We start from the raw sequence: 55,371 nt of genomic DNA, 5'->3' as shown, positions 1-55,371 counted from the left end.
CCACAGGCCGACCGCCGTGTGCGGTGGTGCTCCGGCGGCCCGCGAGGCGGTGTCCTCGAACTGCCAGGCGTCCACCGCCTCGCGTCCGGCGCGCAGGAGATAGCCGGGGCCCTCGGTCACCAGCAGACGGGACGGCTGCCGGGGAGGACGTCCTGGTTCCAGGGCGCGGCGCAGCGCCGCCACGAAGGTGCGGACCGCGCCGACGGCGCCGGGCGGGGGTTGGCCGCCCCAGAGATCCGTGACGAGCCGGCCGACCGGCACCACCCGGTTCCGGGCGATCAGCAGCCGTCCGAGCACCTCTCGGTGGCGGGGCGCGCCGAGCGGGAGCGGTGTTCCGTCGATGTCTGTTCCGTGGACGTCCCAGGCCGCCACCGGTCCCAGTAGTCCGAACTCCACGCCCACGGCACGGTCCCTTCGCGGGCGGCCCGTTCTCGGAGGTGCCGCGTGCTCACTGATCGATCGCTGATCCGGGGCCCGCACTCTGGCTGATGTTCCCGGACGGCCGGACCGCCGGATCCGGAACATCCACTCTGCCACGAACCTCAGGAGTCCCCGTGACACACCCGAGCATTCCCGGATTCACCGAGCACCGCGTACGGGTCGCCGACGACGTGACGCTGAACGCCGCCGTCGGCGGCACCGGCAGCCCGGTCGTGCTGCTGCACGGCTTTCCCCAGACGCACCTGATGTGGCGGCACGTCGCCGCCGACCTCGCCGCCGACCACACGGTCATCTGCCCCGACCTGCGTGGCTACGGCGCCAGCGACAAGCCGGCCGAAACCGGCCCGGAGAGCTACTCCAAGCGGACCATGGCCCGGGACATCGTCCGTCTCGCCGCCGAGCTGGGGCATGACCGCTTCACCCTGGCCGGGCACGACCGCGGTGCCCTGGTCGCCTTCCGCGCCGCCATGGACCACCCCGACACGGTCTCCGGGGCGCTGTTCCTGGACATCCTGCCGACCCTCGACATGTGGGACGCCCTCGGCGGGGTCTCCGGCGCGGTCGGCTTCCACCTCTATCTGATGGCCCAGCCCCCGGGTCTGCCGGAAGAGATGATCCAGGCGTCCGCCGACACCTTCTTCGCCTACTTCCTGGACGCGTGGACCAACGCCCCGGACGCGATACCCGCCGACATCCGCCGCCACTACCTCGACGCCTCGGCGGCGGCCGTGCCCTCCATCGTCGCCGACTACCGCGCCTCCGCAGGCGTGGACGTGGACCACGACGCCGCCGACCGCGCGGCAGGCAGTCGGCTGGCCATGCCGGTCACCGTCCTCCAGCAGGACTGGGGCGCCTCGCTCGGTTACCACGCCCAGGGCCTGTGGCACGCCTGGGTCACGGACCTGCGGCATCAGACGGTCTCCTGCGGCCACTTCATGGCCGAGGAGGACCCGAAGCTGATAGCGGAGGAGATCCGGGCCCTCGCCCGGCGCTGAACCACGCACGTCAATGCGGCATCAACAGTGGCGATCACTGTCATGTCCCTGATAGGCAAGACGTCATGACGTCGCGTCAAGTGAGGACGGGCACGGCAAGGGCGGGGGCCACCGCGGCAGCCCTCGCACTGCTGATCGCGGGCTGCGGGAACGGCGACCCTGGCGGATCCGGTGACGGGAAGGGGGGCCGGGTATCCGTGGCCGCCCTGCCGTTGGCGGACTCCGCGGCGCTGTACATCGCCCAGGACCGCGGGCTGTTCAAGAAGGAAGGGATCGATGTCCGCATCCAGCCCGTCCAGCAGAGCATCCAGGCGCTGCCCGCTCTGTCCAAGGGCCAGGTCGACGTGATCTCGGGCGCGAACTACGTGACCTTTCTGCAGGCGTACGAGAAGGGCACCCTCGACGCGCGCATTCTCGCGGAGGGCGTGCGGGTGACGCCGCACATGATGGACGTGCTGGTGCCGAAGGACTCCCCCATCAAGAACGCCGCCGACCTCAAGGGCAAGAAGGTCGCGGTCAACATCCTCAACAACATCCAGACACTGACGCTGAACGCGATTCTCGAGAAGCAGGGTGCCGGCCGGCCCTCCTACCGGCAGATCGCGTTCCCGCAGATGGCGCCTGCCCTGGAGAAGGGCCAGGTCGACGCGGTGCACGTGGTGGAGCCTTTCGACAGCGCGATCCAGGACGACTTGAAGGCCCGGGTCCTCGTCGACGGCGGTTCGGCACCCGTCGAGTCGCTGCCGATCAGCGGCTATCTCACCACCGCGCAGTACGCGAAGAAGCACCCGGACACCGCCGCCGCGTTCCGACGCGCGATCGCGGCCGCGTCGAAGATCGCGGCCAGGGACCCCTCGGCCGTTCGCGAGCAACTGCCGAAGTACACCAAGGTCTCCGCGGCTCAGGCCGATTCGATGGCGCTGCCCTCCTACCCGGCCACCACGGACCCCGGCGAACTGCGTCGCCTCACCGAACTCATGCATGAGCAGGGGCTCTTGAACAAGGCCGTCGATCCGTCGACCTTGCTCGTCAAGTGACCGGCCGCAGCCGTCGGGACGTCGGACTCGGCCTTCTCGGCGCGCTGTTGGCGTTCGGCGCGTGCGAGGCGGTGTCGCGGGCGGGCATCGTGCAGCGCACGTATCTGCCACCCGCTTCCACTGTTCTGGCACGCGCTGTCGGGCTGGCGGGCGACCCGGCGTTCCTCGACGGGCTCGGTGCCACGTTGCGTGCCTGGGCGCTGGGGCTCGCCCTCGCGTGCGTGATCGCGGTACCGGTCGGCCTGTTGCTCGGGAGCCTGCCCGTCGTGGACACCGCGGTGCGGGCGATCGTCGAGTTCCTGCGGCCGTTGCCGTCCGTGGCGCTGATCCCCTTGGTGTCGCTGCTGCTCGGCTCCGGCGCCGAGACCGAGGTCACGTTGATCACCTATGCCTCGGTGTGGCCGATCCTCTTCAACACGATGTACGGCCTCGGCGAGAGCGAGCCGCTGGCCAAGGACACGCTGCGCGCCTTCGGTTTCGGTCGGGCGGCGGTGCTGTTGCGCGTCGAACTCGCCGGCGCGGCACCGTTCATCGCCGCCGGAATCCGTATCTCGGCGGCCGTGGCGCTCATTCTCGCCGTGGCGACGGAGCTGTTGTCCGGGTTCGGCGAGGGTCTCGGGATCTTCATCGCACAGGCTCAGTCGGCCACGGACGGCACGCGGGACGTACTCGCCGGCGTGGTGTGGGCAGGAGCCCTCGGCCTCGTCGTCAACAGCGCGCTGGTGTGGGGGGAACGGCGATTGTTCCCATGGACCCCGGAGCGGCGGGCGGCGCGGTCGTGACGGACGTACTGGCACCCGGACAGGCGCGGCCCGCGCTCGGGGCACTGCTGCGCTGGCCGGTCCTGGCCGTCGCGGCCGGCGCCTGGGAGGTGGCGGCCCGAACCCACGGCAGCGTCTTCTTCCCGCCACCGTCGCGCATCGTCCGGCACATGTACGACCTGTGGTTCTCGGGGCCGGCAAGCCATCTGTTCCTCACCGACGCCGCGTTCGACACCATCGGCCCGAGCCTCGGCCGGATGCTGGCCGGCTTCATGCTCGCCGCCGTCGCCGGGATCGCCCTGGGCGTGGCGATCGGCCGCTCCCGCCGCGCGTACGCCCTGTGCGATCCGGTGCTGCAGTTCGCGCGCGCGGTCCCGCCGCCCGCCCTGGTCCCGGTCCTCGTCGTGGTCCTCGACTTCGGTGCGCCGATGCAGATCGCGTCCATCCTGTTCAGCGCCGTGTGGCCGGTGCTGGTCAACACAGCGGAGGGCGCCCGCAACACCGATCCGCTGCGTCAGGAGGTCGCGGCCGTCCTGCGGCTCACCCCGGCCGAACGACTCCGGTACGTGATCCTGCCGTCCGCGCTGCCCCGGATCTTCGCCGGGCTGAGGCTCAGCCTCTCGCTCGCGCTGATCCTCATGGTCTTCTCGGAGCTGCTGCCAGGTACCGAGAACGGGATCGGTTTCACGCTCACCGACGCCCAGTCACGTTCGGACCTGCTGACCGTGTGGGCGGCGCTGGTACTGCTCGGCGCCCTCGGCTATCTGCTCAACTCCGCCCTGCTGGCGATCGAGAGGCGACTGCTCGGCACGAGGAGAACCGAGGAGAAGGGTATGAGGACGGACGTGTGGAGGGGCATGTGGAAGGCATGAAGAGAACGGTCCTGGACGCGGCCGTCCAGCTGATGCGCGATACCGGGATGACCACCGTGTTCGGGAACCCCGGCTCCACGGAACTGCGCATGTTCCGTGACTGGCCGGACGACTTCACGTATGTCCTCGGGCTGCAGGAGTCCTCGGCGGTGGCCATGGCCGCGGGGCACGCACTGGGCACGGGGCGCGCCGCGTTCGTGAGTCTGCACTCGGCGGGCGGTGTCGGTCACTCGCTCGGCGCCGTCTTCAACGCGTACCGCGACCGGGTGCCGTTGGTGATCGTCGCCGGTCAGCAGGCGCGCTCCCTGATCCAGCTGCGCCCGTTCCTCGGCGCCGACGAACCCGACCGGTTCCCGCGCCCGTACGTGAAGTTCGCCCGTCAGCCGGAGCGCGCCGCCGACGTGCCTGCCGTCCTCGCCGAGGCGCACCGCGTCGCGATGACACATCCGCGCGGGCCCGTGTTCGTGTCCGTGCCGGAGGACGACTGGGACCAGGAGGCCGAGCCGGTCGAACCCCGCGCGGTGCTGGGCGGGTTCACCGCGGCCCCGGAGGCGCTCGCCGCGCTCGCGGCCCGCCTCGACGGCTGTGCGCGGCCCGCGCTGGTGATCGGGCAGGGCGTGGACGACGAAGCCGCGCTGCCCGAGGCCGTGGCGCTGGCCGAGCGGATCCGTGCGGGAGTCTGGATCAGTCCGCTCTCCGGCCGCTCGGGCTTCCCCGAGTCGCACCCGCTCTTCCAGGGCTTCCTGCCGCCCGTCGCGGGCCGGTTGGCCGCACGACTGGAACCGTACGACGTGGTCGTCGCGCTCGGGACGCCCCTGTTCACGTACCACGTGGCGGACGACAGCCCTCCGCTGGCGCCGGGCACCGAACTCTTCCACCTGGACTGCGACCCGGCCCAGGCGGCGTGGCTTCCCACGGGCACCAGCCTGATCACCACGCTGCGCCCCGCCCTCACCCAACTCGCCGCGCTGGTGAGCCGGTCGGACCGCGAACCACCGGCGCCGCGCGAACGGCCCGCGCCGGTGAGCCCGGACGGAGACCTCACGCCCGAGCTGGTCCTGGACGAGCTGCATCGCCGGCTCCCCCGCGACCGGGTACTCGTCGAGGAGGCACCCAGCCACCGGGACGCCCTCCACGCGCGCGTGCCGGTCGATCTGTCCGGCGGATTCCTCACCGCGGGCAGCGGTGCGCTCGGCTGGGGCCTGCCGCTGGCCGTCGGCCGCGCGCTCGCCGACCGGCGGCGGTTGGTGTGCGTACTGGGTGACGGTTCGGCGCTGTACTCGGTGCAGGCACTGTGGACGGCGGCCCGGCACCGGGCGCCCGTCACGTTCGTGATCCTCGACAACGGCGGCTACGGCGCCGTGCGCGCGCTCGGCCGCCGGATCGGCATCACGCCCGTGCCCGGCACCGACATCGGCGGCGTCGACTTCGCCGGACTCGCCACGTCGTTCGGCTGCTCCGCGCACTACGCGGACCGCCCCGACGACCTCGCCGACGCCCTGGACCGCACCGTGACGACGCCCGGCGACGACGACGGCCCGCTCCTCCTCCACCTGCGCGTCACCGGCACCGACGGCGTGCTCTACGAACCCTGGGCCAGGTGAGCGCGCCCATGCTCCGGCTCGACTCCGTGAGCCAGTCGTACGGCGAGCGCCGCGTCCTGCACGACGTGTCCCTGACCGTGCCGAACGGCCAACTCCTGTGCGTCGTCGGCCCGTCGGGCTGCGGAAAGTCGACGCTTCTGCGCACGATCGCCGGGCTGCTGCCCGTACACGAGGGCACGGTCACGATCGACGGCACCCCGGTCGCCGGCGTACCCGACCGGCTCGCCGTCGTGTTCCAGGACTACGGCCGCTCGCTCCTGCCGTGGCTCACCGTCCGCGACAATGTGGCGCTGCCACTGCTGCGCCGCCAGGGCCTTCGCCGGGCCGAGCGACGGGCAGAGGGCGAACGCATCCTGGAGCGCGTGGGCCTCGAGGGGTCGGCCCGCCGTTACCCCTGGCAGCTCTCCGGCGGCATGCAGCAGCGGGTCGCCATCGCCCGCGCCCTGGTCGTCCGCCCCTCGCTCCTGCTCATGGACGAGCCCTTCGGTTCCCTGGATGCCCAGACCCGCGAGGACCTGGAGGACCTGCTCCTGGAAGTGCACCGCGCCGACGGCACCACCATCGTGTTCGTCACGCACGACATAGACGAGAGCGTGTACGTAGGAGATCGCGTGGTCGTCCTCTCCGCTGGCCCGGACTCCCGCATCGCCCGCGATCTGCCGGTCCCCCTCCCGGCGAAACGCGACCAGATCGCGACGCGTGGCCTTCCGGAGTTCGTGACACTGCGGGCCGAGGTGGGGCGGGCGGTGCGGACCCCGGGCCGGGCCTGAGCCGTGTGACGCTTCCCGACGGCTCCTCACCTGTGCGGGCGGGAGCCGGGCGCCGGTCGGGGCCTGTCGTCGGCGATCGCGTCGACCGCGTGGCTGGCGGATGCGTCGGGCGGGGCCTCGCCGGCCGCGAGGTGTTCCAGGACCTCCGCGAGCTCGTTGCAGGCGTTCTGCACCGATCGTCGCGTTGCCCGCTGTTCGGCGACCATCGCGGACAACAACAGGGCGGTCAGCGCCGTGGCACCGTTGAACGCCTGGAGCTTGACCATGACCTCGACGGCGGACAGATGCTCGAACGCGCCTCGCTGTGTGTTCGCCGCGAACGTGGTGAGCACGGACGCGACCAGGGCGCAGACCATGCTCCCGGCCAGCTGGAAACGCAAGGCCGCCCAGATCAGCAGGGGAAACACGAGAAAGAGCAGACTCATCCGGCTGAGGGCGGCCATCGGCAGCAGAATCACGACGGCGAGAGCCAGACACACCATCTCCGTCCAACCGGCTCGTCGGAGGCGTCCCGCGGCTCCCACCAGCACGAGCAGGACCGGAGTGACCAGCAGGACGCCCATCGCGTCGCCGACCCACCAGGCCAGCCACACCGACCAGAACTCGCCCGTCTGCAGTCCGCCCGTCAGTACCTGCAGCCCCACTCCTGCCGTGGAGCTGACCAGCATGGCGCCGAGCCCACCGAAGACCAGGGCGAGCCCGTCCCGCAGCCGCGAGATGTCGAGCCGGAAACCGACACGGCGCAGGAGCCACATGGCGCACAGCGGGCCGATGGTGTTGCCCGCGACGGTGAGCAGGGTGCCGATCTGGGGAGTGGTGAGGGAGGCGATGACGAGGAGCGACCCCAGGGCGATTCCGGGCCACACCCGCACGCCGTACACCAGCAGGGCGGCGACAGCGACGCCGGTGGGCGGCCAGATGGGTGTGACCACCACTCCCTCGACGACGACCCGGCCCAGCAGGCCGAGGCGCCCGGCCACGTAATAGCAGGCGGCCACGGCCAATGCCTTGAGGACCGGCTCCAGGGGCAGCCGGACCGGCCGAGTCACCAACACAGCAGCCATCACACACCGGCTGCGGCCACTCGGCCATGCGAGCGCCCCTGTCCGTGTTTCTGCGTGACTGCCCGAAGCCGCACGCCCCGGTGCCGTCTCGGTCGTGGAGCGGACGCCTCACATGGTGCCACCGTCGTGACCGACGACCAGGACGGCGGCGTCGTCTTCATGCCCCACCGTGTCCGCCAGCTTCATCACACCGTTGGCGAGGGCGTTGATGCCGAGCCCCGCGGCGGCGGTGACCTCGGCGAGCCGCCTGACCTGCTCCAGGCCGTCGTCGAGGCTCAGCGACGGCCCCTCCACCACCCCGTCGGTCAGCAGCACGAAGACTCCGCCGGCGGTGAGCCGATGGCATGTGACGGGGTACTCGGCGCCCGGAAGCACCCCGAGCGGGGGCCCGCCGTCCCCGCTGTCGACGCCGGAGCGCCCGTGGGCGGTCGCCCAGATATGGGGAATGTGGCCGGCCCGCGCACACTCCAGGATTCCGCTGGCCGGGTCGAGCCGGAGGAAGGTGCAGGTCGCGAAGAGGTCCGCCGAGAGGGAGATCAGGAGATCGTTGGTCCGGCTGAGGAGTTCTCCCGGGTCCCCCGTGACGGAGGCCAGCGCTCGCAGCCCCACCCGGACCTGCCCCATGAAGGCAGCGGCCTTGATGTTGTGCCCCTGTACGTCACCGATGGACAGGCCGATGCGGCCGTCGGGCATGGCGAAGGCGTCGTACCAGTCTCCTCCGACGTTGAGCCCGTGGTTGGCCGGCGAGTACCGCACGGCCAGCCGGACACCCGGTGGGCTGGGAAGGTCCTGGGGCAGCATCCCGCGCTGCAGGGCCACGGCCAGCTCGACCCGGGAGCGCTGCATCTCCGCCAGTTCCCGTGCCCGGGCGGTCAGCGCCCCGAGCCTGGCGAGCAGCACCTCGCCCTCGTCGACCGCCCCGATGCGGAACATCGATCACTCCGGGTTCCGCGAGAGCCCCTCGCATAGGTTCTTCTGGTCCGTATCACGCACACCATTGGCATGACCCGCCGCCATCCACTCTGCCCGGAGAAGGCCGCGACCGCACCCTTCGGCCGGTCCCCCGGGGCTCACCGCTCGGCTCGCTCCATCAGATGTGCCGCGCGTTCGGCGATGGCGAGGACGGTCGCGTTGGTCGGGGCGGACACGAGGGACGGCATGACGGACGCGTCGGCGATCCGCAGGCCCGCCGTGGACCGCACCCGCAGCTCGCGATCGGCCACGGCCGACTCGTCGGTGCCGATCCGGCAGGTACTGACGGGGTGGAAATAGGTGCTCGCGGTCCTGCGCAGGTACGCCCGGCACGCCTCCTCGCCCCGGACGTCGGTCCCGGGGAAGAGCTCGGCCGTTCCGAAGGGCGCGAGGGCCTCGGTCCCGCCGAGTTCCCGGGCGAGCCGCAGGCCCGGGACGAGCCGGTCGAGGTCACGGTCGTCGGTCAGATGGGCGGGATCCAGCAGGGGCGGTCCGGCCGGGTCGCCGTTGCGGAGCCGGAGGGTGCCCCTGCTCGCCGGATCCATGAGGGAGAAGAGGATGGAGGAGCCGCCGGGATCGGCCCCTGTCCAGCGTTGCGGGCCGCGAGGTTCGGTGCGTCGAAAGCGGAGCGAGAGGCCGACAGCGCGACACCGCCCGGCCCAACGCACAGAGCGCGCCCACCCTTGCGACGCCGGCACTGACCAGCGCCGGCACCGCTTCGTGATGTCATGCGGGCGGCCAGCTCCGAAGGGCCGCGTCGGCCACTTGCTGAAGTTCGTCGCGACCGGCGCCGCCGGCTGCCTGGACGGCGATGCCGTTCGACACGGCCATGACGTAACGGGCGAGGAGTCCGGTGTTGGCATCCGACGGCAGATCGCCTTCGTCGACGGCACGCTGGAAACGGTCACGCAGGTGCGCGCAGGCTTCGTCGCGCCAGGCGGCCAACGTGTCGCGAGCCGGCCGCCCGGAGTCGCCGGCGGCCAGGGAACCTTGCACAGCCAGGCATCCGGCGGGGCAGTCCGGGCGGGTGGTCGTGCGGACCGAGCCGGCGAGGAACGCCGTGGCCACCTGTCTGGCGGTCGGCTCCTCCAGCGCCCGGGCCACGTAGGCGGCGGGGCCTTCGGCGTACCTGTGCAGAACCTTGCGAAACAGTTCCTCTTTGTTCCCGAAGGCCGCGTACATGCTGGTGCGGGTGATGCCCATGGCGCCGGTCAGGTCGGCGAGGCTGGCGCCTTCGTACCCCTGCTCCCAGAAGACCAGCATGGCCCGCTCCAGGGCCTCGTCGGCGTCGAAGCCTCTCGGGCGGCCGACCGGAGTCTTCCCAGTGGATTCCATGTCTGCAGATCATACCTGTTCAGTACCGATCGGTCTTGAAGTGGTACGGTCTCTTTCAGTACCGATCGGTACCGAAACTGAGGGAGCTCAGAACATGGGAATGCTCGAGGGCAAGACCGCCGTCGTCACCGGCGCCGCCACCGGGATCGGACGGGCCACCGCAGCCCTTCTGGCGGCCGAGGGCGCGCATGTCTTCCTGACCGGCCGGCGCAAGGCCGAGCTGGACGCGGCCGCCGCATCCATCGGGTCGTCGGCCACCGCGGTTCCGGGTGACATCGCGGAGCCGGCCGACCTGGACCGGCTGTACGACGCGGTCCGCGCCCGCGGCCGTGGCCTGGACGTGCTGTTCGCCAACGCCGGCTCAGCCGCGTTCGCGCCACTGGAGCAGGCCACCGAGGAGCAGTACGAACAGACCTTCGGCACCAACGTCCGGGGCACTTGGCTCACCGTGCAGAAGGCGCTGCCGCTGTTCAACGAAGGCGCGTCGGTGATATTGAACGCTTCCATCCGCGCCGGCGACGGCTGGGAGAACTACGGCCTGTACTCGGCGTCGAAAGCCGCGATCCGGTCTCTCGCGCGTACCTGGGCCAACGAGTTGAAGGGCCGGGGCATCCGGGTCAACACGGTCTCGCCGGGCGCGATCGACACCCCGGGAATCGACCAGGCCGTCGGCGAGGAGCACGCGGCCGCCGCCAGGACGGAACTCGCCGCGGGGGTGCCGATCGGCCGGATGGGACGCCCGGAGGAGGTGGCCGCCGCGGTGGCCTTCCTCGCCTCCGCGAACAGCAGCTTCATCCTTGGTGCGAATCTGGACATCGACGGCGGCGAGAACCAGTTCTGACTTCGGCCCGACCGGCACCCTCTTCCTGAATCACGCGTCCACTTTCGCGGGTGTGCGGGTACGGGTCCGGGTGTCGACAGCAGGGGCCAGGACAACGGCCGAGGCGACGAAGACCAGCACCAGGAGCATCGCCGAGCGCAGCCCGTAGTGGTCGCCGAGGAAGCCGAGGGCCGGTGGCCCGACCAGGAAAGCGACGTAGCCGATGATGGCGACCAGCGAGACGCGCGCGGTCTGGTCGGGCCCCGAGTCACCCGCCGCCGACAGGGCCACAGGGAAGCCGAGCGAGGCCCCGAGCCCCCAGAACATGACGGCTGTCGCCGCCACGACGGCGTTGTCGGAGAAGATCACCAGCAGCAGTCCGACGGCACCGGATACGGCGCTCGCGCGCACGACAACGGCCCGCCCGAACCGGTCGAGGAAGAACGTGCCACTGAAGCGCCCCAGCGTCATCGCGGCGGCGAAGCCGACATAGACGAGCGAGCCGACAGCCGCGTCGAGGCCGTGGCCGTCGACCATGAGCAGCGGCAGCCAGTCGTTGGCGGCCCCCTCGGCCAGAGCCATGGCCAGCACGATGGCGCCGATCAGCAGCAGCTTCCGGTCCTTCCAGACCTGCGGTTTGGATCCTCGTGCCGAGTCCGGCGTCGCCTGACGAACTGTGCTGATGCCTACGCCTGCCGGAACGGCGCGCAGCGCGTGGATCAGAATCCCTGTAGCGATCAGCGCGGCGATCGCCAGGTGCCAGTGGGCGGGGAACGCGACGGCCGTGGCCGCCATCCCGGCGAGGCCGCCGATCACGGTGCCGAGGCTGAAGCAGCCGTGCAGCGTGGGGAGAACCGCCGTGCCGGCGAGGCGCTCCACGTCGGCGCCGTCGACGTTGACGGCCACCTCGCCCGCCCCCATGCCCGCGCCGAACAGGCACAGTCCGGCGGTGACCAGGGGCGCCGACGGAACGGCGCTGCCCAGGCCGATGACCATCGTGCCCGCGATGATCAGAACGGTGCCGAGTGCGATGACGGGTCTGGTGCCGAAGCGCGACACACAGCGGCCGGAACACAGGATGCCGGTCATGGATCCGACGGACAGGCCGAACAGAATCAGTCCCATCTGCCCGGTGGACACGTCCAGTTGGTCCCGCACGTCCGGCGTGCGCGTGACCCACGAGGACATGGTGATGCCGTTGAGGAAGAAGAGGAGGTACAAGGACTGGCGACGTCGGCGCACGGCACGGTCTGGCACGAGGAGGCTCCGCTGGAGTTCGTAAGAATGGGCAGGCTGGCGACGGTCTCGCACGCCTCGAGAATGTACAAATGTACATACTCAAGGCTGCGAGGAGAAGAGAAGGCGGACAACAGCGATGACCGGCACCACCCGCGGCCCCAACGACCCCCGGCGGCGCGAGCGCATCCTCGATGCGGCGCTCGACGTCATCGCCGAACACGGCGCCATGAAAGTGACCTTCCGCAAGATCGCCGCGGCGGCGGGCGTGCCGCTCGGCTCGCTCACCTACTACTTCGACGACATGCGGCACCTGCTCACCGAGGCGTTCACCCGCCTCGCCGAGTCCGTCTCCACGCCCTACGGAGCCCTGCTGGCGTCGGCACACACCCCGGAAGAAGCGCAGGACGCCGTCGTCGAGATCATCTGCGGCAAGGTCTGGGGCACCGACCGCAACCTGCTCCTCAGCTACGAGCTCTACGCCTTCGCCGCCCGCCATCCCGAACTCCGTACGGTCATGCGCTCCTGGATGCAGGCCAGCAGGCAGTCGCTCGCCGCCCACTTCGACCCGCTGACCGCGCGCGCCCTGGACGCACTGGTCGAGGGCTTCTCCATCCACAACTCCGTCGACCCCCAGCCCACGGATCGTGCGGACGTGGCGGCCATCGTCAAAGCCGTCATCGATCGCCGCGCCGCACGCTGACGGCGGGGGACCGACGCGCCTGGCCGGATACATCCGCCGTTCCTGCGATCACGCGTCCGAACGGGCACTGTGCCGTGAGAGGTGACCGAGGCGGGGGAACACGTGCCTGTCACGGGCGGTTCGGGCGCGGCTACGGGAAGGACGGGCGATGGCCACCAGCACAGGTGAGGTACGCACGGACACTGTGACCAGGAGTCTTCAGCTACCGGGAATCGTGCTGGGGGTGGGGATGGGCGGCTTTTTCGACGGCATCCTGCTGCACCAGCTCCTCAAGTGGCATCACATGCTGACCAGTACGAACACCGACCGCATCGGGGTGAAGTACTACGCGCCGAACACCGTCTCCGGCCTGGAGATGAACACCGTGTGGGACGGCATCTTCCACACCGTCTGCTGGATCGCGGTGCTGCTGGGCCTGGGCATCCTCTACGCGCGGGTGACACACAACCGGCGGCGGGTGTGGACCTCGCGCGTGCTCTGGGGCTGGATGCTGGTCGGCTGGGGCCTGTTCAACATCGTCGAGGGACTTCTGGACCACCAGATCCTCGGAATTCATCACGTACACGGAGGCCCGCACGAGATCTGGTGGGACATGGGCTTTCTGCTGCTGGGCGTCATCCTGCTGACCGGCGGCTACCTCCTGCAGCGCAGCGGCGCGCCCTTCGACCCCGACGCGCCCGAGCGGGACGGGCGGCCGGCCTGATGGACCGCGACCTGCACCACGTGCACAGCGGGGGAACGGAGACCGGTGGGCTGGAGGTGGTGCTTCCCGCCCTGGCTGTCACCGTGCTCGCGGGCGGCTACCTCGTGCTGGCGCGCCGGGCGCGGACGCGCAATCCGTCGGCGGGATGGGGGCTCTGGCGGACGGTGAGCTTCCTCGGCGGGTGCACTGTGCTGGGCGCCGCCCTGCTGCCGCCCGTCGCCCCGTTCGCCCACGGCGACTTTCGTGGGCACATGGTGCAGCACATGCTCATCGGAATGTACGCGCCACTCGCTCTCATGCTGGGTGCTCCTGTCACGCTGCTGCTGCGGACGCTGCCCGCGGCGCGCGCCCGGCGCCTGAGCGCTCTGCTGCACAGCCGACCGGTACGCGCGCTCGCCCATCCGGTCACTGCGCTGGTGCTGACCACCGCACCGCTCGCGCTGCTCTACTTCACACCGCTGTTCAACGCGACGATGGGCCGGCCGGTCCTGCACTGGCTCATGCACGCGCATTTCCTGCTGTCGGGGTGCCTGTTCGCCTGGGTCGTCGCCGGTCCGGACCCCGCCCCCGCCCGCCCGTCGGTGCCGGCACGGCTGGTGGTCCTGGGCGTCGCCGTCGCCGCGCACGCCACGATCTCCCAGCTGATGTACGGCGGATTCCTCATCGACGTGCGCGCGCCGGTCTCCGAGGTCCAGGGAGCCGCGCAACTCATGTACTACGGCGGTGACATGGCCGAGCTGCTGCTGGCCGCGGCGCTCGTAGCGACCTGGCGCCCGGCGCGGAACCGACAGCGTGCCGCCGCCCGGGCCGCCGCCTCGTCCACGCCGGGCACGGCGGCGGCTTGACCCCTTTGGCGGGAAGCCACTTGCGGCCCCGAAGACCGGGCCGTGCGGCCCTGGGCACCGTCCCGGGTTCGTCCTACGCTCATACGTGTCCGGCTCTTCTTCGCGAGGAAGGTGGACCCGTGCCCCATGGCCTCAACGCCGACACCGTCGGCCCGGTGGACGTCGCCGTCGTCGCCTTCCAAGGCAGCCTCGTCAACGGCAACATCGTGCCGGCCCTGCAGGAACTCCAGCAGAACGGGACCGTGCACATCCTCGACCTGACTTTCATCAGAAAGGACGTTGACGGCTCTACCGTCGTCGTCGAACTCTCGGACACAGAAGTGGCCGAGGCGTTCCATCATGTCGCCGACGTCCAGTTCGACCTCCTCAGCGACACGGATTTGCGGGCCGTCTCCGATGATCTGGCCCCTGGGTCGTCGGCCATGATCGTGGTCTGGGAGAACACGTGGGCGGCCCGGCTGAGCGCCGCGCTGCGCGACTCCAAGGGCGAGATCATGATGCTGGAACGCATCCCCAGGAAGGCCGTGCTCGCGGCGATCGCGGCACTCGACACCACCTGACTTCCGACCTGTCCACACGACGAACCTGTCCACACGACGAAGGAGCGGCGTCTCATGCCGCAACGACTCGGACGACCCGGTCTGCTCGGCACCATCGCACGCACGGCGGTGATCTCGGGAACCGCTTCCGCGGTCTCCAACCGCGTGAACCGCGGCATGGCCGAGCGGGACATGGACCGCCAGATGAGCGCGCAGGCCCAGCAGCAGGCGCTGGTGGACCAGGCGGCCGCGCAGGCGGCGGCTCAGGCACCGGCGGCCGCTCCCCCGCCGGCCGCCGCGGACCGCGTCACCCAGCTCTCCGCGCTCGCGGACCTCAAGTCCCAAGGCATACTCACGGACGAGGAGTTCGCGGCGGAGAAGGCGCGGATCCTCAACTCCTGACCTGCGCCGGCGTCCAGTGGACGTCAGCCCCCGCCGCCCTGTGCGACGACGGCCTCCCGCTCCTGCGGAGCTTCGTTCTTCGTGTCGCCGCGCAGGGCGAGGAGTACGAGCAGCGCCGCGAACAGGACGGCGCAGCCGCACACCGCGAAGCCGATCGAGTAGCCGTGCCCGAGTGCGTCGAGGGCGAACGAACGGGCCGCCCCCGGTGGGGAGTTCGTGGGTACGGAGTTGAGGGCGAGCGGGCCGCCCTCCGCGAGCACCTCGTGCGCCGCGGTCTTGGCGTCGGCGGGCAGGGACGAGCCGGGAAGCGCGCCGGTGACGCGGGAGGCGGCCTGGCTGAGGGCGACGGCGCCGATGACGGCGGGGCCCAGTGTGAAGCCGAAGTCGCGCAGCAGGTTCGTGGAGGCGCTGGCCATGCCCGCGAGGTGGACGGGGACGGTGTTCACGGCCGTCGCCGTGATGGAGGAGACGGTGAACGCGAAGCCGATGCCGACCAGGCCGAGCGGCAGGATCAGCGAGGTCAGGGCGCGGTCGTCGACGTCGAGCGTGGCGGCGGTGAAGTCACCCGCGGCGATGAGCGCGAGCCCCGCGGTGAGCAGCGTGCGCGCCGGGACACGGGCGAGCAGCCGGGAGGTGAGCGGGGTCAGGAAGGGCGTGATGCCGTTCAGGAGCAGGAACGCGAAGGCCGTGCGCATCGGGCTCTGGTGCTGGATCGGGCCGAGCCTGATGCTCGCCCCGTACGCGGTGCCCAGGAAGCTGAACATGCCGACGACGGCGACGACGGAAGCGACGGCGAACGAGCGGTTGCGGAACAGGTCGAGCCGCAGCAGCGGCGACCGCGCCCGGTGCTCCGCCACCACGAACAGGCAGACGAAGACGGCCGCGACGACGAACGCGACCACCACAGGGGCCGACCCCCATCCGTCGGTCGGTCCCTGGATGACGGCGTAGAGCAGCGCGAAGAGGCCGACGCCGATGGTGACCTGACCGCCGATGTCGAGCGAACGGCCTTCGGGGGACGAGGAGTTGGTGGCGAACAACAGGCTGACCAGCGCGCTCAGCGCGGCCACGATCGCCACGACCACGAAGGACCAGCGCCACGAGCCGTAGGTCCCCGTGATCCCGCCGAGCAGCGGCGCGAGGAAGCCGCCCGCCGAGAGACTGGAGGCCCACAGAGCGATGGCACGGGCGCGCTGGGCGTGCCCGGTGGTTCCCGCTGCGATCATCGCGAGCGACGTCGGGAAGAGCGCGGCGGCGCCGAGTCCGGCGAGCGCCTGCCCGGCCCACAGTTGATGGATGCCGCTGCTCGCCGCGGCGACCACCTCGCCCGCGCCGAGCAGCACCGCGCCGCCGACGAGCAGCCGCTTGCGTCCGAAGAGGTCGCCGAGCACGCCGAACGACAGCTCCAGGACGGTGACCGGGAGGAGGAACGCGTCGGATATCCAGGTGAGTTGGGAGCCGACCGGGTGCAGATGTTCCTGGAACAGCCCGTTGAGCGTGGCCGGGATGGCGATGCCGATCTGGGCGAGGCAGACGGCGAGACAGCCCGCGATGAGCGTGCCGATCGCCAGCCGCGGAGCCGGGCGCCGCGACGCTTCCGGTGTACCCGGCGTACCCGGGGTGTCCGATGTGTCCATGGGGGAGATTCCCTACGTCGTCGTCAGTCTCGGGAGGGCAGGGCGGTGGCGCGGGCGGGCTCGCGGCCCACGGTCAACTCGTCGGCGTGGTAAGGGACATACGCGGCCCCGTCCAGGCCGAGAGCGAGCGCCGCGCGCTGCAGCGCGGCGGGCTGGGCGAGGCTGCCCCAGTGTCCGGTGGCGACGCGGCGCTCCACGGCATGGACGGCGGCGACCGTCTCGGCGGTGGTGAACGTGCAGTGCCCCTGTCGCTCGACGTAGGCCCGGCGCAGCAGCGCGCCGTCGCCGGAGGCGCGGACGCGGTCGGCGAAGCGGTTCTCCTGCTCGACGGGGACGAGGTTGTCGGCCGTGGTGTGTATGTCGAGCAGGGGTACGGCGAGTCCCTGTCCCGCCGACGAGGTGCGGGCGGCGGCGCGGACGGCGTCCCGGTCCGCCGTGACGGCGGCGCCTTCGGTGAGGTCGTCGAGGTCGGCGCGCAGGTCGAGTCCGGCCGCCCGGTACAGGGCGCGGACGCGTGGTGCGTGCGGGGAGCCGGAGAGCAGGTCGGCGTAGTCGACGCCGCGGTTCCAGGAGTTGTTGCCGCCGACGGACTGTTCCATGGCGTACCGCCCGCCTTCGATGAAGGAGAGCAGGCCCTGGGCGAGCCAGGCGTACTGCTGTTCCTCCTGCCCCTGCCAGTCGTCGGCGGCCGGCCTGTCCTTGCCGGGGGCCCAGGCGGGGACGTTGAGGTAGGCGGCGGCGAGGGCGATGCGGGCGCGCCCGCCGGGGGTGCTCTGGGCGGCGGTGACGGCGGCGGTGAGACGGGCCCCGGCGGCGGCCGCCTCACTCGGCGAATCGAAGCCGACGAGCTTCAACTCCTCGCCGGGGAGCAGCAGTCGGGCGATCGTGTACTCGGCGTCGAGCTGGTAGTTGTCGAGGTCGGTGCCGCCCGCGACGAGCCCGCACAGGCCGAGGGCGCCGTCGACGCGGCCGGCTCCGTCGCGGGCGATCTGCGCGTTGACGAGGCCGCCCATGGACTGCCCCACGGACAAGGTGCGGCGCGGCTCGCCGATCTTCGCGGTGACCGCGTCGAGGGTGGCGAACTGGTCGCGCTCGGCACTGGCCAGGGCCCACTGGGGCCCGTTCGGGTCGTACGAGGAACCGGCCAGGGCATACCCCTCGGCGAGCAGGGCGCCGCGCGCCGCGTCGGACGGCGCGTTCTGGGCGACAGTGGGCCCGAAGCCGTGGCTGAACAGGAGCAGGGTGCCGTTCCAGTGGCCGGGCGCCGGGGTGTCGGCGATCCAGGTGGCGCCGTCGGCGAGGGTGCCGGTGAGGTGCTGCGCTTCGGCGGCGGCATCGGCGCGGGCGGTGCCCGGCGCGGCGAGGCAGAAGACGGCGGCCACCAGGGCGGCTGTGGCGCGTACGCGGACGGGCATGAGGAGCTCCGATCTGCGGTGGGGAGCGCGGGGTGCGGGCAATGCTCAGTGCACTGAGCGGACCGGGGAACGGCACGGAATGTAAGGCAGCTTCCGAACGGCCGTCAATGAATTGCACAACATCAGGGCAGACGGACGGCGGGGCGGCCGGCCGGACAGGCATGCCGAGCGCCGCCCGGCGAGGAAGGGGTCACGCCTCCGCGCGCACCGGCACCGTCTCGATCACACGCCGCGCCGCGTCCTTCGCGGGCCCGTCGAGCCGCTCGTGCACCGCGCGGAACAGATCCTGCGCGGGCCCCGCCGGCCACTCCCCCGGCAGATGCTCCACCGGCAGCCGGGGGTCGCCGCGGATGACGCCGAGCCAGTCGGTCGCGAGCCGCAGCCGCAGCGCGAGCGCGTCCTGCGCACACGCCGCGTCCCGACCGCCGTACGGCCGCCACTGATCGCTGAACTCGCGGTAGGCGCGGGCGAGTCCGGCCAGGTCCCAGGTGTCGTCGATCATCTCGGCGACATCCATGCCGATGTCCGCGGTGGCCCGGAACACCTTGACGTGCGCGGCGAGACCGAGCTCGGCCACGATGCCGGCGACGTCCACCGCGCCGGGCGCGATCCACAAGCCGCTGAACAGCGGCCCGAACCCGGCCCAGGTGAGCTGCGCGCGCAGATCGTGCCGCTGCCGCTGCCAGGAGTCGGGCAGCGAGAACCCGAGCAGCGACCAGGTGCCGTCCCAGCCGTCGTTGACGGCGCCCGTCTGCCAGATGCGGCGCTCGCCGTCGCGCAGGATCGCCTCGGAGCGGTCGGTGAGCCCGAAGTACGTGCGCCTGCCCTCACGTTGACGACGCAGCAGTCCTCGGGCCGCCATCCGGGTCAGGGTCGAACGGGTCGCGTGCTCGCCGACACCGGCCCGCGCGAACACCTCGATGACGCTGCCCGAGTACACGCACACCCCGCGCCCGAGCACCTGATCACCGAGGAAGCTCAGCATCAGGGACTGGGGACGGTGGGTGGTGTCGGTACTCACCCGGGTACGTTAACCGGCGCTCGGCCGGGCGTGACAAGCCCGGCACCGTCACTCCTCCCAGCGCCGGGCCGGCCTGCGGATGCAGCCGCACAGGACTCAGGCGAGTCTCGCCTCCGCGAGCCGCAGCAGCAGCGCGTGCAGCGTCTCGCGCTCGTCGTCCGCGAGGGGGTCGAGCAGTTCGTCCGTGACGCGCTGCCCCGCCTCGTCCGTGTCGCGCAGAAAGCCGCGCCCGTCCGCGGTGAGCACGACGATGCGGCTGCGACGGTCGTCCGGCGAGGGGCGCCGCTCGACGAATCCGGCCTTCTCCAGGTCGTCGACGAGGCCGACGATCGCGCTCGGGTCGTAGCCGAGCCGCGCGCTCAACTCCCGTTGCAGGGCGCCGTCAGAGGTGGCCAGGAAGCGCAGCACCGCGTAGTGGCGCAGGCGCAGGCCGGATTCCTGGAGCGAGGAGTTGAACAGCTGTCCCGAGCGCAGGCCGAGCCGGTACAGCAGATAGCCCGTGTCGGCGTGCAGTCTGCGCATCCACGGCTCGTGCGCGTCGATCGGGGCGGGGTTCATACGGTCTCCCAGGTTCCGTGCGTGCGGGTGGCTGCCCAGTCTGACGTACGAACCAGTCGACAACAACTATTGACGTCACCAATTATTGCTCATAACTTCCATTCAGGCGCCGCGCCCCGGATTCCGACGGGGTGCCGCGCCCCCAAGTCACGCCCCTGCGAGAGGACTTGAACGTGTCCACAGACCTCACCGGCAAGGCAGCCGTCGTCACCGGCAGCGGCCGGGGCCTCGGCCTCGCCTACGCGCACGCCCTGGCCGCCCACGGCGCCTCGGTCGTCGTCAACGACATCGACGAGGCCGTCGCCGAGGCGGCCGTCAAGTCCATCACCGAGGCGGGCGGCACGGCCGTCGCCGAGGTCGTACCGGTCGGCACCGCAGAGGCGGCCGACCGCCTCGTCGCCCGCGCCGTGGCCGAGTTCGGACGCCTTGATGTGCTGGTCACCAACGCCGGCATCCTGCGCGACAAGGTGCTGTGGAAGATGACCGACGACGACTTCGACGCGGTGGTCACCACCCATCTCAAGGGCACGTTCACCTGCGCCCGCGCCGCCGCCGTCCGTATGCGCGAGCAGGGCGAGGGCGGCAGCCTGATCCTGGTCGGCTCCCCCGCGGGCCAGCGCGGCAACTTCGGCCAGACCAACTACGCGGCCGCCAAGGCGGGCATCGCCGCGATGGCCCGTACGTGGTCGATGGAGCTCGCCCGCGCACAGATCACCGTCAACGCGATCGTGCCCGTCGCCGCGACCGCCATGACCGAGACCATCCCCGCGTTCGCCCCGTACATCGAGGCGATGCGCGGCGGCGCACCGCTGCCGGCGTTCCTCCGCAAGGGCGAGGGCTTCGGCACCCCCGAGGACTGCGCGGCCCTGGTGCCCTTCCTCGCCTCCGACGCCGCCCGCGACGTCACCGGGCAGGCCATCGGCATCGGCGGCGACCGGGTCACTCTCTGGTCCCACCCACAGGAGATCAAGGCGGCCTACGCGGACGGCGGCTGGACCCCCGAAGCGCTCGCCGACGCCTGGTCCACGTCGCTCGGCGCCGAGCGCCAGACGGTCGGCATCCCCGCACCCCGCGTCCCGGAGGCCTCATGACCACCTCCGGCATCAACCCGGACGACCTGGTCGCGATCGACGTCCACACCCATGCGGAGGTGTCCTCCAAGGGCCACGCCTCCCTCGACGACAACCTGCACGACGCCTCCTCCGCGTACTTCAAGGTCGAGGGCAAGCGGAAGCCGACGCTGGAGGAGATGGCGGCGTACTACCGTGAGCGGCGGATGGCGGCGGTCGTCTTCACCGTCGACGCGGAGTCCGCGACCGGCACCGCGCCCGTCCCCAATGAGGAGGTCGCCGAGGCGGCCGCCGCCAACCCGGACGTGCTGATCCCCTTCGCGTCGATCGACCCGTTCCGTGGCAAGGCGGGTGTCCGGCAGGCCCGCCGCCTGGTCGAGGAGTACGGAGTCAAGGGCTTCAAGTTCCATCCGTCGATCCAGGGCTTCTTCCCCAACGACCGTTCCGTGGCCTACGCGTTGTACGAGGTCATCGAGGAGGCGGGTGCCATCGCCCTCTTCCACACCGGGCAGACCGGCATCGGCGCGGGTGTCCCCGGAGGTGGCGGCATCCGCCTGAAGTACAGCAATCCGCTGCACGTGGACGACGTGGCGGCCGACTTCCCGCACCTGAAGATCATCCTGGCGCATCCGTCCTTCCCCTGGCAGGACGAGGCCCTCGCGGTCGCCACCCACAAGCCCGGCGTGCACATCGACCTCTCCGGCTGGTCACCGAAGTACTTCCCGCCCCAACTGGTCCAGTACGCCAACACGTTGCTCAAGGACAAGGTCCTCTTCGGCTCCGACTACCCGGTCCTCACCCCCGACCGCTGGCTCGCCGACTTCGCGAAGCTGCCGATCAAGGACGAGGTCCGGCCGAAGATCCTCAAGGAGAACGCGGCCCGCCTGCTGGGGCTGACCAAACCGTAGGAGACAGAAACCGTAGGAGACAGGATGCGCAACGAGGGACTGGGGTCGTGGCCCGCACGCCGGGCCCGCAAGACCCCGCACCGCACGGCCCTGATCCACGACAGCACGGGCACGCGGCACACGTACGCCGAACTCCACACGCGCACCACCCGCCTCGCCCACGCTCTGCGCGCCCGCGGGATCCGCCGGGGCGACCGCGTGGCCCACCTCGGCCCGAACCACCCCGCCTACCTGGAAACGTTCTTCGCGGCGGGCGTCCTCGGCGCGGTCTTCGTCCCGCTCAACACCCGCCTCGCGGGACCCGAGATCGCCTACCAGCTGAGCGACTCCGGCGCCAAGGTCCTCATCCACTCCCGCGCCCACCGGTCCCTGGTGGCCGGCCTCCCGGGCAGCACGGATGTCCGTACGTACGTCGAAGTCGGCCCGGAGTACGAGCAGTTGATCGCGTCGGAGGCCACGGACGAGGCCATCGACGAGACCGTCACCGGCGACGACACCTGCATCATCATGTACACCTCGGGCACCACGGGCCGCCCCAAGGGCGCCATGCTCACCCACGCCAACCTCACCTGGAACGCGGTCAACGTCCTCGTCGACACCGACCTCACCTCCGACGAACGCGCCCTGGTCAGCGCCCCGCTCTTCCACACGGCGGGCCTCAACATGCTCGCTCTGCCGGTCCTCCTCAAGGGCGGCGCCTGCGTCCTCGTCGATTCCTTCGACGCGGAGCAGACGCTGCGGCTGATCGCGGAACACCGGATCACCACCATGTTCGGGGTGCCCACGATGTACGACCTGGTGGCGCGGCAGCCCGCCTGGCCCACGGCCGACCTCACCTCGCTGCGCACACTTCTGTGCGGCGGCGCCCCCGTGCCGACCGCGCTCATCGCCACGTACCAGGCGCGCGGCCTCACCTTCCTTCAGGGTTACGGCATGACCGAGGCCTCGCCGGGCGCTCTCTTCCTCGACGCCGAACACGCGGTGGAGAAGGCCGGTTCGGCAGGCGTGCCGCACTTCTTCACGGACGTACGGGTCGTGCGCCCGGACCTCACCCCCACCGAACCCGGCGAGACCGGCGAGATCCTGGTGCGCGGCCCGCACGTCATGCCCGGCTACTGGGGCCTGCCCGACGCGACCGCCGCCGCCTTCTCCGACGGCTGGTTCCGCAGCGGCGACGCGGCCCGGACCGACGAGGACGGCTACGTCCACATCGTCGACCGCATCAAGGACATGATCATCTCCGGCGGCGAGAACGTGTACCCCGCCGAGATCGAGGACCTCCTCCTGGCCCACCCCGCCATCGCCGAATGCGCGGTCATCGGCGTACCCGACGACAAGTGGGGCGAGGTGCCGCGCGCGGTCGTGGTCCCGCGCGCGGGCGCGCACCCGGACCCGGACGAGGTACTGGCCTCCCTGGCCGGCCGCCTCGCCAAGTACAAGATCCCCAAGTCCGTGGTGATCACGGACGAACTCCCGCGCACCGCCTCCGGAAAGCTCCTCAAGTCGCGGTTGCGCGACCACTACGGAAACCGTCAACTCCCGTAAGGAAGACGAACAGCATGAGCCTCACCGTCAACGGCCTGGACGAACTCGAGAAGCTCGCGGGCAGTGAACTCGGCACCAGCCAGTGGATCGAGATCACCCAGGAACAGATCAACACGTTCGCGGACGCCACCGGCGACCACCAATGGATCCATGTCGACCCCGAGAAGGCCGCGGCCGGCCCCTTCGGCGCCCCCATCGCCCACGGCTACCTGACCCTCTCCCTGTTCATCCCCTTGTTCACCGAACTCCTCGACGTCCAGGGCGTCACGACGAAGGTCAACTACGGCCTCAACAAGGTGCGTTTCCCCGCCCCCGTGAAGGTGGGCTCGCGCATCCGGCTCGTCGGAAGGCTCGCGACCGTCGAGCGTGTGGCCGGAGGCGGAGTGCAGATCACCGTCGACGGCACGATCGAGATCGAGGGCGGAGCGAAGCCGGCGGCGGTACTGCAGAGCCTTTCCAGGTTCTACGCCTGAGCCTCACGCCTGCGCTTGTACCTGCGTCGGCAAGGTGAGGATCTCGGCCCCGTCCTCGGTGATGGCGATCGTGTGCTCGCTGTGCGCCGTCCGGCAGCCCGTCGCACTGCGGAGCGTCCACCCGTCCTTGTCGGTGACGAGTTCGGCGGTGTCCGCCATGACCCACGGCTCCAGCGCCAGCAGCAGTCCGGGGCGCAGTTTGTAGCCACGGCCGGGCCGCCCGGTGTTCGAGACGTGCGGGTCCTGGTGCATGGTCGATCCGATGCCATGGCCCCCGAACTCGGTGTTGATCGGGTATCCCGCCTCACTGAGGACCGTGCCGATGGCATGCGAGATGTCGCCGATCCGGGCCCCGGGCCCGGCGGCGGCGATCCCCGCGGCCAGCGCGCGCTCGGTCGTACGGATCATCGCGACGCTCTCCGGGGGTTGCGTGTCGCCCACGATGAAGCTGATGGCGGCGTCGGCCGCGACTCCGTCCTTGGAGACCGCGAGGTCGAGTGTCAGCAGATCGCCGTCGGCGAGTGTGTAGTCGTACGGCCGTCCGTGGAGCACGGCGTCGTTGACGGCCGTGCAGATGTAGTGGCCGAACGGGCCGCGTCCGAAGGACGGCGCGTAGTCGACGTAGCAGGACTGCGCGCCCGCCTCGACGATCATTTTCTTGGCCCACCGGTCGATGTCCCGCAGGTTCGTGCCGATCGCGCTACGACTCCTCAGCGTCTGCAGGATGTCTCCGACCAGGGCACCTGTCTCTTTCGCCCGGGCCAGGAGGGTGGGGTTCAGGATCTCGATCATGCGGCACTCTTCTCACGTAACCAATAACTATACCGGCCATACTATACCGGTATTAGAATCGGAGGCACCGTCGGGCCGCCGCCGCTTCGCACGTGATGCCGGCCCGGTCGGCGTGTCGTCGCGCGCCCGATGGCCCGAGCGCGGCACACGTGGCCGGACAACCTGGGTGCCAATGAGGCCTACAGCAACGGGTTTTACAGGATTTGACTGCGCCGACGGCCGTGACCTCGCGCGCGGTGACGCGTTTTCCAAGGTGACCATCGTGAGCAAGGAGAGGTAAGGAGCGGTACCGAAGTGGAAGCCACTGAGCGTGTCACGGTTCTCTTGGACAAGAACTTCGGGGTCCGCCTCGACAACGTCTCCCCCGACTCCCCCCTGTACAAGCTGTCCATCGACTCCCTCGCGCTGGAGGAACTGCTCCTCCTGATCGAGGACGAGTGCGCCATCGACCTGGCCGACACGACCCTGACGTCGCGCGACACGGTCGAAGCACTGATGAACATCGTGCGTCAGAGGACAGCGACGGCATGAGTGCTACGAGGCGCGACCCCGCCGCGGTCGTAGTGACCGGTCTCGGTCTGGTGACCGCCGCGGGAATCGGGGTGAAGGAGACCTGGAGCCAGGTCACCGGCGCGACCGCTCCCCTCGGAGTGCAGCGGCCGCCTTCACTGCAGGACCTGCCCTGCGATTTCATGTACACCGTCGGCGGCCTCGACGTCGACGCCGTGCTCGGTGTGGCCAGTTCCCGGCTGATGGACCGTTTCGCCCAACTGGCCGTGGTCGCGGCGCGAGAGGCCGTGGCGGACGCCCGGCTCGGCCCGGACATCTGGGACAGCACACGCGTCGCGGTGGTCATCGGCTCCGCCCACGGCGGTCTCGACTTCTTCGACGAGCAGCAGGGCGCGCTCACCGCGCGGGGCGCTCGCCGGGTGTCGCCGAGGCTGGCACCGCTGAGCGTCGTCAACGGGGCCGCCGGAAGCGTCGCCCGGGACCTCGGCACCCGTGGACCCAGCCTGGCGGTGGCCACCGCGTGTTCGTCCGGCACCGACGCGATCGGCACGGCGCTGCAGCTGTTGCGCGCCGGGGCCTGCGACATCGCCGTCACCGGCGGCGCGGAGTCCATGTGCACCCGCGCGGTCTTCGCCGGTACGTGCAACGCGAAGGCCTTGTCGACCCGCACCGAGGACCCCACCGCCGCCTGCCGCCCGTTCGACGTGGACAGGGACGGCTTCGTCGTGGGCGAAGGGGCCGGGGTCCTGGTGCTGGAGCGTGCGGAACACGCCCGGGCCCGGGGCGCCCGGTCCCGGGCTGCCGTCCGCGGGTACGGGGCGGCCACGTCCAGTGAGGCGTCCTCGCCCGTCGCGCCGAGCGAAGCCGGCATCGAGCTGGCGCTGCGCGCCGCGCTGACCGATGCCGATGTGAGTCCCGGCGACGTGCAGCACGTCAACGCCCATGGCACGTCCACTGTCATGAACGACCTGGTGGAAGGCGCCGTCCTGCACCGCGTCCTGGGCGACGGCCCGCTGGTGACCTCCACGAAGGCGATGACCGGGCACACGCTGGGCGCCGCCGGCGGCATCGAAGCCGCCTTCACCGTTCTCGCTCTTGAGGACCAGCTGGTGCCGGCGACGATGAACCTCCGGACGCAGGACCCGCGCGTCCCTGTCGAAGTGGTGGCCCAGTCGGCGAGATCGGCCCGCCTGGACTGTGCGGTGAGCACCTCGCTCGGCTTCGGCGGGCACAACTCCGTCCTTGTCCTCGCTCGTGACTGAACCGGGAAGAAGCATGATCGAGGAGCACATCCGCGCCGTGACCGTGCAAGGCGTGCGGTACACCTACCGGGTGCTACAGCCCTCGGTGCCCGCCGCCGAGCCCGTCGTCGTGCTGGGCGGGGTGCTCGAGGGCATGTACGACTGGGCGTACCTGGAAGGAACCGTTCTGCCGAGGGCGAGCCTGGTCACCGTGGACCTGCCGGCTCTGCGATCGACCGCCTTCCAGGGCGCGGACCGGGACGACGTCGACACACTTTGTGTAGGACTCGAGGGCATCATCGCGGACCTCGGCGCCGCCCGCGTCAACCTCTACGGCTACTCCCTGGGGGCGGCCGTCGCGTTTCAGTATGCGCAGCGCAACTCCGAGCGCGTCGCACGGCTCCTCATCGGGGGCGTCCCCGACCAGGTCACTGAGGAACTGGTGGCCCACTTGCGGCGTGCCACCGACCGGGCGCGGGCCGGTGACGCGGACGGCTTCGCCACGCTGATGGCCGAGCGTCTGCTCTGCCTCGACGAGAGCCACCACGTCCACCGCCGCGCCCTGACCCTCGGCTACCTGCGGCGCTTCATGCGCAACGCGGCCGGCATGCCACACAAGGTCGACCTGCTGGCCACTGCGCTGACCAGCCGTCACCACCCCCTGACAGGCGGCCTCACCGGGGTACCCACCATGGTGTTCACCGGTGAACACGACCATCTCCATCCTCTCGATCGGCAGCGAGCCTTCACGGCGACGATCGACGACAGCCGGTTCGTTACTTTCCCCGACTGCGACCACATGCTTCCGTTGCAGCGTCCCGAAGCAGTCACCTCCCTGGTGGGCTCTTTCCTCATGCGGGAACCGATGGTGAACAGCGGAGCTTCGGTCGCGTAGGAGCCAGGTCTGAGGGCGATTCCTGCATCATCGATCATCATCGATCTACTTTCGGTGAACGGGCGAAGAGCGGGTACACGGCCCACATGACAGCAACCACCGAACTCCCCGAGCGTTCTTCGGCGGTGCACGGGCTGCGCCGTATCCGCGTCTTCTACACGGGAGGAACGCTCCTGTGGGCAGCCGCTGCCGCATGGACAGGATGGTTGCACCCGGGCAGTAGGCAGATGTGGGTGTCGCTCCTTCTTCTCGCCGTGTTCACCGGGCTCCTGGCCACGACGTCCCTGTGGCTGAGCAGGACCGTGCTCTCCCGCCCCGGCGCTTTGCGGGGCCGCCCGGTGAAACCCCGGCCGGCCGCGACCGCCGGTCACGTCAGGGCCTGATCACCCGGCACACGACGCGGGCCCGTCCTGGACGCACGACGCGACGTCCGGGACGGGCCTTCTACCGTGCCGATGCGATCCGGCGGCTCTCACTCGTCCGAGACGTGGATGAGGATTTTGCCGTGCACATGGCCCGTCTGGCTGAGTTCGAAGGCGTCCCCTGCGCGCTCCAGCGGAAAGGTCTCGGCCACCGGCACCCGCAGCTGTCCCTTGTCCGCGAGGTCGGCCAGGGCGCGCAGGCCCGCCGCGTCAGGGCGCGCCCACATCCACTGACCACCCGCGTCCGTGACGTCCGGGTCGGCGATCGAGGCGTGCCTGCCGCCTTCGCGAAGCACTGCCCGCGTGGTGTCCAGCACCCCGCCGACGTAGTCGACGACCACGTCCACGCCGTCGGGTGCGAGCGCCTTGACCCGGTCGATCACACCGTCCCCGTAGCTGACCGGCTCCGCCCCGAGCTCCCGCAGCCGGTCGTGATTGCTCTCGGAGGCGGTGGCGATGACGCGGGCCCCGAGCGCCCGGGCGATCTGCACGCCGAACGTGCCGACACCGCCGGCCGCCCCGTGGATCAGCACCGTGTCGCCGCTGCCCGTGTCCAGCCGGGTCAGGGTCTGGTACGCGGTCAGCCCCGCCAGGGGCACTCCGGCCGCCTCACCCCAGCTCAGGGACCGCGGCTTGGCGACCAGGGCACGTACGGGAACCGCCACGAACTCGGCGAACGTTCCTCCGTGCACGTAGTCCTTACGGGCGTAGGAGAAGACCTCGTCCCCCGCCGTGAACTCCGGGGCGTCGATGCCCACCCGCTCCACGACCCCGGAGACGTCCCAGCCCGGAATCACCGGAAAGACGGTGTCCATCATCCCGTCCAGGCCGCCGGCCATCACCTTCCAGTCGACCGGGTTCACCGCGGCGTACCGCACCCGTACGAGAACCTCGCCGGGACCCACCTTCGGCACCGGCTGCTCGGTCAGTGACAGGACGCCGCTGTCTCCGTACTTCCCATAGGTCATGGCCTTCATCGTGGCCTGTTCACTCTGCTCGTTGCCCATGCTTCGCTCCGGCCAGATATGTGGTGTGGGTCAGGAATGCTCCCCGTACCCATGTTTGCCGCAGGCAGTCGACGCGGCCACCCGTACCCGTGCCCCAGCCACGCTTCGACCGGATGTCCGGGACACACCAGCGTCGTAGCCGCCCGGTCCCGGGCACCGGTGATCGCCGTCAATGATGTTGAACTCCGCAAGTCCAACACCGCGTGCCGCAAGGGTGGGTAGCATCCACCAGCACTACCCCTAAGGCACAAGGAGCGTGGCGCCGTGGCCGGCGAGTCGGACAACCTCATTCAGAACAAGTACGCGGAGAGCATCGCCGCCGACATCGAGAAGAACCGTGCCGAGCGGGCGCAGCTCACCGAACAGCTCGCTCAGCTGGAGAAGGACCACGCCTATCTCGTCGCGCTGCAGGACGCGGTCGGGCCCGATGCCACAGGCACCGTGGCGCAGGAGACGGCCGCTCCGGCCGTGCCCGCTCCCCGTCAGGACTCCCCCGCCGCGGCGCCCGTCAAGAAGCCTGCGGCCAAGGCGCCCAAGAAGCCTGCCGCGAAGACGGTGAAGACCAACGGCAGGAAGGCGCCCGCCGGGCAGAATGCGAAGCCCGCGGCACGCAAGGCCACAGCGGAGAAGGCGCGGACGACGGCCGCGGCGCCGACGCTGGGCGACCTCGTGGTGGCGCTGCTCGCGCAGCAGCCCGGCGATCCGCTCACCGCCGCCGACATCCAGAAGAGGCTCACCGAGGCCCACCCCGACCGGTCCGCCCTCAAGCCGCAGGTCCTGCGCAACACCCTGGACCGGCTCGTGGCCAAGGCCAGGATCGACAAGAGCAAGCAGCGCAACTCGGTGCTGTACAGCGGCCGTTCGTCCGCCGCTACCGCCGGCGCTTCCACCCCGGCCGAGGCCGAATCCGAGCCGAAGCAAGCGGCCGACACAACGGTGTAGCCGTCGGCGGGTACGCCGAGGCGGAGCGGGGCCCGGGCCACGGACTCGGCCACTGACACGTCAGTGGCCGAGTGCCATGTGCGGCGCGAGAAGATTCTTCCCGTAGTCGTTGCCATTGGGGGTGCGGATGATGGCGTGGATGTGCCGCTGAGTCATCGCGGCTTCCCATCCCGCCGCTTTCCCGATGGGGCCGAGGTCCTGTGCGTCGAGGGTCGAGTGGCCGGACGCCACCTCCGGAGGCGAGGTCCCCGAGGCCGGCCACTACTACCGGCCGGCGAGCGACAACATGGCCGGTGTGGTCAGCGGGCCCGACGGCCACAACGCTCCGACGCTGTGCATCGACGTCACGGAGCCCGCCGACTCAACTGCGTCATCACCGGCACCGATGTGCCCACGACGAGATCCCGAACGTGGAAAGCGCGGTAGACCTCGTGCTGCTGGCCGACGGGCACCGCGTGCATCACCAGCAGCCCGCGCCGGGAGCCGCACTGGCGGCCGCCCGGCCCGCCCGCTGACCATGGCCTGCCCCAGCATCCGCCTGAACCGCACGGCCGAAACGGTGGTCACGCGCCTGTGCGAGGGCGACTTCCCGCGTGTCTGACCAAGGGATCGAAGCTGGACCTGTACCGCCGGGGCTGCACCCGCACCGATGCCGCTCATCCGTTCGGTGGCTGCCTGGTCGCACTCCCGGCGGAGCCCGCATCAGATGAGAGTCATGTGCTCCGGTTTCGGGTGAAACGCCGTGGACAACCGGAACAGGACACCATCGGCAGCGGCTGATCCCGCCGCGCCCGTCGGGAAGGACGATCCCATGCCTCAAGGTTCGAACGCGAAGCGTGAGCGCCAGTACGAGCACATCAAGGACAGCGCCGAGAAGCGCGGAACGCCCAAGGGCCGGGCCAAGGAGATCGCGGCGCGCACCGTGAACAAGGAACGAGCCCGTTCCGGCGAGTCGGAAACGGCGAGCAGGACCTCCACCCGCGACAAGAAGTCCGCGCCGCAGCGCGGCGGCGAGCGCTCCCACAGCGGTGCGCAGGGGCCGACGAAGGACCAGCTCTACGCAGAGGCCAAGAAGCGGGGAGTGGAGGGCCGTTCCTCGATGAACAAGCAGGAACTGGCCAAAGCACTCGGCCGCTGACGGTCCGGCCCGAAACTCGAGGAACGAGGAACACGTGCAGGTAGGTTACAAGCTGGCCGCCGAGGCATTCGGCCCGGCGGAACTGGTACGCCAGGCAGTCCTGGCAGAGCAAGCGGGCTTCGACTTCGTCGAGATCAGCGACCACTACCATCCATGGCTCGACAATCAGGGCCATTCCCCGTTCGCCTGGTCCGTGCTCGGCGGCATCGCGGCCAAGACCTCACGGATCGGCCTGGCGACCGGTGTGACCTGCCCGACGGTCCGGTACCACCCGGCGATCATCGCTCAGGCCGCCGCCACGCTCGCCCTGATGTCCGAGGGACGGTTCGTCCTCGGTGTCGGCTCGGGAGAGCGGCTCAACGAACACGTCGTCGGCCCCGGCTTTCCGAATACGGTCCGTCCCCGGCACGAAATGCTCAAAGAAGCCCTGGAGATCATCCGGCTGTTGTGGAGCGGGGGGTACCGGTCCTACGAAGGGAAGCATCTGCAGTTGCAGGACGCCCGCGTATTCGACCTCCCCGACGAACTGCCGCTCATCGCGGTCGCCGCCAGTGGCTCACTGTCGGCGCGCCTCGCCGCGGACCTCGGCGACGGTCTCTTCGCCACCGAGGCGAAGCCGGAGATCGTCGAGCACTACCAGAAGGCCGGCGGCACGGGCCCGCGCTATGCCGAGGTCCCCATGGCCTGGGCGCCCGATGAACACACCGCCGCGAAGGCAGCGCTGGAAACGTCACGCTGGGCCCTGACCGGGTGGAAGGTCATGAGCGAGCTGCCCAACCCGGTCAACTTCGATGCCGCGACCGCGACCGTGCGCGAGGAGGACATCCTGGAAAAGTTCGCCTGCGGCACCGACCCGGACCGGTTCGTCAAGGCGGCCCAGCCCTTCGTCGACGCCGGCTTCGACAGGCTGGTCATGCAGAACGCCGGCCCCGACCCCGACGGCTTCATCGACTTCTACCAGCGCGAACTCGACACACGCATCCGGCAGCTCAAGCCGACCGGCATTTCACACTGACCTACGACAGCTACGACGGCGCAGGTCCGGCTCTCAGATGCGACATTTTCAGCAGTCCGCCCGGATGCCCCTTATGCGGCGTTTCACGTAACTGCGGCCGCGTGGGCGCGTTGTCGCGGTATGTCTGCACCTTGCACGCCTCAGGATCAAGAGACGCCCGTCGGCGCTCCGCCGTACTTGTTGACCAGCTCTCAGGGCCACGCGGCCCGCGAGCTCCTTCGTTACGTCGTCGGTCTTCCGCTTGCCGAGGACGGGAGCCGCCTGTTGGCCACGGTCGTGGCCATCCGGGCGGCGCAGGGCGGTACGGGGAACGTCACCGGTCTGGATCTGCGCGGCCTGCGACTGTCCGACCCTCGAGGCACCCTGGACGCGCTGCGGGGGCTGGGCTGGGATGTGGCGGATGAACTGCTCGACCCCGACTTCGAGGCGCCGGTGGCCGTGACCGTGCCCGACCTCGCGGTCAGCGGGGACAGCCCGCTGGCTTTCGGCAAACTCATGCGCTCGCGGGTGTCGGGGTGGGTGAAGACGACCCTTTCGGCGAAGCCGGTCAAGAAGGCATCGGTCGAGGTCCGTTGGGCCGCTCTGTTCCTGGCAGCGCACACCTCGCCTCGGGCCGGTGGCGCGTTGCCCGATGAGCTGCCCGCGTCGTGCCGGGCCGCGGTGCCGGAACTGGTTGCTCGGGGCTTCCTCACCCAGACCGCGCAGATCACACAAGGCACGCAGAGCGACGGCGAGCATTACGCGTTGACTTCCGCCGTCGCACAACTGTCCGGCATGGCTCCGGCGAGCCCGCAGGGTGTACTGCCCAGGGCATCCCGCGCTCAGCAGAGCGACAAGGACGCGGCAGCACGAAGCCTCGACTTCGATCCCGCGGCTTGGGAGGCATGGAAGCTGAAGGCCAGTCCCGCGTTGCTGCGCCATGTACAAGCCGTGGAGGACTGTTCTCGCTGCGCCCGTTCCGTCGAGGACGTGGCCTCGGCGTTCACCGTTCCCGCTCAGTGGCGTCCCGTGCCGCGTCGGCAGCGCACGGCCTACGGTGAGTGGAAGGACGCCCATCCCGACCGTGGCCCCGAGGCGGCCCGGTTCACGGTGTCCTTCCGTACCGAGCACGGTCACGGCCCTTCCTATACGCAGCTCAGCGAGGGGCTCGGCTGGGATCTCGCTCGCCCGATCAAGGGATTCGTGGTGCAACGTCTGATCGCGAACGAATGGCTGACCACAACAGGTACGGTCCCCTGGACCCTGCGTCCGGGTGCTGCCGCCCACCACGCCGGAATCGTTTTGCCCCGAGCCTGAAGCCAGAGGAGAACACTCCATGAAGATCCACCTGACCAGCGTCTTCGTCGACGACCAGGCCAAGGCGCTGCACTTCTACACCGAGATCCTCGGCTTCGTGAAGAAGCAGGACGTGCCGGTGGGCGAGAGGGACCGGTGGCTGACCGTCGTCTCGCCCGACGAGTCCGGCGGCCCCGAGCTCCTCCTGGAGCCCGCCGCCCATCCTGCTGCCAGGACCTACCGCGACTCGCTCGTCGAGGACGGCATTCCGCTCGCCCAGTTCGCCGTCGACGATGTGCGGGCGGAGTACGAGCGCCTGCGCGGCCTCGGCGTCCGCTTCACCCAGGAGCCCGAGGAGATGGGCCCCGTCACCACGGCCGTCCTCGACGACACCTGCGGCAATCTGATCATGATCGCGACCGAACCGCAGTAGGCGCCCGCACTCAGGGCTTCCGGGCCCTGAGGGCGGGCACAACGGGGGCCGGCCGGCAGCCTCACTTGCTCAGCGTCACGTCCTGCTTGTGCGTCGCGTGGAAGTACGGGAGGGGCAGCCCGTGCTGAGAGCGGAGTTCCATCACGGTGGCCTCCGCGTGCACGACACCGGGCTGCACCGTGTCGCCCCCGGTCTTGCCGGTGTTCTTCCAGGTGTGCTCGAGTCCGTCGCACCGGGCCGCGCTCCCGCCGATGCCGTGCTGCACAGCGGCGGAGCCCTCCCTGATGGAGGAGGAAATGAAGGCGGGGCCGGTGCTGTGATGACAACGGTAGGTACCGGACAGCGTCACGGTGCCGTCCGCGGCAACCCGTCCGAGCGAATCGACAGTGACGAACTCGTTCGGTTCGGCGGCGGTGGCCGGTTGAGCGCCCAGTAGAAGCGAGACGCCGACAGTCGTGCCCAGGACGAAGCGAGACCGGGATGACATGGAAAAAACCTCCTGATTCGGGACTCCATTCATAACCGGCACCCCGCGCCGGGTTGCAGACCGTCATCCCTTCGGCGGCGAGTCCGCACGGCTGATGGACGAGGACCCCGCACCGCTCCGCCCCTGCTCAGGCGCCGAGACGCAGCAATGTGTTGTAGGCCTGTTGGATGAGGTCGTTGCCCCGGCCGGGGGCGCAGTTGGCGAGGGCGACGACAGCGACGCGCTGTTGTGGGCTGAAGCCGGCGAAGACGGTGCAGCCAGGGGTGCCGCCCGAGTGGTGATAGATGCGCGAACCGTCGCGCCGCGGGCGGACGTTCCAGATCAGTGAGAGCTGCTGGGTGCCGTGCCGGATGGCGAGACGCGGCCGAGTCGTGTCGTGCAGGGCGGCACGCAGGGGGGCGGGCCGCGCCGGGTCCTGTACGGCACTGTCCGGCGCGAGCAGCGCTTCGGTGAAGGTCAGCAGATCTCCCACGCTGGAGCGGACGGCTCCGGCTGCCGGCATTCCGGGGATGTGGAAGGGCGGCCGGGGACTGTGGTGCCGGTAGCCGGTGACATACGACGCGCCGTCCGGGGCGGCGCCGCCGCAGTCCGTGTCGTGCAGGCCGAGCGGGCGCAGAATGCGGGCGTCCAGCAGAGACGCGTAGTCCTGCGCACCGGCCGCACCGGTCAGGGCGTGTCCCAGAATGCCGACGCCGAAGTTCGAGTAACGCATGCGGGTGCCCGGCCGGGACCGTAGCCGGGCACGGGAGAGAGCGTGCAGGGCGTCGGCGGAGGTGAAGGCGGCGTAGGGGTTGGTGAACAGGTGCGGGACCGCCGCGCGCATCAGGCCCGGCGGCAGCCGGGGCAGGCCGGAGGTGTGGGTGGCCAGGTGAGTGAGGCTGATGGCGGTTCCGCCGGGCGGTGGGCGGGTGCCGGGCGGCAGATGGCGGATGACGGGGTCGTGGTGGCGCAGTTCGCCGCGGGCTGCCTGCTCGGCCAGCAGCAGAGCGGTGAAGGTTTTGGTGACTGAGCCCAGTTCGAAGCGGGTTGCCGCGTCCACGGGTACGCCATCGTGGTGTGCCGTAGCGCCGTGCACGAGGAGGGCGCGCCGCCCCTTGTGGTGCAGGCCGACCGCGATGGCGCTGGCCGACGGCGCCGCGGCCAGCAGCGCCTGGAGTTGAGGCGCCGCTGTGGGCCCGAGCGTGGGATCCAGTGGCGGCGCGGCCACGTCGGGTGGCGTCGGCTCGGGCGGCATCAGTTCGGCTGTGGGTCTTCCAGCGCGCGGGTGAGCGCCAGGTTGCCGGCGATGACGGCGACGATGGTGGGGTGCTGGTGGTCGTCGAACCGCTGGGCGGGGTCGTCGTCCACGGGCTGGTCGTCGCGGGGCACCATGCCGTCCTCGTGCTGGACCTCGGCCAGGCGCTGCCAGTCCTCGGGGTCGACGTGCGAGTCGGTCAGGCACATCTCGGCGATCATCAGTTCGGCCATCAGGTCCCAGTGCCCGGCCTCCGCCCAGATGTCGGTCCACACCGGGAGCCAGCACTGGAGATAGGCGACGAGGTCCGCGGGAAGCCCAGCAGGGAGCCGTCCCCAGTCCGTGAGGTGGTAGACGGTGTGGGTGACGGCGTAGGCGGTCAGCCAGTCGATGTGCCAGGGGTCGGGGGTGTGGCCGAGCCAGGTGGCGCGGGTGAGTTCTGCCCAGCGGGGCGTCGCGGGGCCCTGGTCCTGCCCGCTCACGCGGATGGCGTTGGCGACACCGAGGCGACGGTTCGGCACGTGTTCTGCCGCGCGGGTGGAGGTCAACGGGACCGTATGCGCGAGGAGTTGGTCCAGTTCCCGATTGCGGAAACCACCGCGGACGAAGTGTGCGTACGTTTCCAGTGGGTCTGTCTTGAGAGGGTTGCGCAGCAGCCGCTCGTACAGCAGCGTGCCCTCGCCCGTCTGCTGCCAGCAGAAGGTGAGCAAGTCGCCGGCAAGGGTGAGTTCGGTCGTTCCGGCGGCGCCGCTCCGCAGAACCAGCGAGGTCGCCAGGGCCGTTTCGCCCAGAGCCTTGTACGCGCCCCGGTCGGCGCTGAGGTCGGCGTCGGGGAGATCCGACAGCCCGCCGTACTGGCGGTTGTCGTGCAGCCAGCGCAGCGCCCGGGAACTCACGGCGTGTGCGACTCCGGCGGGAGGGTGACTCATACGGGCCCCAAGCCGAGCAGTCGACGGGAGATGGCGGTGTCCAGCGCGACGCGTCCGCCACCGCCGAGCAGGGCGATGTGCTCCGTCAGCGGCGCCGGGTCCAGCGGCAGCTCCACGTGCTCGGCGTGGAGCCAGGCCAGCCAGCGGGTGATCCGTGCCGCCACGGGAAAGTCGCGCCGCAGCACAGCGCGCGTGGCGCCGCGCGCGAGCCCGGTCGCACCGGCCCGCGCGGTTTCGTGCACCGGCCCGTCGAGACCGGGCAGAGCGAGCGAGGACAGCTGTCCCATCCGCACCGACCAGGGCACCCAGCCCTCTCGTACCGCGTCGCCGGGTACCGCGGTGGGTGGCCGCCTGCGCGCCGCTCCCGTATCGCACTGGGGTGGCGACGGAGGTTCGGGCGTCTTCGGCGCCACGAAGGTGGGGTCGACACGCGTGAGGACGGTGACGAGGGCCCAGTCGATCCATGCCCTCACCCACGCCTGCTCCGAGCCCTCGGGCGGTGCGGCGGGGGGTGGGTCGGCCGGCGGGAGCGCGCCGAGCGCCAGGCCGATGGCATCGCTCTCTTCGGCGGGTGGGGTGCGACCTGTCAGCACGTACGGCGCCATCACGTCCGCACCAAGAAGACGCACGGCGGCCAGAGCCACCGTCTGCTCGTCCGCCGACAGGCCCGCGGCGTGCTCCAAGTGGGCGGCGGCGAGCGTCGTGTGCCCGGCGCCCTGGAGGGCGTCGAGCACACGACGAGCCAATCGCTCAACCGACCCGTTGTGGGCGGTGCGTGAGCATTCGCTGATCACCGGCCCTTCGGCTCCTTCGGCTCCTTCGGCGAGAGGAGAAGGCCCAGCCCGAGCAGCAGCGCTCCGGTACCGCCGCCGGCGTCTTCCGGCGACGGGATCGGCGCGTCACTGACCGGCGCTTCTGACGGGGCCATCAACCCCTCGATGACTTCCTTGTCGAGTACGAGGCTCGTGGTTTGGAGGGTGAGCATCATTGCTCCTCCACATCGACTTCGACGTCGGCACTTTCGTAGCGCCCCAACACCTCACCAAAACACCGGATATGGGCACGTAGCAACAGATACAGGGAGGTTTAGCGGCATAACGCCGACGTCACGGTCCCGTCAGGCCCGAGGGGACTACGCGTAGCGAGGCATTTTGCTGACATGGACCACTCACCACCGTTAGGCCAAACGGGTGACCCCCTGGCTCCCACGGTCGGCGGGTTCACATATGTAAAGGCTCAACGCCACACACGGGGGGATGTGGCGTTGAGCCGGGCACCACAGTAGCCGGGCGCGACCGCTCCGCTGCCCCAACTCCCCGAGAGGTGGCGGGAAATGACCGAAGGAACGACCGATGTTCGCGCGTCATGCCAGGCCGTGGGGCCGGCCGCGCGTCGCGCCGCCACGGATTGGCGCGAGAGTGCGGTCAGGAGGCTTCCGCCCGGCGGTCCCCCGGGGCGTGATCCGCCTCGGCCGCCGCCAGCAGCCGGCGCCAGGAAGCGACGGTCGGGCGGCGGCGCAGCAGGGCGCGGCGTTCGCGTTCTGTCATGCCTCCCCACACGCCGTACTCGATGCGCTCGTCCAAGGCGTGGGCCAGGCATTCGGTTTTCACCACGCAGGCGGCACAGATCCGCTTGGCGCCCGTCTGCGCGGCGCCCTCCACGAACAGGTCGTCCGGATCGACCGTGCGGCACATCGCCCGCTCCCACCACGTGTCGCGCATGCCTGACACGCTCCCGCCCCCTCTGCATCTCGCTCGCGCGGCCTGAACCGCAGATGGCGGGTGACCTTACGGCACGCGCCTGGCCCGTGCAGCCCATCACCATTGGTTGAACAGGGAGTTACGCCCGGGAGGGCGACAGTCGAAGACCTTCCGGGCTCGTTGGCGCCGTCGAGGAGGCCGGGCATGAGTCCCTCGACGCAGGCACGGACCGGTGATGCCGAGGTTCAAGCCGCGTCGGGGAGCGGGCGATCCGGGTCCGGCTCCCATTCCTGGACGAGGAGTCCGAGCAGTACGTCGTCCTGGAACTCGCCCATCACCCAGGCCGAGGAGCGCAGCACGCCCTCACGTACGAAGCCGTTGCGTTCGGCGGCTCGCAGCATCGCGGCGTTGTCCGACAGCGTCTCGATCTGCAGCCGCCGCAGGCCGCGTACGACGAAACCGTAATGGCACAGCACCGCGACCACGTCGGTGCCGTAGCCCTTGCCGCGGGAGGACGGCAGCAGCCCGAGACCGATGTGCGCGGAGCGGTTGTGCTGGTCGATGTTCCACAGCGTCGCGGTGCCGACCAGCGTGCCGCCGTCCAACTCCACCGCCGAGAAGGAGACATGGGCTTGCTCCGTGTCGTCCACCGCGAACCGCGAGGCTTTCGAGCCGGGTGTGATCGGCCGCCACGGCCGGACCTCGGACCGCGAGTAGTTGACCACGTCGTCGTAGAGCTCGGTCTGCAGGACCGGGATGTCGTCCTCGTGCCGGGCCCTGAGCCCGACCTTGTTGCCCCTGAGCATGCGAACTTCCTATCCGGCCGGGCCGGCCGGCGGCAAACCAATAAGCCGCCGCGCTGCTTGCCCCCGGGAACCGGCGGCTGCCGGGACGGCGTCCACCTCGGCATGCATGATCGATACCTGTATCTCGCCCGTCATGGTGAAGCCACATCCGAAGAAGGCGGGCTCACGGATGCCGGGCGACGGCAGGCCGAGTTGCTGGGCCTGCGTCTTCGCGGCGTTCCGCTGACGGCCGTCCACCACGGTCCGCTGCCTCGTGCGGCGCAGACGGCCCAGGTGATCGGGGAGCAGCTGGACGGAGTGCCGCTGCGTGCGTGCGAGGCCGCCGGGGACTACGTCCCGTACGCGCCGGAGCGGAGTGAGCTGCCGCCGGAGCTGGCCGACACCATGCTGCCGCGTCTGGCTTCGGTCTCGGCCGAAGAGCGCGCACAGGGTGCTGAGTTGGCACGCCGGGCGGTCGCGGAGTCCACCGGGCCGGTGGAGCACGGGGACGCACCCCGGCACGACCTTGTCGTCACCCACGCATTCCTCGTCGCCTGGCTGGTCCGTGATGCCCTTGACGCGCCGGCGTGGCGCTGGATGGGTCTCACCCACGGCAACGCGGCACTGACCGTGATCCGCTATGCCGAGGCCCGGCCCGCCGCCATCCTGGTCCAGAACGACGTCGGCCACCTCCCGCACGAGCTGCGCTGGACCGGGCTCCCCGCCCAGCTCCGCACGCCGTGAGAGGCGCTCCGTCAGATCGTGTGCGGCGCACCGGACTTCAGGACATCGCGCACGACCGGTGATCCGGCGCCCGGGACGAGGACCTCCGCCACCGCCGCGGTCGCCGTCCGATGCCATACCCGGCCGCGGCGCAGCATCGCGTGGTCGCCGCCCGCCACGACGAGTGTGGCCGTGCGGGCGCCCTGGGCGCGGGCGCGCCCCATCATCGCCGTAGAAGCGCGAGGGTCGGTGATCCGGTCCTGGTCGCCGTGCACGACGATCGCGGTCCGGTCGCGCAGGTGGTCTGTCGGTTCGCCGTCGGGGCACCAGGGGGCGAGGGCGACCACGCCGCGCACATGGGGAGCACCGGCTGCTCGCAGCGCGGCGCGGCCGCCCATGGAGTGGCCGAGAAGCACCACTGGAATGTCGCCCACACGGCGGGCCAGTTCAGCGAGGGCGTCCTCGGTGTCGCGCAAGGGGTCGGCGGCGGCGCCGTTCCAGCCCCTGTAGCGGTAGCGGACCGATCCGACCAGGAGCCGGTGGTGGGGTACCGCATGGCTCACGGCCGTGAGGAACGGGCGCATACGCAGGGCAGCCGGCTGCCAGGCCCGGGCCGGTTCACGCCCCGCCTCCCGGCCACCGTGCAGCACCAGCACCGCACTCCGCGGATCGGCGCCACCGGACACGACCCGCAGAGCCGACCGTCCGGCAGCGCGTGTATTGCTCCCACTCATCGAACGTTCGCTCCGTTCACTCCAATGTGCCACGTCAGCATCGTGCCTGACTATGATCCGGATCCCGGCCCGTCTTGGATTGCTCCCGACCGCCAGGAGTCGGCCCCTCCCGCTGACGCCCTCTCCAGATCCTCGGTCCTGGTCAGTACCTCGTTGGCGTCGATCTCGCGGCGCGTCCGCTCAGGGCGGGCCCGGGCCGGTCCGCAAGGCCGGCCCGAGCGGTGAGGTCAGCGCCGGTGTGCCGCGATCAGCTTCCGGTACCAGTGGTAGCTGTCCTTGGGGGTGCGCTGTTGCGTGGTGTAGTCGACGCGGACGATACCGAACCTCTTGGCGTAGCCCAGCGCCCACTCGAAGTTGTCCAGGAGCGACCACACGTAGTAGCCGCGTACGTCGACGCCCTTGTCCATGGCCGCGCGCAGCGCCGTGAGGTGGTCGTGCAGGTAGCTGACGCGGTCGGCGTCGTGCACGGCGCCGTCCTCGGCGACCTCGTCGTACTCGGCGGAGCCGTTCTCGGTGATGTGGACGGGCGGCAGGGCGTCACCGTACGTGGCCTTCAGGTCGGTCAGCAGGTCCGTGAAGGACTCGGGGACGACCGGCCAGCCCATGGCCGTCTGCCGCACGCCCGGGTAGACCGTCTCCGCGTACCGGTTGTCGGTCGCGACCCGCACCGCCGGGTCGGGCTCGCGGTGCGGGGCGTCGGCGACGACGATGGGCCGGTAGTAGTTGATGCCGAGGAAGTCCAGGGGCTGCGCGATCAGTTCGAGGTCGCCGTCGCGCCGGAATTCCTGGCGGGTGATCAGTTCGCCCCAGGTGTCCTCGTCGGAGGCCGGGTAACGGCCCGCGAGGATCGGTTCGGTCCATACGAGGTTGTGCTGGGTGTCGGCGCGCAGCACGGCGGCGCGGTCGGCGGCCGAGTCGGTGGCGGGGACGTTGCGGTCGAGGTTGAGGGTGATGCCCGCCTCGCCCACTCCGGCCGCACGCAGCGCCTTCATCGCCAGACCGTGGCCGACGAGCAGGTGGTGGGCGGCGGCGAGGGCGCCGGTGCCCTCCTTCGCGCCGGGTGCGTGGCGGCCCACGGAGTAGCCGAGGAAGGCGCTGCACCACGGCTCGTTGAGGGTGATCCAGCGGGGCACGCGGTCGGCGAGGTGTTCGGCGACGATGGACGCGTACTCGCCGAACCGCTCGGCGGTCTCGCGCACGCGCCAGCCGCCCTTGTCCTCCAGGGCCTGCGGCAGGTCCCAGTGGTAGAGGGTGGCGGCCGGTTCGATGCCCGCCTCCAGTAGTTCGTCCACCAGGCGGGAGTAGAAGTCGAGGCCCTTCTGGTTCGCGGGCCCCTCCCCCGTCGGCTGGATCCGCGGCCAGGCGATGGAGAAGCGGTACGAGTCCACGCCGAGGCCGCGCAGCAGCGCCACGTCCTCGGGGTAGCGGTGGTAGTGGTCGCAGGCCACGTCCCCGGTGTCGCCGCCGTCCGTACGGCCCGGGGTGTGGCTGTAGGTGTCCCAGATGGAGGGGCCGCGTCCGTCCTCGGTGGCGGCTCCCTCGATCTGGTACGAGGCGGTGGCCGCGCCGAACACGAAGCCTTCGGGGAATACGGGCAGGTCGCTCATGATCAGCCTTACTTGACGGATCCGCCGGTGATGCCGGCGGCGATGTACTTCTGGGCGAGGACGAGGAGCACGGCCGCCGGGATGGCCGACAGGACGGACGCGGCCATGACGGAGCCCCAGTCGCCGACGTGGGCGCCGATGTACTGGTAGATGCCGAGGGTGACGGGCTTGACGTCGTCGGTGGTGTTGAGCGTGAGCGCGAACATGAAGTCGCTCCACGCGTACAGGAAGGAGAACAGGCCCGCCGTGATCAGGGAGTTGCGGCTCATCGGCAGCACGACCCTGACGAAGGTGCGCAGCTTGCCCGCGCCGTCGACCTCGGCGGCCTCGATGACTTCCTTGGGGATGGCCACCATGAACGAGCGCATCAGGACGATGGCGAAGGGGATACCGAGCGAGGCGTCGGCGAGCATCAGGCCGAAGTAGGAGTTGACCAGGCCGAGGTCTACATACGCGCTGTAGAGAGCGTTGGCGATGACGATGCCCGGGACCATCTGCGTGATGAGTGTGCCGAAGACGATGGTGCGGGTGGCGCGCAGCCGGAACTGGGCGAGTCCGTACGCGGCGGGCGCGGCGATCGCGAGACAGATGACGACGGCGCCGAGCGCGACGGCGAACGAGGTGAGCAGGTGGCCACCCTGCTCGCGGACTGCGGACGTGAAGCCTGACAGGTCCAACGAGTGCGGTACGGGCGAGACTTCGAGCAGCCCGGACTCGGGCTGCAGTGCCGTGTTGATCATCCAGTACAGCGGGAACAGCATCATGCACAGGATGACCACGCCGGCGGCGGTGGTGCCCCAGCGGCGCCTCGGTTTGCGCACGAGAGACGGGTGAGTGGTCGCCATGCCGGTCACTTCCCCTCGGAGCGGTTGGCCCGCAGGTAGAACACCGCGAAGACGGCGGAGATCAGGATCAGGACGTTGCCGACGACGGCGCCCGCGCCGAAGTCGAGCTGGACGAAGGAGTTCTGGTAGGTGAGGGTGCCCAGCGTCTGGGTGGAGTCGGCGGGGCCGCCGTCGGTCAGGGCCAGGATCAGGTCGAGGATCTTCACCGTCGACATGAAGCCGAGGACGAGGACGACGGTGATCACGGGCTTGAGCAGGGGCAGCGTGATGGAGCGGAAGGTGCGCCAGGCCGAGGCGCCGTCCAGGGATCCGGCCTCGTACAGCTCCTTGGGGATCTCCTGCAGTCCGCCGTAGAGGATCACCATGTTGAACGGGATGCCGATCCAGATGTTCACCATGATCACGGAGAACAGGGCCATGCCGGGGCTGGTCAGCCACGGGGTGTGGCCGCCGAGGCCGAGGGTGTCGAAGAAGGAGTTGAGGACGCCGGTGTCCTGGTCGAGGATGCGTCGCCACACGATGCCGGAGACGACCATCGGCACCAGCCAGGGCAGCAGGATCAGCGAGCGCAGGACGCCGTTCAGCGGGAACTTCTTCGTGAAGAAGACGGCGAGCGCGAGACCGATTCCGAACTGGCCGAGCAGGGAGCCGACGGTGAAGACGATGGTGTGCCACAGCGCCTTGCCGAAGAGGTCGTCGTGGAAGACCTTGCTCCAGTTGTCGGTGCCGTTGAAGGGCGACTTGCCGTCGAAGAACGTGGACGGGGAGAAGTCCTGGAAGCTCATCACGACGTTGCGGACGAGCGGGTAACCGAAGAACAGCAGCATGAAGACGACGGCGGGGGCGATGAAGCCCCACTGGGAGAGCCTGCGGCGGCGCCTGGGGTCGCGCTGTTTCACGGTGGCTGCGGGCGCCGGGCGGGTGGCGGTGGCGGAAGCCGTGGTGGTCGACATGTTCGTGAATCCCCTCAGTTCCCGCTCATGGCGCGGGTCTGCGCCTTCTTCAGCGCGGCCTCGCTGGACTGGCCGGTCAGCGCCGACTGGAAGGCGCTCTGCAGGGCCAGCGACACGGATGCCCAGCGCGCCCCGACCTTCGTGGTGCGGGAGCGGGCGGTGGCCACCTGGTCGGCGAGGGCGTCGAGTTCGGGCACGTCCTTGCGCCAGATCGCGGCGGCCTTCTCGTTGGCCGGGACCATCCAGCTGTTGCGCGCGTAGGAGATCTGCTCCTTCTCGCTCGCCATGCAGGAGATGATCTTCGCGGCGGTCTTCTCGCGTGCGCTGTCACCGGTCTTCGGCACGGTCAGTACGGCGCCGCCGAGCGGACCCACTGACTTGTCGCCCGTCTTCGGAACCGGGATCTGGGCGATGCCCCAGTGCAGGTTCTTCTTGGTGTTGAGGGTCTCGACCTGCCACGGTCCGTTGATCATCATCGCGGCGTTGCCCGCCATGAACTGGTCGTTGACGTCGGCCTGCGTCCAGTTGACGGTCGACCTGGACAGCGAGCCGTCCTTGAGGAGGCCCTTCCAGTAGTCGAGCGCCTCGGCGACCTTCGGCGTGGCGAGGTCCGTCTCGTCGCCGCCGTTGGACCACATGAACGGGGTGAACTGGAAGACACCGTCCTCGGCGCCGCCCGCGCTCAGGGCGATGCCGTACTGCTTGCCCTGGGTGAGCTTCTTCGCCGTCTCCTGCATCTCGGCCCAGGTGGTGGGGACTTCGAGACCGGCCTTGTCGAGAATGTCCTTGTTGTAGAAGAGGGCGAGGGTGTTCACCGTGCGCGCCGCCCCGTAGTACGTCCCCTTGTAGGAGCCGAAGTCGACGATGCCCTTGGGTATGTCCTTGCTGGACAGACCCAGTGAGCGCAGGTCGACCAGGCCGCCCGCCTCCGCGAATGTCGGCATCTCGGAGGCGTCGAACTGGATGACGTCCGGGAGCGACTTCGACGACGCCATGCGCAGCGACTTCGTCATGACCTGCGCGGCGGGCACGCTCTGCTGCTCGATGTCGATGCCCAGCCGCTTGCTGCAGCGGGTGAGTGTGGCCGCGTCCCAGCCGTGGTACGAGTCGTCGGTCGAGGAGTTGAGGACGGTGTAGACGCTGTCGTCGCGCTGGGCGCCGCAGCCGGCGAGCGCCGCGGTGGCGACGAGCGCGGAGACGACGGTGAGCGGCGCCGCGGCTCGTCGGGCCCGTCGGCGCCTGCTGGGCGTCGCGTCCGGTGGAGGAACTGCTGTCACGGTGGTTTGCCCTTGCCTGAGTGGGATGGCCGGCCCGGCGGAACTCCGGTGTCCTGCCGGGGTGTTCGCGTGTCCCGCTACGGCTCCGACCCAGGCCGTAGGGACTGCTGCGCGAAGGGGGCCGGGCGTCAGCGGACGCCGAGCAGCTGCTGCACGGCGAGCCGGCCGGCGCGTCCGGGTCCGGAACCGGCCGGGCGAGGGGTGCAAGTGCGGGGATCGGACATGGTGCGGCCCTTTGCTGCTGCGCGACTGCCCGGCGTCCACCGGGTATTTGTTTTCCTGATTGACTAATACGCCATGGAGCGTCGAAGCGCTAGACCCTCAGACCCGGACTTCGCTCCTCCAGCCCACTTTCACCAGGCTTTACAGGTATCGAAGCGCTTCGACGAATCTTCACCATGTGCGCCTTGCTCTTTTGTTTCCTGTGGGGTCAAATGACGTCGTCAGAGCCTTACCGGCGACGGCTGTCCGATGTCATCGACCGGACGACGCCCGCCCCACTGACCTGAACCACCTCTGCTCCCAGGGAAGACCATGAAGTTCACCGACGGCTTTTGGCTGATGCGCGACGGGGTCCAGGCCTCGTACGCCACCGAGGTCCGCGACGTCCGTACGGGCGACGGCCGCTTCACCGCGTACGCCTCCGTCAAACGTGTCGAGCGGCGCGGCGACACCCTCAACTCCCCCCTGCTGACCACCGAATGCTTCTCCCCCGCCGACGGAGTGATCGGCGTCCGGATGACCCACCTGGCGGGTGCCCGGCGGGCCGGCCCGCACTTCGAGCTCACCGGTACGGACACCACCGCCGGGCGCGTGCACCGGGACGGCGACGTCGTCGAGCTGGCGAGCGGCTCCCTGTCGGTGCGCCTGAACACGGCGGAGCCCTGGACGCTGTCCTTCCGTGACGCGGACGGGCACGAGGTGACCTCGGCGGGCCGCAAGGGCACCGCCTTCTTCACCACCGGCGACGGCACACACCACATGGCAGGTCAGTTGACACTCGGCGTCGGCGAACAGGTCTACGGCCTCGGCGAGCGCTTCACCCCGTTCGTCAAGAACGGCCAGGTCGTCGACATGTGGCAGGCCGACGGCGGCACCAGCAGCGACCAGGCGTACAAGAACGTCCCGTTCAGCCTGCACCTCTCCCCCGCCGGGGCCTACGGCGTGTTCGTCAACCACCCCGGCAGGGTCAGCTACGAGATCGGCTCCGAAGCGGTCGGCCAGATGCAGTTCAGCGTCGAGGACCAGGCACTGGAGTACTACGTCGTCGCGGGCCCGACCCCGAAGGACGTGCTGCGCCGCTACACCGCGCTGACCGGCCGCCCTGCGCTGCCACCGGCCTGGTCGTTCGGTCTGTGGCTGACGACGTCGTTCACCACGCAGTACGACGAGGAGACGGTGACGTCGTTCGTCGACGGCATGGCCGAGCGCGACATCCCGCTGAGCGTCTTCCACTTCGACTGCTTCTGGATGCGCGAGTACCAGTGGTCGGACTTCACCTGGGACCCGGACGTCTTCCCCGACCCGGTGGGCATGCTGGCCCGGCTCAAGGAGCGCGGCCTGCGGATCTCCCTCTGGATCAACCCCTACATCGCCCAGAAGTCGGCCCTGTTCGACGAGGCAGCCGCCAACGGCTACCTGGTGAAGAAGGCCGACGGCGACATCTGGCAGTGGGACCTGTGGCAGGCCGGCATGGGGCTCGTCGACTTCACCAACCCAGACGCGTGCGCCTGGTTCCAGGGCAAGCTGAAGGTCCTCCTCGACCAGGGCGTCGACTGCTTCAAGACCGACTTCGGCGAGCGCATCCCCACCGATGTGGTCTGGCACGACGGCTCCGACCCGCAGCGCATGCACAACTACTACACGCACCTCTACAACCAGGTGGTCTTCGAACTCCTGGAGAAGGAGCGCGCCATCGGCGAGGCGGTCCTGTTCGCCCGGTCGGCGACGGCGGGCGGCCAGCAGTTCCCCGTGCACTGGGGCGGCGACTGCTGGTCGTCGTTCGGCGCCATGGCCGAGTCCCTGCGCGGCGGCCTCTCGCTCTCCCTGTCCGGCTTCGGCTTCTGGTCGCACGACATCGGCGGCTTCGAGGGCACCCCCGACCGGGCGGTCTTCAAGCGCTGGCTCGCCTTCGGCCTGCTCTCGTCCCACAGCCGCCTGCACGGATCGAGCTCGTACCGGGTGCCGTGGGAGTTCGGTGACGAGGCGGTCGACGTGGCCCGCACGTTCACCAAGCTCAAGCACCGCCTCATGCCGTACCTGTACGGGGTCGCGGCCGAGGCCCACGCCGCGGGCGTGCCGCTGATGCGGCCGATGCTCCTGGAGTTCCCCGGCGATCCGACCGCCCGTGCCCTCGACCGCCAGTACATGCTCGGCCCCGACCTGCTGGTCGCGCCCGTCTTCTCCGCCGACGGCGACGTCGAGTTCTATCTGCCGGAAGGCACCTGGACCCACCTGCTGACCGGCGAACGGGTGCAGGGTCCGGCCTGGCGCCGCGAGACCCACGGGTACGACAGCCTGCCGCTGTATGTACGCCCCGGTGCGGTGCTCCCGTTCGGAGCGGACGAACAGCGGCCCGACGGCGACTGGGTCGACGGCCTCACCCTGCTCGTCGCCCCCGACGCGCACGACGTGACCGTCACGGTCCCCGACCAGCACGGCCGCCAGGCCGCCGTGTATCGGGTGACGCGCGACGCAGACGGCGGCGCGCTGACGGTGGCGGCTCCCGACGGAATTGCGGTGCCCGCGATCACGGAGCTGTGACACCGGGCCCACGTCCCGGTCACGCGACGGCGCCGCCCCGCCCGTTCGGGCGGGGCGGCGCCGTCGCGTGCGTCCGCGTCAGCCGGTGATCGTCGCCCCCACCGGTTCGCGGCGCACCACGTCCACCAGCGACCGGTCGGTGATCTTCAGTGCCGGTGAGACGGCGAGCGTCAGGGTCGACACGCTCATGAACGGGTTGAGGTGGTCCCAGCCCCAGGCCTCCAGAGCGGCCCGTACCGCGCCCGCCTCCTCGGCGACCTCACCGGCCGGGCGGGACGACAGGACACCCCCGACAGGCAGCGGCATCCGCGCCGCGACGGTCTCTCCTTCGGCTCCGCGCACCACGGCCACCCCGCCCCCGTCGGCGACCACGGTCGCCGCGGCCGCGGCCATCGCCGCCCGCGACGTACCGATCGTCAGCAGGTTGTGGCTGTCGTGGGCGTACGTCGTCGCGACCGCGCCCTCGCCCAGAGCCCGGCCGAGGAGCGGGGCGCAGACGACGCCGTCGCGCCCGTAACGGTTGCGGACGCGGACCAGGACGGCCCGGCCCTCCCACTCCACCTCGCCACCGCAGACGGGCAGTTCGATCTCCGCCGCCTCGGTGTAGGTGTCGCGCGGGTTCACGCGCATGGCCCGGAAACGGTGCGTGCCGTCCGGCAGGTCCACCTGCCAGCGGAAGCCGTCCGCGTGCTGTGCCTCCACGTCCACCCGGCTGTCCAGACCGGGGACGGCCATGGGCCGGGTCTCGTCGACCGGCGCTCCGTCCCGGCCCACCACCCGGCCCCCGGCCAGCACCGACGCGGGGTCGAACGCGGCCAGTTCACCGCGCAGGAGCACCAGGTCGGCGCGCTTGCCCGGCGAGACGACACCGCGGTCGTACAGGCGCATCCGCTGGGCCGGTGTCCAGGTCAGGGCCCGCAGGACGACGTGCGGCGGGAACCCCGCGGCGACCGCGACCCGGGCGATGTGGTCGAGGTGGCCCCTGGTGACGATGTGGTCGGCGGCGAGGTCGTCCGTGACGAGGCACAGCGGCGGAAGCTGGGGCAGCGCCAGCAGAGCCGCCGCCACGTCCTCGGTGAGGCACTTCTCCTGGAGCATCATCGTCATGCCCAGGCGGGCCTTCTCCAGCAGCACCTCGGTGCGGTTCTTGGTGTGGTCGGAGTCGACGCCCGTGGCGAGGTAGGCACTCAGCTCGGCACCGGTCAGGTTCGGGCAGTGACCGTCGAGGATCGCGCCGTGCTCGCGGGCGACGGCGGTGATCTCGTGCATGCGGCGGTCACCCGCGACGACCGCCCGGTAGTCCATGACCTCGCCCAGCGCGATCACGCCCGGCCAGCGGAGCATCTCCGCGATGTCCTCGGCGGACAGGGCGGCCCCGGCGTTCTCCAGCCCCTCCAGCGCGGGCACGCACGACGGCACGCCCCAGAGCTGGGTCTGCGCGGTCTCCCGTCCGGCGTCGATCATCCAGCGCATCGCGTCCCGTCCCGCGACGTTGACGATCTCGTGCGGATCGGCGAGGACCGTCGTCGTGCCGCGGGCCAGCGTCACCGCGGCGAACTCCTGCGGCGTCAGGAACGCGCTCTCGATGTGCATGTGGGCGTCCACGAAACCGGGGACGATCAGCATGCCGGTGGCGTCGATCTCCTCCCGCGCCTGCGCGGGGGTGCCCGGCGGCAGCACCGCGCTGATCAGCTCCCCCCGGACCAGGACATCGGCGGCGAACTCCTCACCGGTGAACGTGGACACCACGCGCCCGCCGCTGATCCGGAGGTCGTGCTGTTCACTCATGGGGTCGTACTCCTTCAAGAGCGCTCGTCACGGGACGAACGGATGTCACGGGACGAGGGTGTAGAAGTAGTAGCCCAGCGGGATCATGACGATCCACAGCGGCCAGGCCACTTCGCGGACACGGCCGCTGACGGTCTTGACCAGCACGTGCGCCGCGAGGCCCGTCGCGATACCGGTGCCGAAGTTGCCGAAGAACAGCGTCGTCGCGACGGTCAGCGCCGCCGGGATCGCGTTCGTCGGGTCCTTGAAGTCGACGTTCCTCAGCGCGCCCAGCATGTTCAGGCCGATGTACATCAGCACGGGCGCGGTGGCGGCCGAGGGGATCAGCGTCGCGAACGGCGTGACGAGCAGCAGCAGCCCGAAGCCGCACGCTGCCCAGACCGAGGCCAGTCCGGTCTTCCCGCCCGCGTCGGCGCCGGCCGACGACTCCAGATAGGCGGTCATCGAGGGCGCGCCCACTGCGGCCCCGCCCATCACGGACACCGAGTCGACGAGGAAGGGACGGCGGGCACCGGGGATGTTGCCGTCCTTGTCGAGGAGCCCGGCGCGCCCCGAGACGGCCAGCAGGGTCCCGGTCATGGAGAAGAACTCGGACACGAAGAACGCGAAGATGTACGGGAAGTACTCGGGCTTGAGGGCGCCGAGGACATCGATGTGGAACAGGAGCGGTCCGGGCGAGTCCGGGGCGGTGAAGAGGCTGTCCGGCACCTCCGTCACACCCAGCGGTACGCCGATGACCGTCACCGCCGCGATGGTGATGAGGAAGGCGCCCGGCACCTTCCGCGCCGCGAGCGCGGTGAGCAGCAGCAGACCGCCGAGCGCGAGCAGCGCGGGCGCCTTCGACAGGTCGCCGACGGCGAGGGCCGCCTTGTCCGCGTTGCCCACGACGAGGTCGGCGTCCCGGAATCCGATGAGGGCGATGTAGAGACCCAGGCCGCCGCTGATGGCGTACTTGAGGTTCATCGGCATCAGCCGGGTGACGAGGTCGCGGATCCCGAGCAGGGTCAGGACCAGGAAGGCGACTCCGGACCAGAACACCATGCCGAGCGCCGTGTCCCAGGGGACGTGGTCCTGGCCGACGATGGTGAACGCGACGAGCGCCACTCCGCCCAGGCCGGGAGCGACGACGAAGGGCAGGTTGGCCACCAGGCCCATCGCCAGGGTGGCGAGGGCGATCGCGATGATGACGGCGGTGGTGGCGGCTCCGTGCGGCACACCTGCACCCGCGAGTTGACCGGGCACGACGACGACCGCGTAGGCGGCGGCCATGAACATCGAGGCGCCGGCGACGAGCTCGGTGCGGTGGCTGCTGCCTCGGGCTCGGACGCGGAACAGCCGCTCGACGAGCGAGGCGGGCGGTCCGGGCGGTGGGCTCGCGGCGTCGGTCTGCTCGCCGGCCGGCGGAGCGGTTGGGGACATTCGGGGACCTCGGCGGGGATGAGGGCGGGCAGGGGCTGCCTGCGGCGGCGTCGGCGCGGGAGGAGGCGGGCGTGCGGGGCACCCGGCTTGGGTACGGTCTCTGCAACCGAGTACTGAAACCGGTTGCAGAGACCGGTTGCAGGTATCATGGCATGCCGTAAAGAGAAAGTGAACAGCGGGCTTGGGCAGCTCTCGGGCGGCCACACCGATCAGGGGGACGACGATGGCGACGCTCATGGATGTGGCGCGGGCGGCGGGGGTGTCCAAGGCCACGGCCTCCCGGGCGCTGCAGCGCCCCGAACTGGTCGCCGAACCCACGCGTCTGCGGGTGCGGGACGCGGCCGAGCAGCTCGGTTTCCAGCCCAATGCCGCCGCTCGTGCGCTGACCACCGGCCGCACGGGCCTGGTCGGCCTGATCGTGCCGACGCTCTCCAACCCGTTCTTCGCCCCGCTGGTGATGGGCGCCCAGCAGGCGGCGGAGGAGACGCACAGCCACCTGCTCATCGCGGTCTCCGAGTACGACCCCGAGCGTGAGGCGGCGCTCGCCGACCGTCTCTCCGAGCAGGCCGACGGACTGATCATGGTGACCCCGGTCGGCACGGACGCGGCGCTGCGGGAGCGTTTCCGCCGCCGCCCGCTCGTGCTGGTCGACCGCCAGGTCGGACGGCTGCCCGCCGTGGTGGCCGACACCGCGGCGGGACTGGCCGAACTCCTGGGCCATCTGCTGTCGCAGGGCCACCGCGACATCGCGTACGTATCCGGCCCGGCAGGTTCCTGGGCGGACGAGCAGCGGCGTACGGCCCTGACCACGCAGGCGGCGGACGCGGGCGCCCGTGTCCATGTCCTCGGTCCTCTGCCCCCCACGTTCGACGCCGGGATCGAGGTTTCCCGGTCGCTGCCCCGGGGCGCCACGGCCGTCCTCGCGTACAACAGCTACCTGACGCTCGGTCTGCTCCACGGGCTCACCGTGGCCGGGCTCCGGGTGCCCGAGGACGTGAGCCTGGCCGCGGCCGACGACCTCAGCACCCTCGGCGCGACGACCCCGCCGGTGACAGCGCTCGACGTCCCGCTCCAGGAGGCGGGCGCGCTCGCCGTCACCCGCCTGCACGAACTGCTCGCCGGCCACCGCCGCACCGTCACCTCGCGGCTGCCCGCCCACCCGGTCCTGCGCGCCTCGACGGCCCGCCCGGGTGATCCCGCTTCCGGCGATCTTCTGTCACGGCCCGTCGACTCGTATGTCACAGGGGCGTCTTGATCCACTTCCGGTCGCAACGACTCCCCGGACATGGGTGTCCTATGAAACGACAACGCCCGCTCGGCCCGAGCGGGCGAGAGGACACCACTTCCCCCCAGGAGTACCGATGCGCGTCAAGAAGATCTCCGCACTCGCCCTCGTCGTCGCCGCCGCCGGTCTCTCGCTGACCGCCTGCGGCGGCAGCGACGGAACGAGCGCGGCCTCCGACACCAGCGCGTCCACCAGCTCGAACAGCACCGCCGGCGACGAGCGTTCGACCTCTGGTTCCTCCTCGTCCGACTCCTCCAACGGCTCGGGCACGGGCAGCAAGCTCAGCGCCACCACCCAGACGCAGACCACCGGGTCGAACTCCACGTGCAAGACGGACAACCTCGGCTTCACCGCCGCGTCCTCGGGCATCAAGAACGAGATCGTCGTCAACATGAAGAACAACGGCGCCAACACCTGCAGCATGCGCGGCTTCGCCGGTGTTCAGCTGGTCGGCCCCGACGGCCTGGGCGACACCGGCCCCGACGCCGCCCGCACCGACACCACCGGCTCCACCGTCACCATCGCGTCCGGCGAAGAGACCCAGTTCCTGCTGCACTACATCCCCGACACCAGCGGCAACGGCAAGACCTACACCCGCCTCGACGTCACCCCGCCCAACGAGACCGTCTCGGAGATCGTGAAGCTCGACGGCGTGAGCATCACCGTCTCCCCCGACAGCGGCAACTCCCCCGACGTCTTCGTCGACCCGGTCGGCTACCACACCGGCTCCGGCAAGTAGGAGCCCGCCCACGAAGCGCGGCAGGGTGTGTCAGCCCCGGTCCCAGACCGTCGCTTCCACCGTCAGTTCGTACGGTCCCGCCACGTCGGTCACCGTGATGGAGCCGAGGCGGCCGTTCCGCGTTCGCAGACAGGCCCTGGTCCCCTCCGTCACGGCCAGCGCGCGGCGCGCCAACTGCCCGCTCGACATTGAGCATTGCTGGTAGGTCGGCGCCTGCGACCTGTCCCAGCCCGCGATGGCGTTAGCGACCACCTCTCCCGCGTGACAGTCGCATTCGAGCCCGAGATCGCCGATCACCGCCTGGGCCGGCGGCACATTGTCGAGCCACCATCCCGTGGGCGCGCCGTTGCTGTAGAGGAGCAGGGTGCCTTTCCAGCGCACCTTCACCGCGGGCCTCGCGGGCTCGACTGTCGGCGCGGGCGGTGTCGAGGCGGGCGGATCGGCCGCCGGCACATCTTTCGGGGCCGACGGGTCCGTACTGGGCGTGGGCGAGGGCGACTTGGTCCGCGGCGGCTCAGCGGAGGACGTCGGCGGCGTCGGGTCGGTCGAGGTGCTCGGGGGCGGGCCCGCAGCCTGGCTGTTGCCGCCGCCACTGCCCGCGCCCGACGTCGCCGAAAGGTTCTGCGCGAACAGCAGGGATCCCAGCAGCAGCGCGAACACGCCGATCCCGGCGACGGCCCACCGCACTTTGACCGAGGTGAGGGCGGGCAGCTCCGTGCCGCCCAGGGTGATGGCCTGTCCTACCACCGCGGCGACCACAAGCACCACGCCCACGACCCACAGTGTCCCGACGAAAGCAAGCAAGTCCGCACCCCCTCGCAGGCGTTCGGCCGGGCCGACCGCGGTTCGCCTCGTCGAGAGGCCGGAGGACGACGGTAGCGACCACCCACCGGTCCGGACCAGGGGGCGGCGTCAGGCGGGGAGTTCGCTACTCGTCACATACGTTCCGAGCGATGGTCGTGAACCGATGTCGTGAACGGCGACACCAGCCGGGAGGGGTGCGCGGCGTCGCGGTAGATCTTGTGGGTGACAGGGCGGCCCACCGGCAGGTGGAAGGCGTCCGGCGGTAGCAGCGCGTTGTGCGCGTCGGCCATCGGCTCGTCGTTCGACACCTCCACCACCAGGCGGTGACCCGGCTGGAAGGTGGCGGTGAACGGGTAGAGCCGCAGCACGTACTCCTCGATCTTCCCGGGCTCCACGGGCACCGCGCGGGTGTGCGGATGGTAGGGGTTTCCCTCGGTGGTGCGCTGTTCGTCGAGTTCGCGGTGGGAGGCCTTGAGGTAGCCGCTGGTGATCAGCTGCCGCCGGCCGCCTCGTCCCACATGCGCAGGATGAAGTTGGTGTCGTCCTGGTCGATCTCCGCGAACAGGTGCGCCGCGCCGGTCCCGATCAGGCCGGTCGGCTTCTCGAACGGCTCGGTGCTCCAGTTCAGCACCTCGCCCCTGTCGGTGACGGTGAGCGGCGCCTGGTAGAAGCCGTCGGGGGCGGCGTGTTCGGCCCCCATGAACTCGGGCTCGAAGGAGAGCTTGCGGCGCGGACGCAGGTTGAGCGACCTGTTTCCCGTACTCGGTGCTGGAGGAAGAGGGTGTCCCCTACCGCGTCGGTCAGTTGATCTCCGACTTTCTGCTGGTGCCCTTCCTTGTTACCCGCGCCGGCGGCTTGGCGCTCCTTCGCCACCAGGTCGCCGCCGCCATGCAGGCACTCTCCGACCTGCGGGTCGAGGAGTTCCCCTTCCCGCTGCCCGGCCTCGGGATCGACATGGTCTGGAACCCCCGGCTGAGCGACCAGGACTTCATCGCATGGCTGCGGGGGCTGCTGTTCGACGTAGCGACGCATCTCTGTAGCGACGCATCTCTGACACCGATGACGCCGACCGCAACGTCCCTGTCAGGTCGGCTCAGGTCGGATCACTGAGAAGCCGGACCCAGCTGGTGCCGGGTTCGTCGAGCATCTGGTCCCGGGTGAGCTTCCAGTCGGCGCGGTCCCAGTTCTGCGCGACGAAATCGAGCTGGGCCATCGCCAGCACGCCCCTGAAGTGGCGTTGATGGGGTTCGAGGCGGCCGGCCGTCGTCAGCCCGTCCTCGATGTCGCCGATCGCCTCTTCCATCCAACGCTCGACCAGATCGGTGAGGTCCGGGTCGACCACGGCGGCGTCCCGGCCGACCCGGATGATGGGCCGGATCGCCGGCCGGCTGTCGGCGGTCCGCCGAAGCCACGCCATGATCGCCTCCGGTGTTCCGTCCGCGACCGTGGTGACGAGGTCAAGCGCCGTCGAGCCGTGCTCGGGCGAACCGACGCGCTGCAGCGCCTCGTTGAGCTGCTCGTCGATGAGCGCCTTCACCAGTTCGCTGCGGGACGGAAAGTACGCGTAGAAGGTCACACGTGTGATGCCTGCCGCGGTCGCGATGTCGTCGACCGTGGTGGCGGCGTACCCCTTCCGCTTGAAGAGCTCGAGTCCTGACTCCAGCAGCAGACGGCGCGTCATCAGTTTCTGCGCCTCACGAAGGTTCGCCATGCCCAGATCCCAACGTGCCACTGTATGCCGACCGGACACAGCGCCTACATGCGGCACATGTCGTGCCAACCTCTTACGGCCGTAAAGCAGTTGGTAGCGGCGGGCGGAGACGCGGACACGAACAACGAACACAGGGTGCAGCCCCGCACCGGTGACGGGCGGGGCTGCACAGGTTGAACAGGTTGCGGCTTA

Annotated in this window: 58 protein-coding genes and 1 pseudogene (1 of these 59 only partly in view); 30 read left to right on the top strand and 29 right to left on the bottom strand. The window is 70.4% G+C overall.

Going from position 1 to position 55,371, the window contains the following annotated elements; genetic code table 11:
* Positions 1-402 carry the 5' portion of a BTAD domain-containing putative transcriptional regulator gene (locus AB0J02_RS37950; protein ID WP_363198434.1) on the bottom strand. Its footprint begins 1,650 nt before the window's first position, so only the first 402 of its 2,052 coding nucleotides appear in the window; it begins with the start codon at positions 400-402; its stop codon lies beyond the left edge, outside the window.
* A 152-nt stretch (positions 403-554) separates the two neighbouring features.
* On the opposite strand from AB0J02_RS37950, the gene AB0J02_RS37945 reads away from it, so the two are divergent.
* The 6 genes from AB0J02_RS37945 (at position 555) to AB0J02_RS37920 (ending at position 6,480) form a co-directional block, all read left to right on the top strand.
* Positions 555-1,436: an alpha/beta hydrolase gene (locus AB0J02_RS37945; protein ID WP_363198433.1), complete on the top strand. Its 882-nt coding sequence runs from the start codon at positions 555-557 to the stop codon at positions 1,434-1,436.
* Between the two features lie 65 nt (positions 1,437-1,501).
* The gene (locus tag AB0J02_RS37940; protein WP_363198432.1) at positions 1,502-2,473 is read left to right on the top strand and encodes an ABC transporter substrate-binding protein; all 972 of its coding nucleotides are present in this window, start codon (positions 1,502-1,504) and stop codon (positions 2,471-2,473) included.
* Entirely contained in the window at positions 2,470-3,255 is a 786-nt protein-coding gene (locus tag AB0J02_RS37935) for an ABC transporter permease subunit (protein ID WP_363198431.1), read from the top strand. Before AB0J02_RS37940 ends, AB0J02_RS37935 begins: the two co-directional genes overlap by 4 nt.
* Entirely contained in the window at positions 3,222-4,106 is an 885-nt protein-coding gene (locus AB0J02_RS37930) for an ABC transporter permease (protein WP_363198430.1), read from the top strand. The genes AB0J02_RS37935 and AB0J02_RS37930 overlap by 34 nt, the downstream gene beginning before the upstream one ends.
* Positions 4,103-5,710 (top strand): benzoylformate decarboxylase, encoded by a 1,608-nt coding sequence (mdlC, locus tag AB0J02_RS37925; protein WP_363198429.1) that lies wholly within the window; start codon positions 4,103-4,105, stop codon positions 5,708-5,710. The genes AB0J02_RS37930 and mdlC overlap by 4 nt, the downstream gene beginning before the upstream one ends.
* A gap of 8 nt (positions 5,711-5,718) precedes the next feature.
* Positions 5,719-6,480, top strand: coding sequence for an ABC transporter ATP-binding protein (locus AB0J02_RS37920; protein WP_363198464.1), 762 nt, complete (start codon positions 5,719-5,721; stop codon positions 6,478-6,480).
* Positions 6,481-6,506: 26 nt separating this feature from the next.
* On the opposite strand, the gene AB0J02_RS37915 is transcribed toward AB0J02_RS37920, so the two are convergent.
* From AB0J02_RS37915 to AB0J02_RS37900, 4 genes are all read right to left on the bottom strand, one after another.
* Positions 6,507-7,544, bottom strand: a complete 1,038-nt coding sequence (locus tag AB0J02_RS37915) for an MASE1 domain-containing protein (protein ID WP_363198428.1) — start codon at positions 7,542-7,544, stop codon at positions 6,507-6,509.
* Positions 7,545-7,652: 108 nt separating this feature from the next.
* Entirely contained in the window at positions 7,653-8,477 is an 825-nt protein-coding gene (locus AB0J02_RS37910; RefSeq protein ID WP_363198427.1) for a PP2C family protein-serine/threonine phosphatase, read from the bottom strand.
* Between the two features lie 137 nt (positions 8,478-8,614).
* Positions 8,615-9,061: a GMC family oxidoreductase gene (locus tag AB0J02_RS37905; RefSeq protein ID WP_363198426.1), complete on the bottom strand. Its 447-nt coding sequence runs from the start codon at positions 9,059-9,061 to the stop codon at positions 8,615-8,617.
* A 181-nt stretch (positions 9,062-9,242) separates the two neighbouring features.
* The gene (locus tag AB0J02_RS37900) at positions 9,243-9,851 is read right to left on the bottom strand and encodes a TetR/AcrR family transcriptional regulator (RefSeq protein WP_363198425.1); all 609 of its coding nucleotides are present in this window, start codon (positions 9,849-9,851) and stop codon (positions 9,243-9,245) included.
* Positions 9,852-9,945: 94 nt separating this feature from the next.
* Between AB0J02_RS37900 and AB0J02_RS37895 the strand changes: the two genes are divergently transcribed.
* Positions 9,946-10,692: an SDR family oxidoreductase gene (locus AB0J02_RS37895; protein ID WP_363198424.1), complete on the top strand. Its 747-nt coding sequence runs from the start codon at positions 9,946-9,948 to the stop codon at positions 10,690-10,692.
* 30 nt (positions 10,693-10,722) lie between these two features.
* Here the strand turns inward: AB0J02_RS37895 and AB0J02_RS37890 are convergent, their stop codons facing one another.
* Entirely contained in the window at positions 10,723-11,928 is a 1,206-nt protein-coding gene (locus tag AB0J02_RS37890; protein ID WP_363198423.1) for an MFS transporter, read from the bottom strand.
* Positions 11,929-12,046: 118 nt separating this feature from the next.
* Between AB0J02_RS37890 and AB0J02_RS37885 the strand changes: the two genes are divergently transcribed.
* The 5 genes from AB0J02_RS37885 to AB0J02_RS37865 all read left to right on the top strand — a co-directional run bounded on the left by AB0J02_RS37885 (position 12,047) and on the right by AB0J02_RS37865 (position 15,099).
* Positions 12,047-12,610: a TetR family transcriptional regulator gene (locus AB0J02_RS37885; RefSeq protein ID WP_363198422.1), complete on the top strand. Its 564-nt coding sequence runs from the start codon at positions 12,047-12,049 to the stop codon at positions 12,608-12,610.
* Positions 12,611-12,758: 148 nt separating this feature from the next.
* Complete coding sequence (locus tag AB0J02_RS37880) at positions 12,759-13,313, top strand: DUF2243 domain-containing protein (protein ID WP_363198421.1); 555 nt, start codon at positions 12,759-12,761, stop codon at positions 13,311-13,313.
* Positions 13,313-14,158 carry a cytochrome c oxidase assembly protein gene (locus AB0J02_RS37875; RefSeq protein WP_363198420.1) on the top strand — a complete coding sequence of 282 codons (846 nt, stop codon included), beginning with the start codon at positions 13,313-13,315 and terminating at the stop codon, positions 14,156-14,158. The genes AB0J02_RS37880 and AB0J02_RS37875 overlap by 1 nt, the downstream gene beginning before the upstream one ends.
* 119 nt (positions 14,159-14,277) lie before the next feature.
* Entirely contained in the window at positions 14,278-14,718 is a 441-nt protein-coding gene (locus tag AB0J02_RS37870; RefSeq protein WP_363198419.1) for a DUF6325 family protein, read from the top strand.
* A 54-nt stretch (positions 14,719-14,772) separates the two neighbouring features.
* Positions 14,773-15,099: an SHOCT domain-containing protein gene (locus AB0J02_RS37865; RefSeq protein ID WP_363198418.1), complete on the top strand. Its 327-nt coding sequence runs from the start codon at positions 14,773-14,775 to the stop codon at positions 15,097-15,099.
* Between the two features lie 23 nt (positions 15,100-15,122).
* Here the strand turns inward: AB0J02_RS37865 and AB0J02_RS37860 are convergent, their stop codons facing one another.
* From AB0J02_RS37860 to AB0J02_RS37845, 4 genes are all read right to left on the bottom strand, one after another.
* Positions 15,123-16,736, bottom strand: a complete 1,614-nt coding sequence (locus tag AB0J02_RS37860; protein WP_363198417.1) for an MFS transporter — start codon at positions 16,734-16,736, stop codon at positions 15,123-15,125.
* Positions 16,737-16,759: 23 nt separating this feature from the next.
* Complete coding sequence (locus tag AB0J02_RS37855; protein ID WP_363198416.1) at positions 16,760-18,151, bottom strand: alpha/beta hydrolase; 1,392 nt, start codon at positions 18,149-18,151, stop codon at positions 16,760-16,762.
* Positions 18,152-18,341: 190 nt separating this feature from the next.
* The gene (locus tag AB0J02_RS37850; protein WP_363198415.1) at positions 18,342-19,172 is read right to left on the bottom strand and encodes a PaaX family transcriptional regulator C-terminal domain-containing protein; all 831 of its coding nucleotides are present in this window, start codon (positions 19,170-19,172) and stop codon (positions 18,342-18,344) included.
* Positions 19,173-19,268: 96 nt separating this feature from the next.
* Positions 19,269-19,730 carry a MarR family transcriptional regulator gene (locus tag AB0J02_RS37845; protein ID WP_363198414.1) on the bottom strand — a complete coding sequence of 154 codons (462 nt, stop codon included), beginning with the start codon at positions 19,728-19,730 and terminating at the stop codon, positions 19,269-19,271.
* Between the two features lie 173 nt (positions 19,731-19,903).
* Between AB0J02_RS37845 and AB0J02_RS37840 the strand changes: the two genes are divergently transcribed.
* The 4 genes from AB0J02_RS37840 to AB0J02_RS37825 are packed head-to-tail and all read left to right on the top strand — an operon-like array spanning position 19,904 to position 23,726.
* Entirely contained in the window at positions 19,904-20,821 is a 918-nt protein-coding gene (locus tag AB0J02_RS37840; RefSeq protein WP_363198413.1) for an SDR family oxidoreductase, read from the top strand.
* Positions 20,818-21,708, top strand: a complete 891-nt coding sequence (locus tag AB0J02_RS37835; RefSeq protein WP_363198412.1) for an amidohydrolase family protein — start codon at positions 20,818-20,820, stop codon at positions 21,706-21,708. Before AB0J02_RS37840 ends, AB0J02_RS37835 begins: the two co-directional genes overlap by 4 nt.
* 24 nt (positions 21,709-21,732) lie before the next feature.
* Positions 21,733-23,253: an o-succinylbenzoate--CoA ligase gene (gene menE, locus AB0J02_RS37830; RefSeq protein WP_363198411.1), complete on the top strand. Its 1,521-nt coding sequence runs from the start codon at positions 21,733-21,735 to the stop codon at positions 23,251-23,253.
* 14 nt (positions 23,254-23,267) lie between these two features.
* A complete protein-coding gene (locus AB0J02_RS37825) occupies positions 23,268-23,726 on the top strand; it encodes a MaoC family dehydratase (RefSeq protein ID WP_363198410.1) in 459 nt (152 codons plus the stop codon).
* Positions 23,727-23,729: 3 nt separating this feature from the next.
* Here the strand turns inward: AB0J02_RS37825 and map are convergent, their stop codons facing one another.
* Positions 23,730-24,518 carry a type I methionyl aminopeptidase gene (gene map, locus AB0J02_RS37820; protein ID WP_363198409.1) on the bottom strand — a complete coding sequence of 263 codons (789 nt, stop codon included), beginning with the start codon at positions 24,516-24,518 and terminating at the stop codon, positions 23,730-23,732.
* Between the two features lie 294 nt (positions 24,519-24,812).
* On the opposite strand from map, the gene AB0J02_RS37815 reads away from it, so the two are divergent.
* From AB0J02_RS37815 to AB0J02_RS37800, 4 genes are all read left to right on the top strand, one after another.
* A complete protein-coding gene (locus AB0J02_RS37815) occupies positions 24,813-25,049 on the top strand; it encodes a phosphopantetheine-binding protein (protein ID WP_363198408.1) in 237 nt (78 codons plus the stop codon).
* Positions 25,046-26,290: a beta-ketoacyl-[acyl-carrier-protein] synthase family protein gene (locus AB0J02_RS37810; RefSeq protein ID WP_363198407.1), complete on the top strand. Its 1,245-nt coding sequence runs from the start codon at positions 25,046-25,048 to the stop codon at positions 26,288-26,290. Before AB0J02_RS37815 ends, AB0J02_RS37810 begins: the two co-directional genes overlap by 4 nt.
* Positions 26,291-26,303: 13 nt before the next feature.
* On the top strand, positions 26,304-27,164 hold the full coding sequence (locus AB0J02_RS37805) for an alpha/beta hydrolase (protein ID WP_363198406.1): 861 nt from the start codon (positions 26,304-26,306) through the stop codon (positions 27,162-27,164).
* 86 nt (positions 27,165-27,250) lie between these two features.
* The gene (locus tag AB0J02_RS37800; protein WP_363198405.1) at positions 27,251-27,547 is read left to right on the top strand and encodes a hypothetical protein; all 297 of its coding nucleotides are present in this window, start codon (positions 27,251-27,253) and stop codon (positions 27,545-27,547) included.
* Positions 27,548-27,636: 89 nt separating this feature from the next.
* Here AB0J02_RS37800 and AB0J02_RS37795 read toward each other — a convergent pair whose 3' ends face one another.
* A complete protein-coding gene (locus AB0J02_RS37795; RefSeq protein ID WP_363198463.1) occupies positions 27,637-28,563 on the bottom strand; it encodes an NADP-dependent oxidoreductase in 927 nt (308 codons plus the stop codon).
* Between the two features lie 294 nt (positions 28,564-28,857).
* Here AB0J02_RS37795 and AB0J02_RS37790 point away from each other — a divergent pair, with 294 nt between their 5' ends.
* From AB0J02_RS37790 to AB0J02_RS37770, 5 genes are all read left to right on the top strand, one after another.
* Complete coding sequence (locus AB0J02_RS37790; protein WP_363198404.1) at positions 28,858-29,535, top strand: hypothetical protein; 678 nt, start codon at positions 28,858-28,860, stop codon at positions 29,533-29,535.
* Between the two features lie 811 nt (positions 29,536-30,346).
* Positions 30,347-30,673 (top strand): plasmid stabilization protein, encoded by a 327-nt coding sequence (locus tag AB0J02_RS37785; protein WP_363198403.1) that lies wholly within the window; start codon positions 30,347-30,349, stop codon positions 30,671-30,673.
* Between the two features lie 34 nt (positions 30,674-30,707).
* Positions 30,708-31,688, top strand: a complete 981-nt coding sequence (locus tag AB0J02_RS37780) for a TIGR03557 family F420-dependent LLM class oxidoreductase (RefSeq protein WP_363198402.1) — start codon at positions 30,708-30,710, stop codon at positions 31,686-31,688.
* Positions 31,689-31,868: 180 nt separating this feature from the next.
* The gene (locus AB0J02_RS37775) at positions 31,869-32,984 is read left to right on the top strand and encodes a hypothetical protein (protein ID WP_363198401.1); all 1,116 of its coding nucleotides are present in this window, start codon (positions 31,869-31,871) and stop codon (positions 32,982-32,984) included.
* A 19-nt stretch (positions 32,985-33,003) separates the two neighbouring features.
* Positions 33,004-33,396 carry a VOC family protein gene (locus tag AB0J02_RS37770; RefSeq protein ID WP_363198400.1) on the top strand — a complete coding sequence of 131 codons (393 nt, stop codon included), beginning with the start codon at positions 33,004-33,006 and terminating at the stop codon, positions 33,394-33,396.
* A gap of 61 nt (positions 33,397-33,457) precedes the next feature.
* Here the strand turns inward: AB0J02_RS37770 and AB0J02_RS37765 are convergent, their stop codons facing one another.
* The 7 genes from AB0J02_RS37765 to AB0J02_RS37735 form a co-directional block, all read right to left on the bottom strand.
* Positions 33,458-33,883 carry a DUF6299 family protein gene (locus tag AB0J02_RS37765; protein ID WP_363198399.1) on the bottom strand — a complete coding sequence of 142 codons (426 nt, stop codon included), beginning with the start codon at positions 33,881-33,883 and terminating at the stop codon, positions 33,458-33,460.
* A 127-nt stretch (positions 33,884-34,010) separates the two neighbouring features.
* Positions 34,011-35,117 (bottom strand): serine hydrolase domain-containing protein, encoded by a 1,107-nt coding sequence (locus AB0J02_RS37760; RefSeq protein ID WP_363198398.1) that lies wholly within the window; start codon positions 35,115-35,117, stop codon positions 34,011-34,013.
* On the bottom strand, positions 35,117-36,046 hold the full coding sequence (locus AB0J02_RS37755; protein WP_363198397.1) for a hypothetical protein: 930 nt from the start codon (positions 36,044-36,046) through the stop codon (positions 35,117-35,119). Before AB0J02_RS37755 ends, AB0J02_RS37760 begins: the two co-directional genes overlap by 1 nt.
* The gene (locus AB0J02_RS37750; protein WP_363198396.1) at positions 36,043-36,780 is read right to left on the bottom strand and encodes a hypothetical protein; all 738 of its coding nucleotides are present in this window, start codon (positions 36,778-36,780) and stop codon (positions 36,043-36,045) included. Before AB0J02_RS37750 ends, AB0J02_RS37755 begins: the two co-directional genes overlap by 4 nt.
* A gap of 56 nt (positions 36,781-36,836) precedes the next feature.
* Positions 36,837-37,034, bottom strand: a complete 198-nt coding sequence (locus AB0J02_RS37745) for a hypothetical protein (RefSeq protein ID WP_363198395.1) — start codon at positions 37,032-37,034, stop codon at positions 36,837-36,839.
* A 436-nt stretch (positions 37,035-37,470) separates the two neighbouring features.
* Positions 37,471-37,767, bottom strand: a complete 297-nt coding sequence (locus tag AB0J02_RS37740; RefSeq protein ID WP_363198394.1) for a WhiB family transcriptional regulator — start codon at positions 37,765-37,767, stop codon at positions 37,471-37,473.
* Between the two features lie 224 nt (positions 37,768-37,991).
* Positions 37,992-38,552 carry a GNAT family protein gene (locus AB0J02_RS37735; RefSeq protein ID WP_363198393.1) on the bottom strand — a complete coding sequence of 187 codons (561 nt, stop codon included), beginning with the start codon at positions 38,550-38,552 and terminating at the stop codon, positions 37,992-37,994.
* Positions 38,553-38,654: 102 nt separating this feature from the next.
* Between AB0J02_RS37735 and AB0J02_RS37730 the strand changes: the two genes are divergently transcribed.
* The gene (locus AB0J02_RS37730; RefSeq protein WP_363198392.1) at positions 38,655-39,275 is read left to right on the top strand and encodes a histidine phosphatase family protein; all 621 of its coding nucleotides are present in this window, start codon (positions 38,655-38,657) and stop codon (positions 39,273-39,275) included.
* Between the two features lie 11 nt (positions 39,276-39,286).
* Here AB0J02_RS37730 and AB0J02_RS37725 read toward each other — a convergent pair whose 3' ends face one another.
* From AB0J02_RS37725 to AB0J02_RS37705, 5 genes are all read right to left on the bottom strand, one after another.
* Complete coding sequence (locus tag AB0J02_RS37725; protein ID WP_363198391.1) at positions 39,287-39,988, bottom strand: alpha/beta fold hydrolase; 702 nt, start codon at positions 39,986-39,988, stop codon at positions 39,287-39,289.
* 227 nt (positions 39,989-40,215) lie between these two features.
* Positions 40,216-41,595 (bottom strand): GH1 family beta-glucosidase, encoded by a 1,380-nt coding sequence (locus AB0J02_RS37720; RefSeq protein WP_363198390.1) that lies wholly within the window; start codon positions 41,593-41,595, stop codon positions 40,216-40,218.
* An 8-nt stretch (positions 41,596-41,603) separates the two neighbouring features.
* Positions 41,604-42,440 (bottom strand): carbohydrate ABC transporter permease, encoded by an 837-nt coding sequence (locus AB0J02_RS37715; protein WP_363198389.1) that lies wholly within the window; start codon positions 42,438-42,440, stop codon positions 41,604-41,606.
* A gap of 5 nt (positions 42,441-42,445) precedes the next feature.
* Positions 42,446-43,393, bottom strand: coding sequence for a sugar ABC transporter permease (locus tag AB0J02_RS37710; RefSeq protein WP_363198388.1), 948 nt, complete (start codon positions 43,391-43,393; stop codon positions 42,446-42,448).
* 14 nt (positions 43,394-43,407) lie between these two features.
* On the bottom strand, positions 43,408-44,670 hold the full coding sequence (locus AB0J02_RS37705) for a sugar ABC transporter substrate-binding protein (protein ID WP_363198387.1): 1,263 nt from the start codon (positions 44,668-44,670) through the stop codon (positions 43,408-43,410).
* Between the two features lie 534 nt (positions 44,671-45,204).
* Between AB0J02_RS37705 and yicI the strand changes: the two genes are divergently transcribed.
* The gene (yicI, locus tag AB0J02_RS37700; RefSeq protein WP_363198386.1) at positions 45,205-47,433 is read left to right on the top strand and encodes an alpha-xylosidase; all 2,229 of its coding nucleotides are present in this window, start codon (positions 45,205-45,207) and stop codon (positions 47,431-47,433) included.
* 78 nt (positions 47,434-47,511) lie between these two features.
* Here the strand turns inward: yicI and AB0J02_RS37695 are convergent, their stop codons facing one another.
* Both AB0J02_RS37695 and AB0J02_RS37690 read right to left on the bottom strand, forming a co-directional pair.
* On the bottom strand, positions 47,512-49,221 hold the full coding sequence (locus AB0J02_RS37695) for an adenine deaminase C-terminal domain-containing protein (RefSeq protein ID WP_363198385.1): 1,710 nt from the start codon (positions 49,219-49,221) through the stop codon (positions 47,512-47,514).
* Positions 49,222-49,266: 45 nt separating this feature from the next.
* Entirely contained in the window at positions 49,267-50,640 is a 1,374-nt protein-coding gene (locus AB0J02_RS37690) for an NCS2 family permease (protein WP_363198384.1), read from the bottom strand.
* Positions 50,641-50,863: 223 nt separating this feature from the next.
* Here AB0J02_RS37690 and AB0J02_RS37685 point away from each other — a divergent pair, with 223 nt between their 5' ends.
* Both AB0J02_RS37685 and AB0J02_RS37680 read left to right on the top strand, forming a co-directional pair.
* Positions 50,864-51,895, top strand: a complete 1,032-nt coding sequence (locus tag AB0J02_RS37685; protein ID WP_363198383.1) for a LacI family DNA-binding transcriptional regulator — start codon at positions 50,864-50,866, stop codon at positions 51,893-51,895.
* Positions 51,896-52,001: 106 nt separating this feature from the next.
* Entirely contained in the window at positions 52,002-52,664 is a 663-nt protein-coding gene (locus AB0J02_RS37680) for a DUF4232 domain-containing protein (RefSeq protein WP_363198382.1), read from the top strand.
* Between the two features lie 30 nt (positions 52,665-52,694).
* On the opposite strand, the gene AB0J02_RS37675 is transcribed toward AB0J02_RS37680, so the two are convergent.
* Entirely contained in the window at positions 52,695-53,438 is a 744-nt protein-coding gene (locus AB0J02_RS37675) for a hypothetical protein (protein ID WP_363198381.1), read from the bottom strand.
* 161 nt (positions 53,439-53,599) lie between these two features.
* A pseudogene (locus AB0J02_RS37670) lies at positions 53,600-54,207 on the bottom strand (CocE/NonD family hydrolase C-terminal non-catalytic domain-containing protein).
* Between the two features lie 26 nt (positions 54,208-54,233).
* On the opposite strand from AB0J02_RS37670, the gene AB0J02_RS37665 reads away from it, so the two are divergent.
* Entirely contained in the window at positions 54,234-54,578 is a 345-nt protein-coding gene (locus AB0J02_RS37665; RefSeq protein WP_363198380.1) for a hypothetical protein, read from the top strand.
* On the opposite strand, the gene AB0J02_RS37660 is transcribed toward AB0J02_RS37665, so the two are convergent.
* Complete coding sequence (locus AB0J02_RS37660; RefSeq protein ID WP_363198379.1) at positions 54,562-55,179, bottom strand: TetR/AcrR family transcriptional regulator; 618 nt, start codon at positions 55,177-55,179, stop codon at positions 54,562-54,564. The genes AB0J02_RS37665 and AB0J02_RS37660 overlap by 17 nt on opposite strands.
* Positions 55,180-55,371 lie beyond the last annotated feature (192 nt).

The organism is Streptomyces sp. NPDC050264 (genome assembly GCF_040655895.1).
Classification (GTDB): Bacteria; Actinomycetota; Actinomycetes; order Streptomycetales; family Streptomycetaceae; genus Streptomyces.
This window is presented reverse-complemented; position numbering and strand designations above follow the sequence as displayed.

Coding starts and splice junctions, on each gene's coding strand:
- AB0J02_RS37940 (WP_363198432.1), top strand. CDS start 1,502: ATGACGTCGCGTCAAGTGAGGACGGGCACGGCAAGGGCGGGGGCCACC.
- AB0J02_RS37930 (WP_363198430.1), top strand. CDS start 3,222: ATGGACCCCGGAGCGGCGGGCGGCGCGGTCGTGACGGACGTACTGGCA.
- mdlC (WP_363198429.1), top strand. CDS start 4,103: ATGAAGAGAACGGTCCTGGACGCGGCCGTCCAGCTGATGCGCGATACC.
- AB0J02_RS37920 (WP_363198464.1), top strand. CDS start 5,719: ATGCTCCGGCTCGACTCCGTGAGCCAGTCGTACGGCGAGCGCCGCGTC.
- AB0J02_RS37915 (WP_363198428.1), bottom strand. CDS start 7,544: ATGGCTGCTGTGTTGGTGACTCGGCCGGTCCGGCTGCCCCTGGAGCCG.
- AB0J02_RS37910 (WP_363198427.1), bottom strand. CDS start 8,477: ATGTTCCGCATCGGGGCGGTCGACGAGGGCGAGGTGCTGCTCGCCAGG.
- AB0J02_RS37905 (WP_363198426.1), bottom strand. CDS start 9,061: ATGGATCCGGCGAGCAGGGGCACCCTCCGGCTCCGCAACGGCGACCCG.
- AB0J02_RS37900 (WP_363198425.1), bottom strand. CDS start 9,851: ATGGAATCCACTGGGAAGACTCCGGTCGGCCGCCCGAGAGGCTTCGAC.
- AB0J02_RS37895 (WP_363198424.1), top strand. CDS start 9,946: ATGGGAATGCTCGAGGGCAAGACCGCCGTCGTCACCGGCGCCGCCACC.
- AB0J02_RS37885 (WP_363198422.1), top strand. CDS start 12,047: ATGACCGGCACCACCCGCGGCCCCAACGACCCCCGGCGGCGCGAGCGC.
- AB0J02_RS37880 (WP_363198421.1), top strand. CDS start 12,759: ATGGCCACCAGCACAGGTGAGGTACGCACGGACACTGTGACCAGGAGT.
- AB0J02_RS37875 (WP_363198420.1), top strand. CDS start 13,313: ATGGACCGCGACCTGCACCACGTGCACAGCGGGGGAACGGAGACCGGT.
- AB0J02_RS37865 (WP_363198418.1), top strand. CDS start 14,773: ATGCCGCAACGACTCGGACGACCCGGTCTGCTCGGCACCATCGCACGC.
- AB0J02_RS37860 (WP_363198417.1), bottom strand. CDS start 16,736: ATGGACACATCGGACACCCCGGGTACGCCGGGTACACCGGAAGCGTCG.
- AB0J02_RS37855 (WP_363198416.1), bottom strand. CDS start 18,151: ATGCCCGTCCGCGTACGCGCCACAGCCGCCCTGGTGGCCGCCGTCTTC.
- AB0J02_RS37845 (WP_363198414.1), bottom strand. CDS start 19,730: ATGAACCCCGCCCCGATCGACGCGCACGAGCCGTGGATGCGCAGACTG.
- AB0J02_RS37835 (WP_363198412.1), top strand. CDS start 20,818: ATGACCACCTCCGGCATCAACCCGGACGACCTGGTCGCGATCGACGTC.
- menE (WP_363198411.1), top strand. CDS start 21,733: ATGCGCAACGAGGGACTGGGGTCGTGGCCCGCACGCCGGGCCCGCAAG.
- AB0J02_RS37825 (WP_363198410.1), top strand. CDS start 23,268: ATGAGCCTCACCGTCAACGGCCTGGACGAACTCGAGAAGCTCGCGGGC.
- map (WP_363198409.1), bottom strand. CDS start 24,518: ATGATCGAGATCCTGAACCCCACCCTCCTGGCCCGGGCGAAAGAGACA.
- AB0J02_RS37810 (WP_363198407.1), top strand. CDS start 25,046: ATGAGTGCTACGAGGCGCGACCCCGCCGCGGTCGTAGTGACCGGTCTC.
- AB0J02_RS37805 (WP_363198406.1), top strand. CDS start 26,304: ATGATCGAGGAGCACATCCGCGCCGTGACCGTGCAAGGCGTGCGGTAC.
- AB0J02_RS37800 (WP_363198405.1), top strand. CDS start 27,251: ATGACAGCAACCACCGAACTCCCCGAGCGTTCTTCGGCGGTGCACGGG.
- AB0J02_RS37795 (WP_363198463.1), bottom strand. CDS start 28,563: ATGAAGGCCATGACCTATGGGAAGTACGGAGACAGCGGCGTCCTGTCA.
- AB0J02_RS37785 (WP_363198403.1), top strand. CDS start 30,347: ATGCCTCAAGGTTCGAACGCGAAGCGTGAGCGCCAGTACGAGCACATC.
- AB0J02_RS37770 (WP_363198400.1), top strand. CDS start 33,004: ATGAAGATCCACCTGACCAGCGTCTTCGTCGACGACCAGGCCAAGGCG.
- AB0J02_RS37765 (WP_363198399.1), bottom strand. CDS start 33,883: ATGTCATCCCGGTCTCGCTTCGTCCTGGGCACGACTGTCGGCGTCTCG.
- AB0J02_RS37760 (WP_363198398.1), bottom strand. CDS start 35,117: ATGCCGCCCGAGCCGACGCCACCCGACGTGGCCGCGCCGCCACTGGAT.
- AB0J02_RS37755 (WP_363198397.1), bottom strand. CDS start 36,046: ATGAGTCACCCTCCCGCCGGAGTCGCACACGCCGTGAGTTCCCGGGCG.
- AB0J02_RS37745 (WP_363198395.1), bottom strand. CDS start 37,034: ATGATGCTCACCCTCCAAACCACGAGCCTCGTACTCGACAAGGAAGTC.
- AB0J02_RS37740 (WP_363198394.1), bottom strand. CDS start 37,767: ATGCGCGACACGTGGTGGGAGCGGGCGATGTGCCGCACGGTCGATCCG.
- AB0J02_RS37735 (WP_363198393.1), bottom strand. CDS start 38,552: ATGCTCAGGGGCAACAAGGTCGGGCTCAGGGCCCGGCACGAGGACGAC.
- AB0J02_RS37730 (WP_363198392.1), top strand. CDS start 38,655: ATGCATGATCGATACCTGTATCTCGCCCGTCATGGTGAAGCCACATCC.
- AB0J02_RS37725 (WP_363198391.1), bottom strand. CDS start 39,988: ATGAGTGGGAGCAATACACGCGCTGCCGGACGGTCGGCTCTGCGGGTC.
- AB0J02_RS37720 (WP_363198390.1), bottom strand. CDS start 41,595: ATGAGCGACCTGCCCGTATTCCCCGAAGGCTTCGTGTTCGGCGCGGCC.
- AB0J02_RS37715 (WP_363198389.1), bottom strand. CDS start 42,440: ATGGCGACCACTCACCCGTCTCTCGTGCGCAAACCGAGGCGCCGCTGG.
- AB0J02_RS37710 (WP_363198388.1), bottom strand. CDS start 43,393: ATGTCGACCACCACGGCTTCCGCCACCGCCACCCGCCCGGCGCCCGCA.
- yicI (WP_363198386.1), top strand. CDS start 45,205: ATGAAGTTCACCGACGGCTTTTGGCTGATGCGCGACGGGGTCCAGGCC.
- AB0J02_RS37695 (WP_363198385.1), bottom strand. CDS start 49,221: ATGAGTGAACAGCACGACCTCCGGATCAGCGGCGGGCGCGTGGTGTCC.
- AB0J02_RS37690 (WP_363198384.1), bottom strand. CDS start 50,640: ATGTCCCCAACCGCTCCGCCGGCCGGCGAGCAGACCGACGCCGCGAGC.
- AB0J02_RS37685 (WP_363198383.1), top strand. CDS start 50,864: ATGGCGACGCTCATGGATGTGGCGCGGGCGGCGGGGGTGTCCAAGGCC.
- AB0J02_RS37680 (WP_363198382.1), top strand. CDS start 52,002: ATGCGCGTCAAGAAGATCTCCGCACTCGCCCTCGTCGTCGCCGCCGCC.
- AB0J02_RS37660 (WP_363198379.1), bottom strand. CDS start 55,179: ATGGCGAACCTTCGTGAGGCGCAGAAACTGATGACGCGCCGTCTGCTG.